Annotated in this window: 50 protein-coding genes and 1 tRNA gene (2 of these 51 cut by a window edge); 25 read left to right on the top strand and 26 right to left on the bottom strand. The window is 68.1% G+C overall.

Annotation, left to right across the window (positions count from 1 at the left end; genetic code table 11):
- The 3 genes in view from IG196_RS18225 to gabT are tightly spaced (at most 35 nt apart) and all read left to right on the top strand, a layout consistent with a single transcriptional unit that may run on beyond the window.
- Positions 1 to 486 carry the 3' portion of a GntR family transcriptional regulator gene (locus IG196_RS18225; protein ID WP_192192239.1) on the top strand. Its footprint begins 462 nt before the window's first position, so only the last 486 of its 948 coding nucleotides appear in the window; the start codon falls outside the window, past its left edge; it ends in the stop codon at positions 484 to 486.
- Between the two features lie 16 nt (positions 487 to 502).
- The gene (locus tag IG196_RS18220; protein ID WP_225616711.1) at positions 503 to 1741 is read left to right on the top strand and encodes a serine hydrolase domain-containing protein; all 1239 of its coding nucleotides are present in this window, start codon (positions 503 to 505) and stop codon (positions 1739 to 1741) included.
- Positions 1742 to 1776: 35 nt separating this feature from the next.
- A complete protein-coding gene (gabT, locus tag IG196_RS18215; protein ID WP_192192237.1) occupies positions 1777 to 3066 on the top strand; it encodes a 4-aminobutyrate--2-oxoglutarate transaminase in 1290 nt (429 codons plus the stop codon).
- A gap of 4 nt (positions 3067 to 3070) precedes the next feature.
- On the opposite strand, the gene IG196_RS18210 is transcribed toward gabT, so the two are convergent.
- Positions 3071 to 3454, bottom strand: a complete 384-nt coding sequence (locus tag IG196_RS18210; protein ID WP_101489993.1) for a response regulator — start codon at positions 3452 to 3454, stop codon at positions 3071 to 3073.
- A 241-nt stretch (positions 3455 to 3695) separates the two neighbouring features.
- Between IG196_RS18210 and IG196_RS18205 the strand changes: the two genes are divergently transcribed.
- The 4 genes from IG196_RS18205 (at position 3696) to IG196_RS18190 (ending at position 7336) form a co-directional block, all read left to right on the top strand.
- Positions 3696 to 4493 (top strand): acetoacetate decarboxylase family protein, encoded by a 798-nt coding sequence (locus IG196_RS18205; protein ID WP_192192236.1) that lies wholly within the window; start codon positions 3696 to 3698, stop codon positions 4491 to 4493.
- Positions 4494 to 4539: 46 nt separating this feature from the next.
- A complete protein-coding gene (locus tag IG196_RS18200) occupies positions 4540 to 5355 on the top strand; it encodes a helix-turn-helix transcriptional regulator (RefSeq protein WP_192192235.1) in 816 nt (271 codons plus the stop codon).
- A gap of 31 nt (positions 5356 to 5386) precedes the next feature.
- Complete coding sequence (dusA, locus tag IG196_RS18195) at positions 5387 to 6385, top strand: tRNA dihydrouridine(20/20a) synthase DusA (protein ID WP_192192234.1); 999 nt, start codon at positions 5387 to 5389, stop codon at positions 6383 to 6385.
- A 165-nt stretch (positions 6386 to 6550) separates the two neighbouring features.
- Positions 6551 to 7336, top strand: coding sequence for an IclR family transcriptional regulator (locus IG196_RS18190; protein ID WP_192192233.1), 786 nt, complete (start codon positions 6551 to 6553; stop codon positions 7334 to 7336).
- Between the two features lie 128 nt (positions 7337 to 7464).
- On the opposite strand, the gene IG196_RS18185 is transcribed toward IG196_RS18190, so the two are convergent.
- A complete protein-coding gene (locus IG196_RS18185; protein WP_095947169.1) occupies positions 7465 to 8112 on the bottom strand; it encodes a GntR family transcriptional regulator in 648 nt (215 codons plus the stop codon).
- Between the two features lie 131 nt (positions 8113 to 8243).
- Between IG196_RS18185 and scpA the strand changes: the two genes are divergently transcribed.
- Genes scpA through IG196_RS18150 form a run of 7 tightly spaced genes read left to right on the top strand, consistent with a single transcriptional unit; the run spans position 8244 to position 17146 of the window.
- Complete coding sequence (scpA, locus tag IG196_RS18180) at positions 8244 to 10409, top strand: methylmalonyl-CoA mutase (RefSeq protein WP_192192232.1); 2166 nt, start codon at positions 8244 to 8246, stop codon at positions 10407 to 10409.
- 16 nt (positions 10410 to 10425) lie between these two features.
- Entirely contained in the window at positions 10426 to 10899 is a 474-nt protein-coding gene (locus IG196_RS18175; RefSeq protein WP_099790209.1) for a GNAT family N-acetyltransferase, read from the top strand.
- Positions 10896 to 11945: a methylmalonyl Co-A mutase-associated GTPase MeaB gene (gene meaB / locus IG196_RS18170; protein ID WP_192192231.1), complete on the top strand. Its 1050-nt coding sequence runs from the start codon at positions 10896 to 10898 to the stop codon at positions 11943 to 11945. Before IG196_RS18175 ends, meaB begins: the two co-directional genes overlap by 4 nt.
- 59 nt (positions 11946 to 12004) lie before the next feature.
- Positions 12005 to 13549, top strand: coding sequence for an acyl-CoA carboxylase subunit beta (locus tag IG196_RS18165; protein ID WP_099790205.1), 1545 nt, complete (start codon positions 12005 to 12007; stop codon positions 13547 to 13549).
- A gap of 20 nt (positions 13550 to 13569) precedes the next feature.
- The gene (accC, locus tag IG196_RS18160; protein ID WP_192192230.1) at positions 13570 to 15618 is read left to right on the top strand and encodes an acetyl-CoA carboxylase biotin carboxylase subunit; all 2049 of its coding nucleotides are present in this window, start codon (positions 13570 to 13572) and stop codon (positions 15616 to 15618) included.
- Positions 15618 to 16664: a biotin synthase BioB gene (gene bioB / locus IG196_RS18155; RefSeq protein ID WP_192192229.1), complete on the top strand. Its 1047-nt coding sequence runs from the start codon at positions 15618 to 15620 to the stop codon at positions 16662 to 16664. Before accC ends, bioB begins: the two co-directional genes overlap by 1 nt.
- Positions 16661 to 17146, top strand: coding sequence for a VOC family protein (locus IG196_RS18150; RefSeq protein ID WP_192192228.1), 486 nt, complete (start codon positions 16661 to 16663; stop codon positions 17144 to 17146). Before bioB ends, IG196_RS18150 begins: the two co-directional genes overlap by 4 nt.
- Here IG196_RS18150 and IG196_RS18145 read toward each other — a convergent pair.
- Entirely contained in the window at positions 17136 to 17633 is a 498-nt protein-coding gene (locus tag IG196_RS18145; RefSeq protein ID WP_062473217.1) for an Lrp/AsnC family transcriptional regulator, read from the bottom strand. The two genes, IG196_RS18150 and IG196_RS18145, sit on opposite strands and share 11 nt — an antisense overlap.
- Before the next feature lie 116 nt (positions 17634 to 17749).
- On the opposite strand from IG196_RS18145, the gene yedA reads away from it, so the two are divergent.
- The gene (yedA, locus tag IG196_RS18140; protein ID WP_192192227.1) at positions 17750 to 18667 is read left to right on the top strand and encodes a drug/metabolite exporter YedA; all 918 of its coding nucleotides are present in this window, start codon (positions 17750 to 17752) and stop codon (positions 18665 to 18667) included.
- Positions 18668 to 18679: 12 nt separating this feature from the next.
- Here the strand turns inward: yedA and IG196_RS18135 are convergent, their stop codons facing one another.
- From IG196_RS18135 to IG196_RS18120, 4 genes are all read right to left on the bottom strand, one after another.
- Positions 18680 to 19315 (bottom strand): LysE family translocator, encoded by a 636-nt coding sequence (locus IG196_RS18135; RefSeq protein WP_099790194.1) that lies wholly within the window; start codon positions 19313 to 19315, stop codon positions 18680 to 18682.
- Entirely contained in the window at positions 19312 to 19941 is a 630-nt protein-coding gene (locus tag IG196_RS18130; RefSeq protein ID WP_192192226.1) for an RnfABCDGE type electron transport complex subunit B, read from the bottom strand. The genes IG196_RS18135 and IG196_RS18130 overlap by 4 nt, the downstream gene beginning before the upstream one ends.
- Positions 19942 to 19960: 19 nt before the next feature.
- On the bottom strand, positions 19961 to 21418 hold the full coding sequence (locus IG196_RS18125; protein WP_192192225.1) for a polyhydroxyalkanoate depolymerase: 1458 nt from the start codon (positions 21416 to 21418) through the stop codon (positions 19961 to 19963).
- A gap of 155 nt (positions 21419 to 21573) precedes the next feature.
- Positions 21574 to 22770 (bottom strand): amino acid aminotransferase, encoded by a 1197-nt coding sequence (locus IG196_RS18120; protein WP_101490010.1) that lies wholly within the window; start codon positions 22768 to 22770, stop codon positions 21574 to 21576.
- Between the two features lie 105 nt (positions 22771 to 22875).
- Between IG196_RS18120 and uvrB the strand changes: the two genes are divergently transcribed.
- The 10 genes from uvrB to IG196_RS18070 all read left to right on the top strand — a co-directional run bounded on the left by uvrB (position 22876) and on the right by IG196_RS18070 (position 31560).
- Positions 22876 to 24993, top strand: coding sequence for an excinuclease ABC subunit UvrB (gene uvrB / locus IG196_RS18115; protein ID WP_225616709.1), 2118 nt, complete (start codon positions 22876 to 22878; stop codon positions 24991 to 24993).
- A gap of 238 nt (positions 24994 to 25231) precedes the next feature.
- The gene (gene iscR, locus IG196_RS18110) at positions 25232 to 25768 is read left to right on the top strand and encodes a Fe-S cluster assembly transcriptional regulator IscR (protein WP_056580055.1); all 537 of its coding nucleotides are present in this window, start codon (positions 25232 to 25234) and stop codon (positions 25766 to 25768) included.
- Between the two features lie 86 nt (positions 25769 to 25854).
- Complete coding sequence (locus IG196_RS18105; protein ID WP_192192224.1) at positions 25855 to 27075, top strand: IscS subfamily cysteine desulfurase; 1221 nt, start codon at positions 25855 to 25857, stop codon at positions 27073 to 27075.
- Positions 27076 to 27125: 50 nt separating this feature from the next.
- A complete protein-coding gene (gene iscU, locus IG196_RS18100) occupies positions 27126 to 27548 on the top strand; it encodes a Fe-S cluster assembly scaffold IscU (RefSeq protein WP_192192223.1) in 423 nt (140 codons plus the stop codon).
- Between the two features lies 1 nt (position 27549).
- Positions 27550 to 27873 carry an iron-sulfur cluster assembly protein IscA gene (gene iscA / locus IG196_RS18095; protein WP_007828190.1) on the top strand — a complete coding sequence of 108 codons (324 nt, stop codon included), beginning with the start codon at positions 27550 to 27552 and terminating at the stop codon, positions 27871 to 27873.
- A gap of 90 nt (positions 27874 to 27963) precedes the next feature.
- Positions 27964 to 28482 carry a Fe-S protein assembly co-chaperone HscB gene (hscB, locus tag IG196_RS18090; RefSeq protein WP_192192222.1) on the top strand — a complete coding sequence of 173 codons (519 nt, stop codon included), beginning with the start codon at positions 27964 to 27966 and terminating at the stop codon, positions 28480 to 28482.
- A gap of 6 nt (positions 28483 to 28488) precedes the next feature.
- Positions 28489 to 30351 (top strand): Fe-S protein assembly chaperone HscA, encoded by a 1863-nt coding sequence (gene hscA, locus IG196_RS18085; protein ID WP_192192221.1) that lies wholly within the window; start codon positions 28489 to 28491, stop codon positions 30349 to 30351.
- A gap of 13 nt (positions 30352 to 30364) precedes the next feature.
- Positions 30365 to 30703 carry an ISC system 2Fe-2S type ferredoxin gene (gene fdx, locus IG196_RS18080; protein WP_192192220.1) on the top strand — a complete coding sequence of 113 codons (339 nt, stop codon included), beginning with the start codon at positions 30365 to 30367 and terminating at the stop codon, positions 30701 to 30703.
- Positions 30703 to 31410 (top strand): DNA polymerase III subunit epsilon, encoded by a 708-nt coding sequence (gene dnaQ, locus IG196_RS18075; protein WP_192192219.1) that lies wholly within the window; start codon positions 30703 to 30705, stop codon positions 31408 to 31410. Before fdx ends, dnaQ begins: the two co-directional genes overlap by 1 nt.
- Positions 31411 to 31485: 75 nt before the next feature.
- Positions 31486 to 31560 (top strand) — tRNA-Val (locus IG196_RS18070).
- Positions 31561 to 31668: 108 nt separating this feature from the next.
- Here IG196_RS18070 and gmd read toward each other — a convergent pair.
- The 19 genes in view from gmd to IG196_RS17975 are tightly spaced (at most 56 nt apart) and all read right to left on the bottom strand, a layout consistent with a single transcriptional unit that may run on beyond the window.
- A complete protein-coding gene (gene gmd, locus IG196_RS18065; RefSeq protein WP_192192218.1) occupies positions 31669 to 32706 on the bottom strand; it encodes a GDP-mannose 4,6-dehydratase in 1038 nt (345 codons plus the stop codon).
- 30 nt (positions 32707 to 32736) lie between these two features.
- Positions 32737 to 34224: a mannose-1-phosphate guanylyltransferase/mannose-6-phosphate isomerase gene (locus IG196_RS18060; protein ID WP_192192217.1), complete on the bottom strand. Its 1488-nt coding sequence runs from the start codon at positions 34222 to 34224 to the stop codon at positions 32737 to 32739.
- A 56-nt stretch (positions 34225 to 34280) separates the two neighbouring features.
- A complete protein-coding gene (locus IG196_RS18055; RefSeq protein ID WP_192192216.1) occupies positions 34281 to 35075 on the bottom strand; it encodes a LuxR C-terminal-related transcriptional regulator in 795 nt (264 codons plus the stop codon).
- Entirely contained in the window at positions 35068 to 36177 is a 1110-nt protein-coding gene (gene galE / locus IG196_RS18050; RefSeq protein ID WP_192192215.1) for a UDP-glucose 4-epimerase GalE, read from the bottom strand. Before galE ends, IG196_RS18055 begins: the two co-directional genes overlap by 8 nt.
- The gene (locus tag IG196_RS18045; protein WP_192192214.1) at positions 36174 to 37448 is read right to left on the bottom strand and encodes a glycosyltransferase WbuB; all 1275 of its coding nucleotides are present in this window, start codon (positions 37446 to 37448) and stop codon (positions 36174 to 36176) included. The genes galE and IG196_RS18045 overlap by 4 nt, the downstream gene beginning before the upstream one ends.
- On the bottom strand, positions 37445 to 38713 hold the full coding sequence (locus IG196_RS18040) for a polysaccharide biosynthesis protein (protein WP_192192213.1): 1269 nt from the start codon (positions 38711 to 38713) through the stop codon (positions 37445 to 37447). Before IG196_RS18040 ends, IG196_RS18045 begins: the two co-directional genes overlap by 4 nt.
- On the bottom strand, positions 38710 to 39666 hold the full coding sequence (locus IG196_RS18035) for a hypothetical protein (RefSeq protein WP_192192212.1): 957 nt from the start codon (positions 39664 to 39666) through the stop codon (positions 38710 to 38712). The genes IG196_RS18040 and IG196_RS18035 overlap by 4 nt, the downstream gene beginning before the upstream one ends.
- A gap of 29 nt (positions 39667 to 39695) precedes the next feature.
- On the bottom strand, positions 39696 to 40667 hold the full coding sequence (locus tag IG196_RS18030; RefSeq protein WP_192192211.1) for a hypothetical protein: 972 nt from the start codon (positions 40665 to 40667) through the stop codon (positions 39696 to 39698).
- Entirely contained in the window at positions 40664 to 41755 is a 1092-nt protein-coding gene (locus IG196_RS18025; protein ID WP_192192210.1) for a glycosyltransferase, read from the bottom strand. Before IG196_RS18025 ends, IG196_RS18030 begins: the two co-directional genes overlap by 4 nt.
- 24 nt (positions 41756 to 41779) lie before the next feature.
- Positions 41780 to 43120, bottom strand: a complete 1341-nt coding sequence (locus IG196_RS18020; RefSeq protein WP_192192209.1) for a hypothetical protein — start codon at positions 43118 to 43120, stop codon at positions 41780 to 41782.
- A gap of 16 nt (positions 43121 to 43136) precedes the next feature.
- Positions 43137 to 44114, bottom strand: coding sequence for a GDP-L-fucose synthase family protein (locus tag IG196_RS18015; protein WP_192192208.1), 978 nt, complete (start codon positions 44112 to 44114; stop codon positions 43137 to 43139).
- Between the two features lie 28 nt (positions 44115 to 44142).
- Positions 44143 to 44823 carry a sugar transferase gene (locus IG196_RS18010; RefSeq protein ID WP_101490025.1) on the bottom strand — a complete coding sequence of 227 codons (681 nt, stop codon included), beginning with the start codon at positions 44821 to 44823 and terminating at the stop codon, positions 44143 to 44145.
- Positions 44820 to 47099, bottom strand: coding sequence for a polysaccharide biosynthesis tyrosine autokinase (locus tag IG196_RS18005; RefSeq protein WP_192192207.1), 2280 nt, complete (start codon positions 47097 to 47099; stop codon positions 44820 to 44822). Before IG196_RS18005 ends, IG196_RS18010 begins: the two co-directional genes overlap by 4 nt.
- Positions 47100 to 47144: 45 nt before the next feature.
- Positions 47145 to 48329 carry a polysaccharide biosynthesis/export family protein gene (locus tag IG196_RS18000; protein ID WP_101490027.1) on the bottom strand — a complete coding sequence of 395 codons (1185 nt, stop codon included), beginning with the start codon at positions 48327 to 48329 and terminating at the stop codon, positions 47145 to 47147.
- A gap of 28 nt (positions 48330 to 48357) precedes the next feature.
- The gene (locus IG196_RS17995) at positions 48358 to 49281 is read right to left on the bottom strand and encodes a hypothetical protein (protein WP_192192206.1); all 924 of its coding nucleotides are present in this window, start codon (positions 49279 to 49281) and stop codon (positions 48358 to 48360) included.
- Positions 49274 to 50095 (bottom strand): serine aminopeptidase domain-containing protein, encoded by an 822-nt coding sequence (locus IG196_RS17990; RefSeq protein WP_192192205.1) that lies wholly within the window; start codon positions 50093 to 50095, stop codon positions 49274 to 49276. The genes IG196_RS17995 and IG196_RS17990 overlap by 8 nt, the downstream gene beginning before the upstream one ends.
- A complete protein-coding gene (locus IG196_RS17985; protein WP_192192204.1) occupies positions 50092 to 50865 on the bottom strand; it encodes a 4'-phosphopantetheinyl transferase family protein in 774 nt (257 codons plus the stop codon). Before IG196_RS17985 ends, IG196_RS17990 begins: the two co-directional genes overlap by 4 nt.
- 6 nt (positions 50866 to 50871) lie before the next feature.
- The gene (locus IG196_RS17980; RefSeq protein ID WP_192192203.1) at positions 50872 to 55872 is read right to left on the bottom strand and encodes a non-ribosomal peptide synthetase; all 5001 of its coding nucleotides are present in this window, start codon (positions 55870 to 55872) and stop codon (positions 50872 to 50874) included.
- Positions 55869 to 56462, bottom strand: the end of a protein-coding gene (locus tag IG196_RS17975) for a polyketide synthase (protein WP_225616708.1). Its footprint extends 6621 nt past the window's final position; only the last 594 of its 7215 coding nucleotides appear in the window; the start codon falls outside the window, past its right edge; the stop codon is at positions 55869 to 55871. The genes IG196_RS17980 and IG196_RS17975 overlap by 4 nt, the downstream gene beginning before the upstream one ends.

Genomic DNA, 56462 nt, shown 5'->3' with positions numbered 1-56462 from the left:
CAGCGCTGGGAGTTCACCGAAACCCTCGACTCGGTCGAGAGCGAGCGCGAGAGCTACCGCTTTCGCCTGGTGGTGGAATGCGCGTCGCTGCGCGAGCCCGGCTTCAAGGTTGAGCACGAGCGGCTGCTGGCCTGCCGCGAACAGCAGCAGACCTTGCTCACGCACGCCTCGCGCCATTCGTGGATGGAATTCTTCGAGGCCAACGCGCAGTTCCACGAACTGCTGGCCAGCGCCTCGGGCAACCGCTTCATCCTCGATGCGGTGAAGCAGCAGAACCGGCTGCGCCGCATCTCCGATCTGTCGGACTACCCGCTCGTGAACATCGACCTGCTGCGCAAGTCGTGCCGCGAGCATTTGCAGATCCTCGACGCAGTCGAGGAGAACAAGCTCGAAGTCGCCGCCAAGCACATGCACGCCCACCTGAGCCGTGCCAGCGACATCCTGGAGCGCCGCGTGATGGGCGATCTCGATGCGCTCGGCGAATGAGCCACCGCACCCTTTTATGACGACCCAAGAAACGACGGCTCCCGATGCCGCGCTGGCCGACGGCTGGCGCGATGGTTTTCCCACGGCCGGCACCGCGGTGCAGCGCCCGCGCGAGCGCCCGATCTTCCAGGCCCCCGAGAACCGCTGGGCCTTCTCGCACCTGCGCGAGCTGCAGCCGACGCGCAACGTGTCGCGCGGCACCGGTGCGGTGTCGGTGCTGCCGCGCGCCGAGCGGCCCGAGCTCGACACGCTGGCCTTCACCTTGCCCGTCGACGGCTCGCGCACCGACTGGCGCAGCGCGCTCGCGGCGATCTGCGCCGACGGCGCGGTGGTGTTGCACCGCGGGCGCATCGTGTACGAGCGCTACTTCGGCGCGCTCGACGAGCACGGGCAGCACATGGCGATGTCGGTCACCAAGTCGGTCGTCGGCACGGTCGGCGCGATGCTCGCGGCGGAGGGCGCGCTCAATGAGCACGCGCAGGTGCGGCACTATATCCCCGAGCTGGCGGCCAGCGCTTTCGGCCACGCCACCGTGCGCCAGGTGATGGACATGACGACGGGCATCGACTACTCGGAGGACTACACCGACCCCGATGCCGGCGTGTGGAAGCACGCGCGCGCCGGCCAGTTGTTGCCGCGCCCCGCGGGCTATGCGGGCGCCGAGGGTTACCGCCAGTTCTTGCAGACCGTGCAGGGGCAGGGCACGCACGGCGAAGCCTTTGCCTACCGCACGGTCAACACCGACGTACTGGGCTGGCTCATCAGCCGCGTGGCCGGCCAGCCGCTGGCGCGGGTGCTGGGTGAGCGCATCTGGTCGCGCCTGGGCGCCGAGCAGGACGCGGCCTTTGCCGTGGACGGGCAGGGCGCCGAGTTCGCCGGCGGCGGCCTGTGCACAGGCCTGCGCGACCTGGCGCGACTGGGCGAAATGATGCGGCTGGGCGGCGCGTTCAACGGCAGGCAGATCGTGCCCGAGGCCGTGGTGGCCGACATCCGCTGCGGCGCCGATCCGGCGCGCTTTGCGCTCGCGGGCTACACGCGGCTGGCCGGCTGGAGCTACAGAAACATGTGGTGGGTGGCGCACGACGCGCGCCGCACCTTCACCGCGCAAGGCATCCACGGCCAAGCGCTGCACATCGACCCCGAGGCCGAGATGGTGGTGGCGCGTTTTGCCTCGCACCCGCTGGCCGCGAATGCGCACCTGCCGACCTCGATGCACGCCTTTCGCGCGCTGGCCGAGCACCTGATGCGCGGCTGATTTCCCTTCCTCCTTCTCTTCATTTCTCTTTCTTCATGCTCACCCAAGTCACGACCAACGCGAGCCTGCAGGCCCGCAAGAACGCCGCCTGCGCGCAGGGCATCGGCACGCTCACGCCGCACTTCACCGCCCGCGCCGACAACGCCGAGCTGTGGGACGTGGAAGGCCGGCGCTTTGTCGACTTTGCCAGCGGCATCGCCACGCTCGCCACCGGCCACCGCCACCCGCGCATCGTGGCGGCCGTGCGCGCGCAGCTCGACGACTTTCACCACACCTGCTTCCACGTCACGCCCTACGAGGAATACGTGGCGCTGTGCGAGCAGCTGAACCGCGTCGTGCCCGGCCCCAGCGCGAAGAAGAGCGCGCTCTTCACGACCGGCGCCGAGGCCATCGAGAACGCGATGAAGGTGGCGCGCGCCGCCACCGGCCGCAGCGGCGTGGTGGCGTTCTCGGGCGCCTTCCACGGCCGCACCTTCATGGGCATGGCGCTCACCGGCAAGGTCGCGCCGTACAAGGCGGGCTTCGGCCCGATGCCGGGCGACGTGTGGCACGTGCCGTTTCCGGCCGTGCCGCTGGGCGTGACGGTGGACGACAGCATCGCGGCGCTCGACCGGCTGTTCAAGACCGACGTCGATCCGCAGCGCGTGGCCGCGATCGTCATCGAGCTGGTGCAGGGCGAGGGCGGCTTCTACGTCGCGCCGCCCGCGCTCATGGAACACCTGCGCGCGGAGTGCGACCGCCACGGCATCTTGCTGGTCGTCGACGAAATTCAGACCGGCTTCGGGCGCACCGGCAAGCTGTTTGCGCTGGAGCACTACGGCATCGAGGCCGACCTGGTGACGACGGCCAAGAGCCTGGCCGGCGGCTTTCCGCTGTCGGCGCTCACGGGGCGCGCCGAACTCATGGACGCCACGCGCGTCGGCAGCCTAGGCGGCACCTACGCGGGCAACCCGCTGGCGGTGGCGGCGGCGCTGGAGACGATGCGCGTGATCGAAGACGAAGGGCTGGTCGCACGCGCCCGCATGCTCGGTGAGCGGCTGACGGCGTGCCTGTCGGCACTGCGCACCGAGGTGTCGCGCATCTGCGATGTGCGCGGCCTGGGCGCGATGGTGGCGGTGGAGTTTCGCGATCCGCACAGCGGCGAGCCCGACGCCGAGTTCACGAAGCGCGTGCATGCGGCGGGGCTCGAGCGCGGCCTGCTGCTGCTGACATGCGGCGTGTACGGCAACGTGGTGCGCTTCCTGTTTCCGCTCACCATTCCGGAGGCGGTTTTTGAAGAAGGGCTGGGGCTGCTGGCTGAGTCGATTCGCGCGGCCAACGCGTAGTCGTTCAGCGGCGCGTCTGGATGCCGAGCGTGCGGCAGAAGTCGTAGAAGTCTTCGAGCTGCAGCGACTTGTCGAACACCGCATCGACACCCGCCGACAGCGCGCCTTCGCGCACTTCGGAGGTCGCGTGGTTCATGAACACCACGGTGCGTTGCACGGGTGACTTGCGTTCCCTCAGGTGGTTGGCAACCGTCAGGCCGTTGCCCTTCGCGAGGAACACGTCGATCACGGCGGCGTCCCATGCATCGGGGTTCGCGTCGAGCCAGTCGATGGCCTCGTCGGAGGTGCTGGCAGTGGCAACGACTTCGCATCCGGAGAATTCCCGCAGTCCATCGGTCAGGGTGGTGGCGATCAGGGGGTTGTCTTCTATGAGGTAGATGCGGGTCATCGGTGCGTAGCCTGGAAATGAAATGCAATGCAACGGCTTGTCTGCGCTTGTGACGCAGGTTTGTCGGGCCGATTCATTGTCACGACGCGGGGGCAATGCAGAGTCGGACAACGCCGCCACATGGCGTCCCTCGCGCACGCGAAACTGCTGTTTGTGCATTGCATCACTGGCGTACAAGACGCGGGCGCGGGGCGTGCCTATCGTGCGGGGCTTCTTTGACTCCGTCACGACAGGTTGTTCGATGCCGCCTTTGTCTTCGCCTCCTTTCGCTCCACCCTTCACCGCTTCAGGCCGCAGCGCGCTCGTGCAGGCGCCGCCGTGGCACTACGCCGGCTGGCTGGTCAATGTGGGTTTCTCGTTCGATGCCGCACGCGGCGCGGCGCTGGTGCCGCCGGAGGTCGGCGTGGCCACGGGCCACGGCTGCGTGCATTTCGCCGACTGGCAATCGTGCGGCGACGACGGGCGCGAAATGCTCGACCCGGTGTACGCGCAGTACCGCGAGACCATCGTGGTGCTCGAGATCGAACCGGCGCGCGGCGACACCTCGCGCCGCTGCTTCTACTGCCCGCTCATCTACGTCGACCAGGACATCTCGATGCTGCGCGGCTGGCTGCAGGGCTGGCCCAAGAAGATCGGCCAGACCTGGCTCACGCGCAGCCTGCCGCTGATCCATCCGGCCGCCGCGCCGATGGCGGCCGGCAGCCGGCTCGGCGCCAGCCTCAGCGTGAAGGAGCGGCGGCTGGTGGATGCCACGGTCACGCTGTCGGGCGAGGCGAGCGGGCCGCTGGGCTTCCTGGCCGCGCCCACCATCGGCGCCATCGGCTGGCCCGACCTGACACAAGCAGGCAGCGTCGCCGTGCCGCGCTACCTGCGCGCCGACATCATCGACCGTGTCGAAACGGGCTGGGTGCAGGGCAAGGCCACGCTGCGTTTCCACGAGCACCCGGTCGAGGAGCTTGCGCTGCTCGGCCCCGTGCAGACGACGCAGGCCAGCGCAGGCTGGATGGGTCTCACGGTGCGCGGCGCGATCGCGGTGTGAGGAGGGCGCTGCCTCCCGCGGGCGGCTGCGCTACCCTCGGCGGGCCATGACGCTCCCCGCCCCGACGACCTCGCACGTGATCGGCCTGCCGCTGGACGACGGCACGCCGGTCGAGGTGATGTTCGCGGGCGATCCCAAGGCGCACTTCGTGCTGCACTGGCATGCCGAGTGGAGCGTGGGCGCGATCCTCGAAGGCCGCTGCGAGTTCGTCTGCGCGGGCGCGCCCCGGTCGGCACAGGCGGGTGAGTTGGTGCTGATGCCGCCGTTCGCGCTGCACACGGCCGGCGTGAGCGCCCAAGGCTTTCGCATGGTGATGCTGTATGTGCCGCACGCCTGGGTGGCGGCGCGCAGAGGCTGGCCGGCGGACCGGCGCGGGTCATTGCGGCACGATGTCTGGCGCGACGAGGCGACCGTCGATGCGCTCGCGCAGGCAGCGTTAACAGCCGATGGCGCGCGGGTTGGCGCGTTGCTCGACGGCATCTTCCGCACGCAAACGACCAACCCGCTCGTGGCGGTCGCGCGAGCCGCGGGCGATGCGCGCGTCGAGGCCGTGTGCGACCTGCTCGCGACCGAAGACGCTTGCCGCATCGAACCCGCGGCGCTGGCCGAACGGCTCGGCGTGTCGCGCGAGCACTTCCATCGCCTGTTCCGCGCGGCGGTCGGCATGGCGCCGGCCCAGTACGCAAGGCTGGCGCGCATCGCCCGCGCCAAGGTGCTGCTGCGCGAAGGCCACGGGCCGGCCGAGGTGGCCGTGCAATGCGGTTTTGCCGACCAGGCGCATTTCTCGCGCTGGTTCCGCCGCTGCTTCGGCGTGACGCCGGGGAACTACCGGGCGGGCGGCTCGCTAAAAACCGTCGCGTGAGAAACTACGCCCCCGAGCGAGCGCCCCGCGTATGAACGACAAGTCCTTGAATCTGAAAGAAAAAATCATCTCCGTCGCGCCCATGATGGACTGGACCGACAGGCACTGCCGCGTCTTCCACCGCCTCATGACGCGCCATGCGCTGCTCTACACGGAGATGGTGACCACCGGCGCGCTGATCCACGGCGACGTGCCGCGCCACCTGCGCTTTCATGCCGAAGAACACCCCGTGGCGCTGCAGCTCGGCGGCAGCGAGCCGAACGACCTCGCGCACTGCGCGAAGCTCGGCGAAGAGTGGGGCTACGACGAGATCAACCTGAACTGCGGCTGCCCGAGCGAGCGCGTGCAGCGCGGCGCCTTCGGGGCCTGTCTCATGAACGAGCCGCAGCTGGTGGCCGATTGCGTGAAGGCGATGGTCGACGTGGTCGATGTGCCGGTCACGGTGAAGCACCGCATCGGCATCGACAAGATCGAGAGCTACGAGTTCGTGCGCGACTTTGTCGGCGCGGTGAGCGAGGCGGGCTGCGGCACTTTCATCGTGCACGCGCGCAACGCCTGGCTGCAGGGCCTGAGCCCGAAGCAGAACCGCGAGATTCCGCCGCTGCGCTACGCGCTGGTGCACCGCCTGAAGCACGACTTTCCGGCGCTGCAGTTTTCGATCAACGGCGGCATCGCCACCAACGCCCAGGTGCACGAGCACCTGCGGCTGCTCGACGGCGCGATGATCGGCCGCGAGGCGTACCACAACCCTTGGTGGCTGTCCGAGTGGGACGCCGAGTTCTACGGCGAGGCCCCGCAGACGCTCACGCGCGAGGACATCGAGGCGCAGATGTGCGACTACATGGTCCGCGAGGCGACCGAGCACGGCACGAACTGGTGGTCGATCGCGCGCCACATGCTGGGCCTGCGCAACGGCCTGCCCGGCGCGCGCCGCTGGCGCCAGGTCTGGAGCGACCATCGTCTGAAGACCCGTCCGCCGCACGAAGTGATGGCGCTGGCGCACGAACCCATCGCCGCCCAGGCCGCCTGATTCCCCTCGCCGCCGCCACCCACTTTGTAGACAGTCAACACAATTGAGTGCAGTTGACGCGCGATGGAACATAGTTTCATGACAATGCAACAACAAGTGTGAGCGAATCACCTGTTTTTGCTCAAGAATAAGGCGGTCAGGGAAACAAGAAAAAGGTTCTGTCTTATGAGTGAAGCTGTGGGCGGCAAGGAAGAAGTCAGTGCGCTTGCCAGGGGGTTGTCGCTGCTGAAGGTCATCGGGATGTCAGCGGCACCCGTCGGAAACCGGGAACTGGCCGACACCACCGGCATCCCGAAGGCCACGGTGTCGCGCCTCACGGCGACGTTGGTGGGCGCGGGGTTTCTGCGGCAGTCGCAGGACAGCGAGCGCTTCAGCCTGGGGCCGGTGCTGCTCGACATGAGCAGCCGCTACCTGCGCAATTTCGACCTGAGGTCACTGGCGCGTCCCCATCTCGGCAACCTGGCGGAACTGTCGGGGGCCAGCATCCACATGGCGGTGCGCGACGACCTCGACATGCTGGTCATCGATTCGTTGCGCCCGCGCTCGGCCCTCATCAGCTCCCGCATCGACGTCGGCTCGCGCATGTCGATCGCCACCTCCGCCTCCGGCCGCGCCTACATCGGCGCCTTGCCCGTGCCCGAGCAGTCGGCGCTGCTGGAGCAGATCCGGCTCGAAACCGGCGAGAACTGGCACGCCATCGAGCCGCGCCTCATCGCCAGCCTGGAAGAGTACGCCCGCCTGGGCTACTGCACCTCGTTCGGCGAATGGAATCCCCAGATCCACGCCCTGGGCTTTGCGCTCGCAGGCCCGCGCGGCGAGCGCTACGGCGTGAGCTGCGGCGGCCCCGCCTACCTGCTGCCCAGGGAGACCATGCTGAGCCGCGTCGCCCCCCGCATGCTGGAAATTGCCCACCGCATCGCCACAGAGGCGGGCACTCTCACGCTGGACTGAACGAGGCCGCGCCGCAGGCGCAGGCCCTTTCGTGGGACGCCGCGGAACCGGCTTTGCCGGGCCGCAGGCGTCGCCCCCGGAAGGGGGTTGGCGAAGCGACACGAAGTGCGCGCAGCCTGGGGGTGAGCCTATACAGCGGCTTCGAGGCCGTTGAGGAAGTGCTCGCGCATGCGCGCCATGGCGGTGGCGGCATCGCGCGCCTCGATGGCCGCCATCACCGCCCGGTGCTCCGCGAGCGATTCGGCAATGCGCCCCGCCTTCAGTAGCGAGTTGTGGCGATTGAGCTTCATCACCTTGCGCAGGTCGGCCACCATCTGGTCGCGCCACTTGTTGTTGGCAATGGCCAGCAGGCTCATGTGGAAGCGCTCGTTCACGGCAAAGAAGTGCTCGCGGTCTTCCTTGCCGGGGGCGGCGGCGGCCTCCAGTTCGGCGTGCAGCGCCTTCAGCTCGGCGCGCTGGGCGTCGGTGGCGCGTTCGGCCACGACGCCGGCGGCGTCGCTCTCGAGCAGGGAGAGCAGGTGGTACACATCGGCCAGATCCTGCTCCGACACCTCGGTGACGTAGGCGCCGCGGCGCACCTTCATCGTCACCAGCCCTTCGGCGGCCAGCACCTTCAGCGCCTCGCGCAGGGGCGTGCGGCTGATGCCGTATTCCTCGGCCAGCTTGAGTTCGTCGATCCAGCTGCCGGGCTCCAGCTCGCGGCGGAAGATCCGTTGGCGCAGGAGCTCGGCCACCTCTTCATAGAGGGCGCGGGGGGTCAGGGTGACGGCGGACATGGGCTGCACTGTACTTCAAAAAATGCGTTTGAATTAATAATTACGGATGGGTTAGACTCGCGAACGGCTTGCAAATCCGTGCAAGCGACCTTGCGAATCCCGTCAGACCACCGCCTGGAGCGGCGCCTTCCATGAGCAGCAGCACACCCGAACCCACCTACAAGCCGGCCGATCTCGACGCCTGGGCCAAGTCCGCCGCCAAGTCGGCGCCTGGCGGCGACGTGAATGCGCTGAACTGGGTCACGCCCGACGGCATCAGCGTGAAGCCGCTGTACACCGCGGCCGACCTGCAAGGCCTGAAGTACACCGACACGCTGCCCGGCTTCGAGCCCTACCTGCGCGGCCCGCAGGCCACCATGTACGCGGTGCGCCCCTGGACCATCCGCCAGTACGCCGGTTTCTCGACGGCTGAAGAATCGAACGCGTTCTACCGCAAGGCGCTGGCCGCCGGCGGGCAGGGCGTGAGCGTGGCCTTCGACCTGGCCACCCACCGCGGCTACGACAGCGACCATCCGCGCGTGACCGGCGACGTCGGCAAGGCCGGCGTGGCGATCGATTCGGTCGAGGACATGAAGATCCTGTTCGACCAGATTCCGCTCGACAAGGTCTCTGTGTCGATGACGATGAACGGCGCCGTGCTGCCGGTGCTGGCGGGCTACGTGGTCGCGGCCGAAGAGCAGGGCGTGGCACAAGACCAATTGAGCGGAACCATCCAGAACGACATCCTCAAGGAGTTCATGGTCCGCAACACGTACATCTTTCCGCCGGCGCCGAGCATGCGGATCATTGGCGACATCATCGAGTACACGGCGCAGAAGATGCCGAAGTTCAACTCGATCAGCATCAGCGGCTATCACATGCAGGAAGCCGGCGCCAACCAGGCGCTGGAGCTCGCATTCACGCTGGCCGACGGCAAGGAATACGTGAAGACGGCGCTGGCCAAGGGCCTGGACGTCGACGGCTTTGCCGGGCGCCTGAGCTTCTTCTGGGCCATCGGCATGAACTTCTATCTTGAAGTGGCCAAGATGCGCGCGGCGCGTCTGCTGTGGTGCCGCATCATGAAGGAGTTCAACCCCAAGAACCCCAAGAGCCTGATGCTGCGCACGCACTGCCAAACGTCTGGCTGGTCGCTCACCGAGCAGGACCCGTACAACAACGTGGTGCGCACCACCATCGAGGCGATGGCCGCGGTGTTCGGCGGCACGCAGTCGCTGCACACCAACGCGCTCGACGAAGCCATTGCGCTGCCGACCGAGTTCAGCTCGCGCATCGCGCGCAACACGCAGCTGATCATCCAGGAAGAGACGCACATCACGAACGTGATCGATCCCTGGGCCGGCAGCTACATGATGGAAAAGCTCACGCAGGACATGGCCGACGCCGCCTGGACCATCATCGAAGAGGTCGAAGCCATGGGCGGCATGACCAAGGCCGTCGACAGCGGCTGGGCCAAGCTCAAGATCGAGGCCGCCGCCGCCGAGAAGCAGGCGCGCATCGACTCGGGCAAGGACGTGATCGTCGGCGTCAACAAGTACAAGCTCAAGACCGAAGACGCGATCGACAGCCTGTCGATCGACAACGTGAAGGTGCGCGACCAGCAGGTGGCGCGCCTGCAGAGCATCCGCGCCTCGCGCGACAACGCCAAGGTGCAGGCCGCGCTCGACGCGCTCACCGAAGCCGCCGAAAGCAACACCGGCAATCTGCTGGCGCTGAGCATCGACGCGGTGCGTGCGCGCGCCACCGTCGGCGAGATTTCCGACGCCCTCGAAAAATCATTCGGCCGCCATCGCGCCGACACGCAAAAGGTGACCGGTGTGTACGCTGCCGCCTATGACTCGGCCGAAGGCTGGGAAGCGCTCAAGACCGAGATCAACGACTTCGCCGAAGCACAGGGCCGCCGCCCGCGCGTGATGATTTCCAAGCTCGGGCAAGACGGGCACGACCGGGGCGCGAAGGTCGTCGCCACCGCGTTTGCCGACCTGGGCTTCGACGTCGACATGGGGCCGCTGTTCCAGACGCCGGAAGAGTGCGCGCGCCAGGCCATCGAGAACGACGTGCATGCCGTGGGCGTGAGCACGCTCGCCGCCGGCCATAAGACCCTTGTGCCGGCCATCATCGAAGAGCTGCGCAAGCAGGGCGCGGACGACATCATCGTCTTCGTCGGCGGCGTGATTCCGCGCCAGGACTACGACTTCCTCTACGAAGCCGGCGTGAAGGGCATCTACGGCCCGGGCACGCCCATCCCGGCCAGCGCCAAGGACGTGCTGGAGCAGATCCGCGCGGCCGTCGCCGCCTGATCGGTCGAGGTACATCGTGGGCGATCTTCTGCCACGGCTGTCCCTGCAGCCGGTGGACTCCAATGACTTCGAGGACATGCTGGCCCTGCGCATCGATGCGATGCGCCCGAGCCTGGAGCGTGTCGGCCGTTTCGATGCCGCACGTTCGCGCGAACGCCTGAGCGCGGGCTTCGTGGTGCCCTTCATGCACCACATCGTGCTCGACGGCAGCCAGCGCGTGGGCTTCGTCACGCTCAAGCCCGAAGGGGCCGATGCCTTGCGGCTCGATCACCTCTACCTGCGCACCGGCTTCCAGGGCCTGGGCATCGGCGAGTGGGTGATCGATTGGGCACAGGCCCAGGCGCGCGAACAGCGCCGCGACATCAAGCTCACCGCGCTCGTGCAGAGCGACGCCAACCGCTTCTACCTGCGCCACGGCTTCGTGCTCGAAGGCGAAGAGGGCGTCGACCTGCATTACCGCTGGCGCTGCACGGAACTGGCCTGCGGATGAGCGGCACCGTGCAGACCCTCGAACGGGCCATTGCCGCGACCGACGGCATGGTGCAGCGGCGTGCCATCGCCAAGGCGATCACGCTGCTCGAATCGACGCGCAACGACCACCGCGCGCAGGCCGACGAGCTGCTCACGGCGCTGCTGCCGCGCACCGGCCAGTCGTTCCGCCTGGGCATCTCGGGCGTGCCCGGCGTGGGCAAGTCGACCTTCATCGAAACGCTGGGCCTGCTGCTGATCGGCAAGGGCCACCGCGTGGCTGTGCTCACCATCGACCCGTCGTCCACCGTGTCGGGCGGCTCCATCCTCGGCGACAAGACGCGCATGGAGCGCCTGTCGGTGCACGAGCGCGCCTACATCCGGCCCAGCCCGTCGAGCGGCACGCTCGGCGGCGTGGCCGAGAAGACGCGTGAGGCCATGCTGGTCTGCGAGGCCGCGGGCTACGACATCGTCATCGTCGAGACCGTGGGCGTGGGCCAGAGCGAAACGGCGGTGGCCGGCATGACCGACATGTTCGTGCTGCTGCAGCTGCCCAATGCGGGCGACGACCTGCAGGCGATCAAGAAGGGCGTGATGGAGCTGGCCGACCTGGTCGCCATCAACAAGGCCGACATCGACCGCGACGCCGCCACGCGCGCGCAGGCCCAGATCACCTCGGCGCTGCGCCTCTTCGGCCACCAGGGCAACCCCGACCATGCGCACGCGGTGCACGACGCGCACAGCGGCGTGGAGCGCCGCTTCTGGCTGCCCAAGGTGCTGCAGCTGAGCGCACTCGCGGGCACTGGCGTCGACGCCTTCTGGGACGCCGTGCTCGAATTCAAGACACTGCAGACCGCCAACGGCAAGCTCGCGAAGCGCCGCGAAAAACAGGCGACCGCGTGGATGTGGGAACGCATCGACGCCGGGCTCAAGCAGGCGTTTCGCCACCACGCGCAGGTGCGCGAGCTGCTGCCCCAGCTCACGCAGCAGGTGGCGCAGGGCAGCCTGCCGGCCTCGACGGCGGCGCGCCAGCTGCTCGCCGCGGCAGCCATCACCGCCCGGGTGTGACACCTCGGCCCCCACAAGACTCTCCCAGCAATCCAGAACCACAGCTTCGGAAGCACACCATGCAAGAACTGATCGAACAACTCGAAAAGAAGCGCGCCCAGGCGCGACTCGGCGGCGGGCAGAAGCGCATCGACGCGCAGCACGCCAAGGGCAAGCTCACGGCGCGCGAGCGCATCGAGCTGCTGCTCGACGACGGCACGTTTGAAGAATGGGACATGTTCGTCGAGCACCGCTCGGTCGACTTCGGCATGGCCGAGCAGAAGATCCCCGGCGACGGCGTGGTCACGGGCTACGGCATGATCAACGGCCGCCTCGTGTTCGTGTTCAGCCAGGACTTCACGGTCTTCGGCGGCGCGCTCAGCGAAGCCCACGCCGAAAAAATCTGCAAGGTGATGGACCAGGCCATGAAGGTCGGCGCACCGGTCATCGGCCTGAACGATTCGGGCGGCGCCCGCATCCAGGAGGGCGTGGCGTCGCTGGGCGGCTATGCCGACGTGTTCCAGCGCAACGTGATGGCCTCGGGTGTAGTGCCGCAGATCAGCATGATCATGGGCCCCTGCGCCGGCGGGGCCGTGTACTCGCCCGCCATGACCGACTTCATCTTCATGGTGAAGGACAGCAGCTACATGTTCGTCACCGGCCCCGAGGTGGTGAAGACCGTGACACACGAGAGCGTGACGGCCGAAGAACTCGGCGGCGCCATCACCCACACCACGCGCAGCGGCGTGGCCGACATGGCGTTCGAGAACGACGTCGAGGCGCTGATGATGCTGCGCCGCCTGTACAACTACCTGCCGCTGAACAACCGCGAGAAGCCGCCGGTGCGCCTGGGCAACGACGGCCAGGGCGATCCGGCCGACCGGCCCGACTACTCGCTGGACACGCTGGTGCCCGACAACCCGAACAAGCCCTACGACATCAAGGAATTGATCCTGAAGGTGGTGGACGACGGTGACTTCTTCGAGCTGCAGCCCGACTACGCGAAGAACATCGTGATCGGCTTTGCGCGCATGGAAGGCCAGACGGTCGGCATCGTGGCCAACCAGCCGCTGGTGCTGGCGGGCTGCCTGGACATCAAGAGCAGCATCAAGGCCGCGCGTTTCGTGCGCTTCTGCGATGCGTTCAACATCCCCGTCATCACGTTTGTCGACGTGCCCGGCTTCATGCCCGGCACCGGCCAGGAATACGGCGGCATCATCAAGCACGGCGCCAAGCTGCTCTACGCCTACGCCGAGTGCACGGTGCCGAAGATCACCGTCATCACGCGCAAGGCCTACGGCGGTGCGTACGACGTGATGGCCTCCAAGCACCTGCGCGGCGACGTCAACCTCGCCTGGCCGCGCGCCGAGATCGCGGTGATGGGCGCCAAGGGCGCGGTGGAGATCATCTTCCGCGAAGACAAGAACAACCCCGAGAAGCTCGCGGCCCGCGAAGCCGAATACAAGGCCCGCTTCGCCAACCCGTACGTGGCCAGCGCGCGCGGCTACATCGACGACGTGATCCTGCCGCACGAAACGCGCAAGCGCATCTGCCGCTCGCTCGTGATGCTGCGTGAGAAGAAGCTCGAGAACCCGTGGCGCAAGCACGGCAACATCCCCCTGTGAGCCGCACGGAGAAGAAGAAAATGTTCAAGAAAATCCTGATCGCCAACCGTGGCGAAATCGCCTGCCGCGTCATCCAGACTGCGAAGAAGATGGGCATCCTCACCGTCGCCGTCTACTCCGACGCCGACAAGGAAGCCCGCCACGTCGAGCTGGCCGACGAGGCCGTGCACATTGGCGCGGCGCCCAGCCGTGAGAGCTATCTGCAGGCCGACCGCATCATCGCGGCCTGCAAGCAGACCGGCGCCGAGGCCGTGCACCCGGGCTACGGGTTCCTGTCGGAGAACGAAGCCTTTGCGCGCAAGGTCGAGGAAGAGGGCATTGCCTTCATCGGCCCGAAGCACTATTCGATCGCGGCCATGGGCGACAAGATCGCCTCGAAGAAGCTGGCGAACGAAGCCCAGGTCAACACCATTCCCGGCTGGAACGACGCCATCGAGACGGCCGAGCGCGCCGTCGAGATCGCCAAGGACATCGGCTACCCCGTGATGATCAAGGCCTCGGCCGGCGGCGGCGGCAAGGGCCTGCGCGTGGCCTTCAACGACAAGGAAGCCTTCGAGGGCTTTACCTCGTGCCGCAACGAAGCGCGCAACTCCTTCGGCGACGACCGCGTGTTCATCGAAAAGTTCGTCGAGGAGCCGCGCCACATCGAGATCCAGGTGCTGGGCGATTCGCACGGCAACGTGATCTATCTGAACGAGCGCGAGTGCTCCATTCAGCGCCGCCACCAGAAGGTGATCGAGGAGGCGCCGTCGCCCTTCATCACCGACGCCACGCGCAAGGCGATGGGCGAGCAGGCGGTGCAGCTGGCCAAGGCCGTGAAGTACCAGAGCGCGGGCACGGTGGAGTTCGTGGTCGGCAAGGACCAGAGCTTCTACTTCCTGGAGATGAACACACGCCTGCAGGTGGAGCACCCGGTGACGGAGTGCATCACGGGGCTGGACCTGGTCGAGCTGATGATCCGCGTGGCGGCCGGCGAGAAGCTGCCGCTGGCGCAGGCCGACGTGAAGCGCGACGGCTGGGCCATCGAGTGCCGCATCAACGCCGAAGACCCGTTCCGCAACTTCCTGCCGTCGACGGGTCGCCTGGTGAAGTTCCAGCCGCCTGCCGAGAGCATGTTCGCGAGCGACACCGGCCACCTGCACGGCGTGCGCGTGGACACCGGCGTGTACGACGGCGGCGAGATCCCGATGTATTACGACTCGATGATCGCCAAGCTCATCGTGCACGGCAAGGACCGCACCGAGGCCATCGCCCTCATGCGCGAGGCGCTCAACGGCTTCGTGATCCGCGGCATCAGCAGCAACATCCCGTTCCAGGCGGCGCTGCTGGCACACCCGAAGTTCGTGGCGGGCGATTTCAACACCGGCTTCATCGCCGAGCACTACGGCAAGGGCTTCCATGCGGAAGACGTGCCGCACGCCGATCCGTCGTTCCTGGTGGCGCTGGCCGCCTTCGTCAACCGCCGCTACCGCGCGCGCGCCTCGGGCATCACCGGGCAGCTCGCGGGTCACGGTGTGAAGGTGGGCGAGAAGTTCGTGGTGGTCGAGCTGGGCCCTGAGGGCAAGCACGTGCAGCACGCGGTGTCGGTGAGCGACTTCCAGGACAAGACCGGCGCCAGCGTCGTCACGGTGGGCGACAAGCGCTACCAGATCGACAGCGCATTCGCGCTGGGCGCAGCGCGCGTGCAGGGCACGGCCAACGGCAAGCCGTTCACGGCGCAGGTGGAGCGCGGCGCGGGCAAGAACCCGCTGGCGCTGCGCGTGTCGCACGACGGCACGCAGATCGAAACCATGGTGCTGTCGCCGCTGGGCGCGCGCCTGCTCGAGCTGATGCCCTACAAGGCGCCGCCCGACCTCAGCAAGTTCCTGATGTCGCCGATGCCTGGCCTGCTGGTCGAGGTGGCGGTGCAGCCGGGGCAGCAGGTCCAGGCCGGCGAGAAGCTGGCCGTGATCGAGGCCATGAAGATGGAAAACGTGCTGTTCGCCGCGCAGGATGGCGTGGTGGGCAAGATCTCGGCGGCCAAGGGCGAATCGCTCGCCGTCGACCAAATCATTCTGGAGTTCAACTGATGGGTGCCAACGACCTGCAACAGGCAGCAATCACGCTGCACCGCCCGGCCAAGGCCGTGGCGACGCCCCAGGGCCCCTGGTCCGTCGAGGCGATCCAGGCGCTGCTCGACAAGCCCTTCATGGAACTGCTGTTCGAGGCGCAGACCGTGCACCGCCGGCATTTCCCCGAAGGCGACATCGAGCTGGCCACGCTGCTGTCGGTGAAGACCGGCGGCTGCCCCGAGAACTGCGGCTACTGCCCGCAGTCGGCCGAGTTCGACACCGGCGTGAAGGCGCAGAAGCTCATGGAGGTCGACGAGGTGGTGCGCGCCGCGCAGGCCGCCAAGGACGCCGGCGCCACGCGCTTCTGCATGGGCGCCGCCTGGCGCGCGCCCAAGGACCGCGACGTCGAGAAGGTGGCCGTGCTGGTCGAGGCCGTGAAGGGCCTGGGCCTGCAGACCTGCGCCACGCTGGGCATGCTGGAGCCGCACCACGCGCAGCAACTCAAGGCCGCGGGCCTGGACTACTACAACCACAACCTGGACACCGCGCCCGAGTACTACACCGACGTGGTCGACACGCGCACCTACCAGGACCGCCTGGACACGCTGGCGGCCGTGCGCAGCGCCGGCATCAGCGTGTGCTGCGGCGGCATCGTGGGCATGGGCGAGCAGCCGGTGCACCGCGCCGGGCTGATCGCGCAGCTCGCCAACATGGACCCGTATCCGGAGTCGGTGCCGATCAACAGCCTGGTGCGCGTGCCCGGCACGCCGCTGGCCGACTCGGAGCCGGTCGATCCCTTCGACTTCGTGCGCATGATCGCCGTGGCGCGCATCACCATGCCGACCGCGCGCGTGCGCCTGTCGGCCGGCCGCCAGCAGATGGGCGAGGCGGTGCAGGCCCTGTGCTTCATGGCCGGTGCCAACTCGATCTTCTACGGCGACAAGCTGCTGGTCACCGGCAACCCCGACGCCGATGCCGACGTGCAGCTGCTGCGCAAGCTCGGCCTGCGCTCGCACCGCACGCAGGAGCAGGCACAGGCGACACAAGAAGGCGGCTGCGCATGACGACGCCGCGTCCCTTCAAGGTGCTGGGCATCCAGCAGATCGCCATCGGCGGCCCCGACAAGCTGCGGCTGCAGAAGCTGTGGGTCGACATGCTGGGGCTCGAGGTGACGGGCACCTTCCGCAGCGAGCGCGAGAACGTCGACGAAGATATCTGCGCCATCGGCAGCGGCCCGTTCAAGGTCGAGGTCGACCTGATGCAGCCGCTCGACCCTGAAAAGAAGCCGGCGGTGCACACCACGCCGCTGAACCACGTCGGCCTGTGGATCGACGACCTGCCCCAGGCCGTCGAATGGCTCACGGCGCAGGGCGTGCGCTTTGCGCCGGGCGGCATCCGCAAGGGCGCCGCCGGTTTCGATATCTGCTTTTTGCACCCGAAGGCCAACGACGAGTTCCCGATTTCGGGCGAGGGCGTGCTGGTCGAGATGGTGCAGGCGCCGCCCGAGGTGGTGACGGCCTTCAACGCGCTCGCCGCTACGCGCTGAGCGCTTTGCGCACCGGCGGCTTCACGTCGGCGCGTTGCGGCGGCAGCATCGGTTGGTGCTCGCGCGCCGGGTTCAGGATGATCGAGGTCGCGGTCTCGGTCAGGATGCAGAACTTGGCGAGCACCGCGTCCAGGTGCGGCACGTCGATGACCGCGATCTCGAGGATCCAGCTGTCTTCGCCGGTCACGTTGTAGGCATTGACGCATTCGGGCGTCTCCTGCACCAGCTTCACCACGAGGTCGTAGTCGGCCCGCCCGACGCGGATGATTCCGCGGATGCCGTAGCCCAGCCGCGTGAGATTCACGGTGGCGCGGTAGCCGGTGATGACGCCCGCGGCTTCCAGCTTTTTCACGCGCTCGGTCACGGCCGGCTGGCTCAGGTGCACGCGGCGGCCCAACTCGGCCATGCTCAGGCGTGCGTCGGCCTGCAACTCGGCCAGGATGCGGGTGTCGTGGGCGTCCAGCGTGGGGGTCAAGGTGAAGTCCATGGAAGTCCTTTAATTCGACGGTGCGGTGCGAGCAGAACCATGAAATTCGCATGGCTGCCGGGCGGTGGCTTTCATACCATGACGAGCATCCGATACCAAGAAGAGACACCCTCGCCATGTCGACACTCGCACCATCCGCGCAGGCCGCGCCTGCTTCCTCACGCCCCCGGCTGACGCCGCTGCTGTGGCTCTGCCTGGCCGCCACCTGGGTAGTCTGGGGCTCGACCTACCTGGCCATCAAGTACGCGCTGATCAGCTTTCCGCCGTTCCTGCAGATGGGTTCGCGCTTCCTGGTCGCGGGCGTGCTGCTGGCGGCCTGGATGCGCTGGCGCGGCACGCCCTGGCCGACGCGCCTGCAGTGGCGCAATGCGTTGGTTGTCGGCGCGCTGATGCTCGGCGGCGGCATGGGCGGCACGGCGTTGGCCGAGGTGTCGATCGGCTCGGGGCTGGTGGTGGCGTTCATCGCCGTCATTCCGTTGCTCATTGCGCTGCTGAACTTGATCTGGGGTGTGAAGCCCGCGCGGCTCGAAGCGGCCGGCATCGCACTCGGGCTGGCCGGCGTGCTGATGCTCACGCAGGGCAGCGGCTTCAAGGCCTCGCCTGAGGGGCTGATCGCGATCTGCGTGGCCTGCGTGTGCTGGTCGCTCGGCAGCGTGCTGAGCCAGCGTAGCCTGCCATTGGCGCCCGGTGCGATGGGCTTCGCGAGCGAGATGCTGTGTGGCGGCGTGGTGCTGATGGTGCTGGCCGCGGTGTCGGGCGAAACGATGAGCTGGCCGCCGCAGCCCGTGGCGCTGGGGGCGTGGGTCTACCTCGTGGTGTTCGGCTCGCTGATCGCCTTCAACGCCTACATGGTGCTGCTCGCGCAGGCGCCGGCCGGGCTGGCGGCGAGCTACACCTTCGTCAATCCGGTGATCGCGATGCTGCTGGGCGTGTGGATCGCCCACGAGACGGTCACGCGCTTCGAGTGGTATGCCGTGGGCGTGGTGCTGGCGGGCGTGCTGCTGTTGCTTTTCAAGCGCCCGCAGAAGGGCTGAGTTCGACGAGGCTCAGGCCGGACGGCGCCAGAAGGCGAGGGTGGCGGCCAGCAGCCACATGCCGACGGCGCAGCTGCGGTTGAGCACCTTGAGGCCGCGGCGCGAGAGCCAGCGCACGGCCTGCGTGCCGGCGCCGGCATAGGCCAGCATCACGCAGGTGTCGAGCACGACGAAGATCGAGCCCAGCACCAGGTACTGCATGCCCTGGGGCTTGGCGGTGTCGATGAACTGCGGCAAAAAGGCCGCGAAGAACAGCACCGTCTTCGGATTCGACAGCGCCACCATCAGGCTGCGCACCAGCGCGATGCGGCCGTGCGGACGGACCTCGATGGCCGACTTGGCCAGCGCGGTGCCCAGGTCGGTCGCTTCGCTGCGCCACAGCTTGATGCCGAGCCACACCAGGTAGGCCACGCCCGCGACGCGGATCGCATTGAAGAGCCATTCCGAGGCCGCGAGCAGCGAGCCCAGGCCGAGCGCCACGACCGCGATCAGCGAGACGCTGCCCAGCGACGCGCCCGCGATGCCCCAGCTGGCGCGGCGCATGCCGCCGTCGATGCCGTTGGACAGCGCCAGCAGCATGGTCGGGCCGGGGATCACCGCCAGGGCGAGCGAGGCGACGGCGTAGATCAGCAGGGTGTCGAGGGTCATGATTTCTTGGCGGCCTGGCGTTGTTCGGCGGCGGCGCGGGCACGTGCCAGGGCGGCTTCGACGATGGAGCGCTTGCGCGTGTCGGCGGCTTGCGGTTCGGCGGCGGGCGCCGGTTCGGCCTCGCGCTTCGCGGTGTCGCGATGTTGGGCGTGCAGCTTGTAGCGCTGCAGTGCGGCCTCGGCCTGCGCCTGCGACCACGCCTGCCAGCCGCTGCGGCCCGGTGTTTCAACCTCGAGCGAGATGCAATCGACAGGGCAGACCGGGATGCACAGCTCGCACCCCGTGCAGTGCGCTTCGATCACCGTGTGCATGCGCTTGTTGATGCCGATGATCGCGTCGGTCGGGCAGGCGTCGAGGCAGAGCGTGCAGCCGATGCACCAGGCCTCGTCGATGACCGCCATGACGCGCGGGCCTTCGGTGCCGAACTGCGGATCGAGTGGCTGCGCGGCGCGGCCCGTGAGCAGCGCCAGGCGCTCGATGCCCTCGGCGCCGCCGGGCGGACACTGGTTGATGTCGGCCTCGCCGTCGGCGATGGCCTGCGCGTAGCCCGCGCAATCGGGGTAGCCGCACCGTGTGCACTGCGTTTGAGGCAGTGCGTCGTTGATGCGTGCGGCCAGCCCGTTCACGGTGGGTGATGCGCGCGGCTCAGCGCGCGGCGCTGGCGCGGGGCTTCTTTGCCGCGACCGGCTTCTTGGCGGCCGGCGCGGCCTTCACGGCGACCGCCTTCTTGGCGGCGACCGGCGTCTTGCGGGCCGCAGCGGTTGCCACGACCTTCAGCTTCTGGCCCGGCTTGATGCGGTCTTCGGCCGGCAGCGCTTCGCGCGCACCGGCGCGGCGCTGGGGCTCGTCGCTGGCGGCGATGAAGTTGCGCACCTTCGGGTAGACCAGGTCGCGCCAGCGGCGACCGCTGAAGATGCCGTAGTGGCCCGCGCCCTTGACCTCGTAGTGCTCGCGCTTGGCATCGGCGATGCCCGTGCACAGGCTGTGCGCGGCCTGGGTCTGGCCCGAGCCGGAGATGTCGTCGAGCTCGCCTTCGACGGTGAGCAGGGCGGTGGCGTGGATGTCCTGCGGACGCACGCGCTCCACCTGGCCGGCGGGGTTCTTTACATCCCACGTGCCGTTGACCAGGTCGAAGTCCTGGAACACGGTGCGAATGGTCTCGAGGTAGTAGTCCGCGTCCATGTCGAGCACGGCGTTGTACTCGTCGTAGAACTTGCGGTGGGCTTCGGCGCTGGCGTCGTCACCCTTGATCAGGTCCTTGAAGTAGTCGTAGTGGCTGGTGGCGTGGCGATCGGGGTTCATGGCCACGAAGCCCGTGTGCTGCAGGAAGCCCGGGTAGACCTTGCGGCCCGCGCCCGGGAAGCCTTGCGGCACGCGGTAGATCACGTTGTTCTCGAACCACTCGAAGCTCTTGTTGGTCGCGAGGTTGTTGACCGCCGTGGGCGATTTGCGCGCGTCGATCGGGCCGCCCATCATGGTCATCGTGAGGGGCAGCGCCTCGCCGCGGCTGGCCATGAGCGACACGGCCGCCAGCACGGGCACGGTGGGCTGGCACACGCTCACTACGTGGCAGTTGCCGTACTCGGCCTGCAGGCGGCGGATGAACTCCTGCACGTAGTTGATGTAGTCGTCGAGGTGGAACTCACCGTCGGACAGCGGCACCAGGCGCGCGTTCTTCCAGTCGGTGATGTAGACCTTGTGGTCCTGCAGCATGGTGCGAACGGTGTCGCGCAGCAGCGTGGCGTAGTGGCCCGACAGCGGCGCCACGATCAGCACCACGGGCTGGCTCTTGAGCGTCTTGAGGATGTGCGGTTCGTCGGTGAAGCGCTTGAAGCGGCGCAGTTCGCAGAAGGGCTTGTCGAGCTCGACGGCCTCCTGGATGACGACGTCTTCGCCTTCGACCTTGACGGACTTGATGTTGAACTCGGGCTTCTCGTAGTCCTTGCCCAGCCGGTACATCAGGTCATAGCCGGCGGCCATGCGCTGTGCCATCGGCAGTTGGCTCCAGACGGCGCCGGGGCCGTAGAGCTTGGAGGCGGCCTGGGCGAAGTCCGAGAAGGGCTCCATCAGGGAACGCTGGGCTTCGTAGAGTTGATAGAGCATCGCGGGTCTTTGAGTGGATGTTGCAGTGCAATATATCAGTGCATTTGCCGCGGCGCAGGGGGCCGAACCCTAGCCCGGAGCGGGCTGGATTCGCCTTCTGTGGCCGAATGTGAACGAATCGTCAAAAAGTCGATTCACTCACACCCGGTTGTCACCTAGATGACCTTCGCAATCGACGCGCAGACGTAGTCGATGTTCTTGCTGTTGAGCGCGGCGACGCACATGCGGCCGGTGTCGGTGCCGTACACGCCGAACTCGTTGCGCAGGCGAACCATCTGGTCCTTGGAGAGGCCCGAGTAGCTGAACATGCCGATCTGGGTGGTGATGAAGCTCATGTCTTCCTTCACGCCGGCGGCCTTGAGGCCGTCGACCAGCTTCTGGCGCATGGCCTTGATGCGCACGCGCATCTCGCCCAGCTCTTTTTCCCACAGGGCGCGCAGCTCGGGGGTGCCGAGCACCGCGGCCACCACGGCGCCGCCGTGGATCGGCGGGTTGCTGTAGTTGGTGCGGATGGCGATCTTGAGTTGCGACAGCACGCGACCGGCTTCCTCCTTGCTCTCGCACAGCACCGACAGGGCGCCGACGCGCTCGCCGTACAGGCTGAAGCTCTTGGAGAACGAGGTCGAGACGAAGAAGGTCAGGCCGGCGTCGACGAACTTGGCAACGGCTGCGCCGTCTTCCTTGAGGCCGTAGCCGAAGCCCTGGTAGGCCATGTCGAGGAAGGGCACGAGGCCCTTGGCCTTGACGGCAGCGACGACCTGGTCCCACTGCTCGGGCGTGATGTCGTAGCCGGTCGGGTTGTGGCAGCAGGCGTGCAGCACGACGATGGTGCCGGCCGGTGCCGCGTTCAGGGCGGCCAGCATGCCGTCGAAGTTGATGCCGCGCTGGGCCGCGTCGTAGTAGGGGTAGCTCTCGACCGTGAAGCCGGCGTTGGTGAACAGCGCGCGGTGGTTTTCCCAGCTCGGGTCGCTGATCAGCACGGTGGCGTTGGGGTTGAGCTTCTTGAGGAAGTCGGCGCCGACCTTCAGGCCGCCGGTGCCGCCGATGGCCTGGATGGTGGCCACGCGGCCCGAGGTGACGGGTTCGCTGTCGGTGCCGAAGACCAGGCCCTTCACGGCGTTGTCGTAGGCCACGATGCCGTCGATCGGCAGGTAGCCGCGGGCCGAGGGGGCCTTCATCATGTTCTGCTCTGCAGCCTGCACGCACTGGAGCAGGGGCAGCTTGCCGTTGTCGTCGTAATACACGCCAACGCCGAGATTGACCTTGAGGGGGTTGGTGTCGGCTGCAAATTGCTCGTTGAGGCCGAGGATCGGGTCGCGCGGCGCCATTTCGACCGCGGTGAACATAGACATGGAAAGGTCCTTTGGGATGAAAGCTTCGCTGGCAACCGGAGGAGGCTTTATCCTTTCCGGTTGCCTTGAATTTTACCGGCGCCACGCCACCTGTCGGGAACAGCCATGCCAGAGAACACCGAAGCCATAGCAGACCTGAAGAAAGTCGACCCGATCGGGCCGGCGAAACAGGGCGAATTCATCCGCTATCCCGACTCGCCGTTCGAGCTGTTCCAGCCTTATCCGCCAGCGGGCGATCAGCCCAAGGCGATCGAGGGCCTGGTGGCCGGCGTGCTCGACGGCGAGGTGTACCAGACCCTGCTGGGCGTCACCGGCTCGGGCAAGACTTTCACCATGGCCAACGTGATCGCGCGGCTGGGCCGCCCGGCCATCGTGTTCGCGCCCAACAAGACGCTGGCGGCGCAGCTCTACAGCGAATTCCGCGAGTTCTTCCCGAAGAACGCCGTCGAGTACTTCGTGAGCTATTACGACTACTACCAGCCCGAGGCCTACGTGCCGCAGCGCGACCTGTTCATCGAGAAGGACTCCTCGATCAACGAGCACATCGAGCAGATGCGCCTGTCGGCCACCAAGAGCGTGCTGGAGCGGCGCGACACGGTCATCGTGGCCACGGTGAGCGCCATCTACGGCATCGGCACGCCCGAGGACTACATGGAGATGCGGCTGATTGCCCGCGTAGGCGACAAGGTCGGCCAGCGCGACCTGATCTCGCGGCTCATTCGCATGCAGTACACGCGCAACGAGCAGGACTTTGCGCGCGGCACATTCCGCGTGCGCGGCGACACCATCGACGTGTTTCCGGCCGAGCACAGCGAGCTGGCCATCCGCTTCGAGCTGTTCGACGACGAGATCGAGTCGTTGCAGCTGTTCGACCCGCTCACCGGGCGCATCCGCCAGAAGGTGCCGCGCTTCACGGTGTACCCGTCGAGCCACTACGTGACGCCACGCGACAAGGTGCTGGCGGCCGTCGAAACCATCAAGATCGAGCTGGCCGGCCGGCTCAAGGAGCTGACTGGCTCGGGCAAGTTGGTCGAGGCGCAGCGGCTGGAGCAGCGCACGCGCTTCGACCTGGAAATGCTGGCCGAGATCGGTCACTGCAAGGGCATCGAGAACTACACGCGGCACCTCTCGGGCGCGGAGCCCGGCGACCCGCCGGCGACGCTCACCGACTACATGCCGAAGGACTCGTTGATGTTCCTCGACGAGAGCCACCAGATGATGGGCCAGCTCAGCGCCATGTACAACGGCGACCGGGCGCGCAAGGTCACGCTGGTCGAGTACGGCTTTCGGCTGCCGAGCGCGCTGGACAACCGGCCGCTCAAGCTCGAGGAGTTCGAAAAACGGGTGCGCCAGTGCATCTTCGTGTCGGCCACGCCCGCGCAGTACGAGAAGGACCACGCCGGCAACGTCGTCGAGCAGCTGGTGCGGCCGACCGGGCTGATCGATCCCGAAGTTGAAGTGCGCCCCGCCACGCACCAGGTGGACGATGTGCTGGGCGAGATCCGCATCCGCGTCGAGAAGAACGAGCGCGTGCTGATCACCACGCTGACCAAGCGCATGGCCGAGCAGCTCACCGATTACCTGAGCGACAACGGCGTGAAGGTGCGCTACCTGCACAGCGACATCGACACGGTCGAGCGCGTGGAAATCTTGCGCGACCTGCGCCTGGGCGCCTTCGACGTGCTGGTGGGCATCAACCTGCTGCGCGAAGGGTTGGACATTCCCGAGGTGTCGCTGGTGGCGATCCTCGATGCCGACAAGGAAGGCTTCCTGCGCGCCGAGCGCTCGCTGATCCAGACCATCGGCCGCGCGGCGCGCAACCTGAACGGCAAGGCCATTCTTTATGCCGACCGGATGACCGAGTCGATGAAGAAGGCCATCGGCGAAACCGAGCGCCGCCGCACCCGACAGATTGCCCACAACGAGGCGAACGGCATCACGCCGCGCAGCATCGTGAAGCAGGTGCGCGACCTGATCGACGGCGTTTACAGCGAGAAGACCGGCAAGGAAATGGCCAAGCTCGACCTGGAACGCGCCAAGGTCGAGGACATGAGCGAGAAAGACATCGCCCGGGAAATCAAGCGCCTCGAGAAGCAGATGCTGGAGCATGCCCGCAACCTCGAGTTCGAGAAGGCGGCCCGGGTGCGCGACCAGCTGGCGCTGCTGCGCGAACAGGCGTTCGGGGCGTCGGGCGGCGACAACATCCCCGAGTTGCCGTCCTGATTCTGGCTAGGCCATAAGTTCGCTTTCTTCAAGCGAGCTGCGCTGGGGTTTACCCGAGCAGAGTTCAGGGGCATCTGCTATACTTGACCGAAATACTCAACAACAAAGAACTTCGCGATGAAGGACCGACTCCTACCGACTGGTTCACCAGCGTCAGGGGCGGGCAGGGCGGAGACGAAGTCACCGCGGCCCAAGGCTGTGGTGTCATTTCAACGGTAAGCACTTGAAGGAGCTTGCGATGCGTCTCACTACCAAAGGCCGTTTTGCGGTCACAGCAATGATCGATCTGGCGTTGCGTCAGAACACCGGTCCGGTCACGCTGGCTGCGATCAGCCAGCGGCAGCAGATTTCGCTGTCGTACCTCGAACAGCTGTTCGGCAAACTGCGCCGTCACGAGCTGGTCGAGTCGACCCGCGGCCCCGGCGGCGGCTACAGCCTCGGACGCAAGGCGGCAGACATCACGGTCGCCGACATCATCGTGTCCGTCGACGAGCCGATCGATGCCACGCAGTGCGGCGGCAAGGAAAACTGCCTCGGTGAGCAGGGTCGCTGCATGACGCACGAACTCTGGGCCTCGCTGAACCAGCGCATGGTCGAGTTCCTCGACTCCGTCACGCTGCAGAAGCTGGTCGACGACCAGATCGCCAAGGGCGTGCAGATCGAGAACAAGCCGGTCGTCAAGCGCGCCATCTCGGCCCAGCCGGTGGTCAAGCCCATTCGCGTGAATGCGCCGAATTCGGTCTTCGCTCTCGGCAACGTCTTCGCGAAGTCCTGACCTGATTGAGTCCGGCGATGCCCGCGGGCATCGCCTGAGTTTGCCCCGATCCCAGAACACAACCCCCACGCCAGCCCGAGCCAGCCATGGACGTCACTCCTCATTTCCCGATCTATCTCGATTACGGCGCCACCACGCCGGCCGACCCGCGTGTGGTCGACGCCATGATTCCCTGGTTGCGCGAACACTTCGGCAACCCGGCATCGCGCAGCCACGCCTGGGGCTGGGAAGCCGAAGAAGCGGTCGAGAAGGCGCGCGGCCAGGTGGCCGACCTGATCAACGCCGACCCGCGTGAAATCGTCTGGTCGTCGGGCGCCACCGAGTCGATCAACCTGGCCCTCAAGGGCGCGGCCCAGTTCTACAAGGGCAAGGGCAAGCACCTGATCACCCTGAAGACCGAGCACAAGGCCGTGCTCGACACCATGCGCGAACTCGAGCGCCAGGGCTTTGAAGTGACCTACCTCGACGTCGAGGAAAACGGCCTCGTCGATCTCGAGAAGTTCAAGGCGGCCATCCGCCCCGACACCATCCTGGCCAGCGTGCTGTTCGTGAACAACGAAATCGGCGTGATCCAGGACGTGGTCGCGCTGGGCAATGTCTGCCGCGAAAAGGGCGTGATCTTCCACGTCGATGCGGCCCAGGCCACCGGCAAGGTCGAGATCGACATCACGAAGCTGCCCATCGACCTGATGAGCCTCGCTTCGCACAAGACCTACGGCCCCAAGGGCATCGGCGCCCTGTACGTGCGTCGCAAGCCGCGTATCCGCCTCGAAGCGCAGATGCACGGCGGTGGCCACGAGCGCGGCATGCGCTCGGGCACGCTGCCCACGCACCAGATCGTCGGCATGGGCGAGGCCTACCGCATCGCCAAGCTCGAGATGAAGGACGACATCGCCCATGCGGCGCGTCTGCAGAAGCGCCTGCTCGACGGCCTGAAGGATGTCGAACAGGTCTTCATCAACGGTGACCTCGAGCGCCGTGTGCCGCACAACCTGAACATGAGCTTCAACTACGTCGAAGGCGAGTCGCTGATCATGGGCATCAAGGGCCTGGCGGTGTCGTCGGGTTCGGCCTGCACCTCGGCCAGCCTGGAGCCCAGTTATGTGCTGCGCGCCCTGGGCCGCAGCGACGAGCTGGCCCACAGCAGCCTGCGCATGACCATCGGCCGTTTCACGACCGAAGAAGAAATCGACTACGCCATCTCGACCATCAAGCACAACGTCGCCAAGCTGCGCGAGCTGAGCCCCCTGTGGGAGATGTTCAAGGACGGCGTCGACATCAGCACGATCCAGTGGTCGGCCCACTGACCCAGGCCAGCCCACGGCTCCACGATTGAACAAAGTTTGAGAGGTACACCATGGCATATTCTTCCAAGGTCATCGACCACTACGAAAACCCCCGCAATGTCGGCTCCTTCGAAAAGGGCGACGACTCGGTAGGCACCGGCATGGTCGGCGCACCGGCTTGCGGCGACGTGATGAAGCTGCAGATCAAGGTCAACCCCGAAACCGGTGTGATCGAAGACGCGCGCTTCAAGACCTACGGCTGCGGCTCGGCCATTGCCTCGTCGTCGCTCGTGACCGAATGGGTCAAGGGCAAGACGCTCGACGAAGCGGCGGCCCTCAAGAACGCGCAAATCGCTGAAGAACTGGCACTGCCGCCGGTCAAGATCCACTGCTCGATCCTCGCGGAAGACGCCATCAAGGCGGCCGTGAGCGACTACAAGGCGAAGCACGGCGCCAAGACCGCCGAGTCGACCGCCGAAGCTGCTGTTCACTGAGATGGCCGTCACGCTGACCGAAGCCGCTGCGCGTCACGTCACCCGCTACCTCGGCAAACGAGGCAAGGGCGTGGGCGTGCGGCTGGGCGTGAAGACCACCGGCTGCTCGGGCCTGGCCTACAAGCTTGAGTACGTCGACGAGTTCACGCCTGAAGACGTGGTGTTCGAAGACCACGGCGTGAAGGTGCTGGTCGACCCGAAGAGCCTGGCCTACATCGACGGCACGCAACTCGACTTCGTGCGCGAAGGCCTGAACGAGGGCTTCAAGTTCATCAACCCGAACGAACGCGACCGCTGCGGCTGCGGCGAAAGTTTTCGCATCTGATGCGTCGTCGCTGACTGCGACCACAGCCGCCACCATGTCATGTGCTGGCGGTTTTTTCTTGATCTTTAGCGCGGCCCGGCAGGCAGTCTGATGAACCTCAACGACACCGACTTCCAACTGTTCGCCGTCCCGGCGACCTTCGCGCAGGACCGCGCCGTGCTCGACGCGCGCTGGAAGGAACTGCAGCGTGAGGTGCACCCGGACCGCTTTGCGGCACAAGGCGCAGCGGCGCAGCGCGTGGCCATGCAGTGGTCGGTGCGCATCAACGAGGCCTACCAGCGGCTCAAGGACCCGATCCGTCGCGCGAGCTATCTCTGCGAACTCAACGGCGCACCGCTGAATGCGGAGAACAACACGGCGATGCCGGGCGCCTTTCTCATGCAGCAGATGGAATGGCGCGAAGCGCTCGATGACGCCCGCGACATCGGCGCCGTCGAGGTGCTGCAGGAGGATGTCGAAAGCACACGCGCCCGCGCACTCTCGTCGCTCGACTGGCTGATCGACGAGAAGGGCGACTACCCCGGTGCCGTTCAGCAAGTGAGAGCCCTCATGTTCATTGAGCGATTCGGACAAGACGTCGAAACCAAATTCGATCAGTTGGGACAATAAGCCCTTATGGCTCTTCTTCAGATTTCCGAACCCGGCCAGGCGCCCGATCCGCACCAGCGCCGCATTGCCGTGGGCATCGACCTCGGCACCACGCATTCGCTGGTGGCCTCGGTGCGCAACGGCGTGGCCGAATGCCTGCCCGACGACCAGGGCCGCGTGCTGCTGCCGTCGGCCGTGCGTTACCTCGACGGCGACCGCCGCCAGATCGGCTTCGATGCCGTGGCCGCGCGCGCACAGGACCCGGCCAACACCATCACCTCGGTCAAGCGACTCATGGGCCGCGGCCTGGCCGACATCGCGAACCGCGATGCCATGTCGTACCGCATCGGCGGTGACGACGGCGGCATGGTCAAGGTGCAAACCTCGGCCGGCGAGAAGTCGCCTGTCGAGATCAGCGCCGAGATCCTCGCCACGCTGCGCTACCGCGCCGAAGACACCTTCGACGACGAGCTCTACGGCGCCGTCATCACCGTGCCGGCGTACTTCGACGAAGGCCAGCGCCAGGCAACGAAGGACGCCGCGCAGCTCGCGGGCCTGAACGTGCTGCGCCTGATCAGCGAGCCGACCGCCGCGGCCATTGCCTACGGGCTCGACAACGCCAGCGAAGGCGTCTACGCGGTCTATGACCTCGGCGGCGGCACCTTCGACATCTCGATCCTGCGGCTCACGCAAGGCGTGTTCGAAGTGATCGCGACGGGTGGCGACTCCGCCCTGGGCGGCGACGACTACGACCACGCCATCGCCGACTTCGTGCTCGCGCAGACCGATCGGCAGGCTGGCAACGACAACGACCGCGCGGCGTTGCTCGTGGCCGCGCGTGCCGCCAAAGAAGCACTGACCGATGCCGAGTCGGTCCTCTTCAGCGCCGCGCTGACGGGCGGCAATGCCGAGTTCACGTTGACCCGCGCGCAGTTCTTTGCCGCCACGCAGGCACTCACCGATCGCACCCTCGCCGCCGTGCGCAAGGCACTGCGCGACGCGAAGCTCAAGCCTGAGGACCTGCAGGGCATCGTGCTCGTCGGTGGCTCCACGCGCATGCCGCAGATCCGCAGCGCAGTGGCCGAGCATTTCGGTCGTGAGCCGCTGATCAACCTGAACCCCGACGAGGTCGTGGCGCTTGGCGCTGCGATCCAGGCCAACCAGCTGGCCGGCAACAACGGCGCGGGCGAACTGCTGCTGCTCGACGTGATCCCGCTGTCGCTCGGCATCGAGACGATGGGCGGCCTAGTCGAGCGCATCGTGCCGCGCAACCAGACCATCCCGACCGCGATGGCGCAGGACTTCACGACCTACCAGGACGGCCAGACCGCGCTGGCGCTGCACGTGGTGCAGGGCGAGCGCGATCTCGTGTCCGACTGCCGAAGCCTCGCGCGCTTCACGCTGCGCGGCATCCCGCCGATGGCGGCCGGCGCGGCGCGCATCCGCGTGACCTTCACCGTCGATGCCGACGGCCTGCTGAGCGTGAGCGCCAAAGAGCAGGGCAGCGGCGTCGAGGCCAGCGTGGCGGTCAAGCCCTCGTACGGCCTGTCGGACGACCAGATCGCGACCATGCTGCAGGAGAGCTTCTCCACCGCCCAGCAAGACATGCAGGCCCGCGCGCTGGTCGAATCGCGCGTCGATGCCGACCGCATGCTGCTGGCCACGCAGAGCGCGCTCGATGCCGACGGCGACCTGCTGAGTGCCGATGAGCGCACTGTCATCGACGCCTCGATGGCACAGCTGCGCGAAACAGCCAAGAGCAGCAACGAAGCCGCCGCCATCGAAGCCGCCACGAAGACGTTGGCCAACGACACCGAAGCCTTCGCCGCCCAGCGCATGAACGCGGGCATTGCGCGCGCGCTTGCAGGCCGCAAGGTCGAATCCCTGTAGACAGAACAATTTCATGCCCACGATCAAGATCTATCCGCATCCCGAGTACTGCCCGCAAGGCGCCGAGATCACCGCGCCGGCCGGCACCTCGATCTGCGAGGCCTTGCTCGACAACGACATCAACATCGAGCACGCCTGCGAGATGAGCTGCGCCTGCACCACCTGCCACGTGATCGTGCGCGCGGGCCTCGATTCGTTGAACGAAGCCGAGGAAGGCGAAGAAGACCTGCTCGACCGTGCCTGGGGCCTTGAGCCGCAGTCGCGCCTGAGCTGCCAGACCATCCTGGCGCAGGACGATGTGACGATCGAGATTCCCAAGTACACGATCAACCACGCCAAGGAAAACCACTGATGTCACGTCAGATCGTTCTTGACACCGAAACCACCGGGCTCTCTGCGGAGAACGGCGACCGCGTCATCGAGCTGGGCTGCGTGGAGCTGTTCGCGCGCAAGCTCACCGGCAACGACCTGCACATCTACTTCAACCCGGAGCGCGAGAGCCACGAGGACGCGCTCAAGGTCCACGGCCTGACCACCGACTTCCTGCGCGACAAGCCGAAGTTCGCCACGCTGGGCAAGGACATCATCGAGTACCTGCGCGATGCCGAGCTGATCATCCACAACGCGGCCTTCGACGTCGGCTTTCTCAACAAGGAATTCGAGCGCGCCGGCCTGCCGCCGCTCAAGACCTTCGTGAGCGAAGTGACCGACACGCTGGCCATGGCCAAGCTGGTCTACCCCGGCAAGCGCAACTCGCTCGACGCCCTGTGCGACCGCTTCGGTGTCGACCGCTCGAACCGCACCTTCCACGGCGCCAAGCTCGACGCGCAGCTGCTTGCCGACGTCTACATCAACCTCACGCGCGGGCAAGACGCACTGCTGATCGACGTGGCCTCGAACGAGCCTGCGCAGGGCACGACGGTCGTGGCCATCGACCTGAGCCAGTTCGAGCTGCCGGTGATCGAGGCGGCCGAGCACGAACTCAGCGCGCACGAAGCGGTGTTGTCGCAACTCGACAAATCCAGCGGTGGAAAAACGGTGTTCCGCCAAAACGCTTGAAAAGCTGTGGCATAATCTGAGGCTTCGCACAGCGCGATACGTGTTCAAGACACTGAACTCAAAAGCAGTGTCTCAGGGCGGTTAGCTCAGGGGTAGAGCACAGCATTCACACTGCTGGGGTCGGAGGTTCGAAACCTCCACCGCCCACCAATTAGACCCACGACATACGGCACCTTCGGGTGCCGTTTTCGTTTGTGCGGTGCAAATCCCGGTGCCATTCAGAACGGGCCTGCCGCGCGGCCAGTCACCTCGGTCCGCTCAGAAGGAACGGCCTTCGCGATTGCGCCGCAGGTCGGCCTCCACCATCATCGTGCACAGTTCCTCCAGCGTCGTCCGGGGCTCCCAGCCCAGCGTCTTCCTGGCATGCGACGCATCGCCGATGAGCAGTTCCACTTCGGCAGGCCGATAGAACTTCGGGTCGATCTTCACGAGGACCTTGCCGGTCTTTCGGTCGATGGCGACTTCCTCCTGTCCCGCCCCTTCGAACCGCAACTCGCAGTCCGCGGCCCTGAACGCCATGTCGACGAACTCCCGCACGGTTTCCGCGCGCTGGGTGGCCAGCACATAGTTGTCCGGTTTGTCGGCCTGCAGCATGCGCCACATGCCCTCGACGTATTCCTTCGCATAGCCCCAGTCGCGCTTGGCGTCCAGGTTGCCCAGCGTGAGCACATCGAGCATGCCGAGCCTGATCCTCGCCGCGGCGTCGGTGATCTTGCGCGTCACGAATTCGCGGCCACGCAACGGGCTCTCGTGATTGAAGAGGATGCCGCAGCAACCGAAGATCCCGTAGCTCTCCCGGTAGTTCATCGTCATCCAGTGCGCGAAGAGCTTGGAGACGCCGTACGGGCTGCGGGGGTAGAAGGGCGTGTCTTCCTTCTGCGGAATGGCCTGGACCTTGCCGAACATCTCCGACGTCGAGGCCTGGTAGTACTTGATCTTGCGGTTCGTCAGGCGAATCGCTTCGAGCAGGTGAAGGGTGCCCAGGCCGTTGATGTGCGTGGTGGCTTCGGGCTGGTTGAAGCTCGCGCCCACGAAGCTCTGCGCCGCCAGGTTGTAGACCTCGTCGGGCTCCGCGTCCCTGATCAGCGTGAGCGAACTGCCCAGGTCCGTCAGGTCGTACTCCACGAGATGAAGCTCCGGATGGTCCTGGATGCCGAGCGACTCGATGCGCCAGAAGTTCACCGAACTGGTTCGGCGGAAGGTTCCGTAGACGGTGTAGCCCTTGCCGAGCAGCAGCTCGGCCAGGTACGCCCCGTCTTGTCCGGTAATGCCGGTGACGACAGCACGTTTTTTCATAAATTCAATCAGATGAAATGAAGGGACGGGTCAGGCCGGCGCATCGATGCCGCGTTCGACCGCAAGAGGTGCAGCAAATTGCATCGCGAGCGCCTCGCGCTTCTCGGCCGCGGGGCAGCGGCCGTAGGTGTCGTCGAAACGCACGATGTCGTCTTCGCCGAGGTAGCTGCCGGTCTGCACTTCGATCACCTCCAGCATGGTCTTGCCGGGGTTCTCGAGCCGGTGGATGGTGCCCGAGGGCAGGTAGATCGACTCGTTCTCCCGCACCAGCAGCACCTCGCCGCCGCGCGTGGCCTTGGCCGTGCCCTTGACGACGATCCAGTGCTCGGCGCGGTGGTGGTGCATCTGCAGCGACAGCTTGCCGCCGGGCTTGACGGTCAGGTGCTTCACCTGAAAGCGCTCGCCCGTGTCGATGCTGTCGTAGGCGCCCCAGGGCCGCACCACGCGGCGATGCTCGGTGGCTTCGACCGTGCCCTCGCGCGCCAGCATGCGCACGACCTCCGCCACCTGTTCGGCGCAGTCCGCGCCCGCGACCAGCACCGCGTCCGGCGTGTCCACGATGATCAGGTCTTCCGTGCCGAGCGCCACCACCGGCCGGTGCGGCGCATGGACAAAGGTGTTGCGCGAATTCAGCACGCTTCCCGCTCCGCTCACGCGGTTGCCCGCCTCGTCGGCCGGGTGCAACTGGGCCACCGCGTTCCAGCTGCCCACGTCGCTCCAGGCGCCCTCGAAGCGCACCACCGCGACGTCGGCGTGCTTTTCGAGCACCGCGTAGTCGATGCTCTCGCTGCGGCAGCCTTCGAAGGCTTCGGGGTCCAGGCGCATGAAGCTGCCGTCGATCGACACGGCGGCGGTCGCGCGCTCGCAGGTGGCGAGGATGTCGGGCGCATGCGTGCGCAGGGCCGCGATCAGCGTGCGGGCCTGGACCAGGAAGATGCCCGCGTTCCAGCAGTAGTTGCCCTGCAGGATCAGCGTTTGCGCCACCGCCGCCGTCGGCTTTTCGACGAAGCGCGCCACGGCGTGGCTAGCGCCGTGGCCCGTGGCCCCGGCCGCCTCGATGTACCCGTAGGCCGTGCTCGGAAAACTGGGCGCCACGCCGAAGGTGACGATATGGCCTGCCAGGGCCGCTTCCACGCCGCTGCGCATCGTGGCCTCGAACAGCGCCACGTCGGGAATGTGGTGGTCGGCGGGCGCAAAGAGCAGCAGATCGTCGGGGTCGGCCAGCAGGGCCGCCGCGGCCATGGCGGCGGCCGTGTTGCGGGGCACGGGCTCAAGAATCTGGCGGCCCTGCGCGTGCGCGTTCTCGATGGCTTCGCGCACCAGGAAGCGATGGTCTTCCGATGCGACGCAGGTGATCGTCCGGTTCAGGTTCGCGAGCCGTTCGAGCGTGAGCTGCAGCAGGCTCTTGTTGCCGACCAGCGGTGCGAACTGCTTGGGAAACGCCTTGCGCGACAGCGGCCACAGCCGCGTGCCGTTGCCGCCGCACAGGACCACGGGATGGATGGTGGGGGTGTTCATGGCGATCAGCCTTTGTGCAGTGGGTGATGAATCGGATCGCTTCGAAGGCGTGCCGCTCAGATCAGGCCCGTGTGAACGGCGAGGTTCACCGCCTGGGCACGCGAATGCACCTGCAGCTTCTTGTAGATGCTCTTGATGTGCACGTTGACCGTCTGGCCGGTGATGCCGAGCTTGGCGCCGATCTCCGCCGAGACGCAGCCCGACGCCACATGGCGCAGGACCTGGCTCTCGCGCGGCGTCAGCGTCGTGTCGCGCGGCGGTGATGCGCCGTCTGTGAGCTGCTGCTCGCGGGGCTGGTGGTTCAGGCGGTGCAGCAGGCGCCGCGCGAGTCGCGGCGTGATGACGGCCCCGCCGTTCACCACGTGCAGCACCGCATCGGCGAAGCTCTGCAGCCAGGCGTTCTTCAGCAGATAGCCCGTGGCGCCCAGCTCGAAGGCACGCAGCACATGGGCATCGTCCTCGAGCGCGGAGATCACGATGATCTCGGCGTTGCCGTGGCAGCGGCGCGCCTCGGCGATCAGCTCGAAGCCCATGCCGTCGCTCAGGCGCAGGTCGACCATCAGCACGTCGAACGCGTGCGTGGCCAGCAGCTTGCGTCCTTCGCGGATGCTGTCGGCCTGGCCTTCGAGCTGGATGCGCAGGTCCGACAGCAGCTCCTGTGCGATCACGCGGCGCATGTACTCGTCGTCGTCGATGAGCAGCACGCGCACCGGCGATTTTTCCTGGCCCGTCAGGAAGTCCGGCCACAGCCTCGCGGCGGGCGCGCACACCGGGGTGGCGGTGCCCTGGCGGCGCGGCGCCGTCACGGCGGCGGCTGGGTCGCCAGGAGAAATGAGCGTGTGATCAGCCATGGTCTTGCCCCGGTTGGTGTGAGTGAGGGAGGGCGGTCGATGCGGTGCCGTCGGCGATGCGGATCGGGAAGTCCGGCACTGGCCCGTCGAAGCCGCGCGGGTTCGCCAGCTGCCACCGCCAGCTGTCTGCGCACATCTGGTCCAGGCTTCGCTGCGCGCGCCAGCCGAGCCGGTCGTGGGCGTGCTGCACATCCGCCCAGTAGGCCGGGGCGTCGCCGGGACGACGCGGCCCGATGTGCACCGCGATGCGGTGCCCGCAGGCGCGTTCGAAGGCCGCAATCACGTCGAACACCGACGCGCCGCGCCCCGTGCCCAGGTTCACCGTGAGCAGGCCCCGATGGATGTTCGCGTACCGCAGGGCCGCCACATGGCCTTCGGCCACGTCCATCACGTGCACGTAGTCGCGCACCCCCGTGCCGTCGTGCGTCTCGTAGTCGTTGCCATGCACGACGACGTGCCCGCGCTCGCCCACCGCGACCTGCGAGACATACGGCACCAGGTTGTCGGGGGGGCCCTGGGGGTGTTCGCCCAGCAGGCCGCTCTCGTGCGCGCCGATGGGGTTGAAGAAGCGCAGGCACGCGATGCCCCAGCGCGGATCGGAGCGCGAGAGGTCGGCGAGCATGCGCTCCACCATCACCTTGGAACGCCCATAGGGGTTGACGGCCGCGTACGACGCGCTTTCCCGGATCGGCGAGCGCGCGATGTCGCCGTAGACCGTGGCCGAGGACGAGAAGATCAGCGTGCGCACGCCGGCGCGCTCCATGGCGCGCGCCAGCGCGAGGCTGCCTGCCACGTTGACGTCGTAGTAGCCGAGCGGGTCGGTCACGGAGCGGCTGACCGCCTTCAGCCCCGCGAGATGCAGCACCGCGTCGACCCCGTGCTCGGCGAACACGCGGTCGAGCACCGCGGCGTCGCGCACGTCGCCGCGCACGAGCTGCGGCTGCACGCCGCAGATGCGCCCCACGCGCTCCAGCGAACGCGGGTCGCTGTTGACCAGCGTGTCCAGCACCACCGGCAGGAAGCCGGCCGAGATCAACGCCACGCAGGCGTGGCTTCCGACGAAGCCCGCGCCACCCGTCACCAGAATCTTTGAAGCGGTCATGGTTGGGACTCGGGGAGGGGGGACGGTGTGGTGGTGCCTCGGTCCGCCACGCAGCGAACCAGTTCTTGTTCGAAGCGCGACAGGATGGCATCCTGGTCGAGTTCCGCCTGCGCGAACGCACGGCCCGCCGCGCCGAGCGTTTCGCGCAGGTCGGGCGAGCGTGCGAGCTGCGCGATCGCGTCGGCCAGCACGGCCGCATCGCCCGGCGGCACCACGAGGCCGCGGCCCGCAACCACGTTGCCGAGTTCGGTGCCGGGGTGCGCGGTGGCGATCACGGCCTTGCCGCTCGCGAGCATGCCGGCCAGCTTCGAGGGCATCACGAGGTCCGCGGCATCGGCGCGCTGCGGCAGCACGTGGATGTCGGCCATGCCCAGCAACTCGTTGAGCCGCTCGGCGGGCTGCAGGTCGAGAAAGTGCACGCGCTCCAGGCCGGCGCAGGCCGACATCAGCGGGCCGCGGCTCGGGCCGTTGCCGCAGATGACGAAATGGATGGTCGGCCGATCGGCGAGCAGGCTCGCCGCTTCGGCCAGCAGCTCGATGCCCTGCTTGGTGCCCAGGCTGCCCGCGTAGAGCACGACCACGGCGTCGGAGGCAATGCCCAGCTCGGCCCGGTAGCCGCCGGCCGCAACGTGTGCGGAGGCAGGGTCGATCGCCGAGACGTCCACCCAGTTCGGAAACAGCACCAGCCGGCCTTCGCCGATGCCCTTGCTTCGGGCCTTGTCCATCATGGCCGCGGAGATGGTCGACACGCGGTCGAACCGCGTCAGCAGCCAGCGCTCGAGCGACAGCGCGACGCGCCGCACGCCCGCGCCGCGCAGGTGGCCCAGGCTGAACGCCGCATCGACTTCGTAGTCCTGGATGTGCAGCCACGACTTGATGCCGAGCACCTTCGCGAACAACAACAACGCAGGCGCGCAGAAGAGCGGCGGCTCCACGACGAACACGAGGTCGGGCTTCCAGCGCGCCTGTGCCAGCAGCAGCGGCAGGCTCGACAGCATGAACGAGGCCAGGTGCACCACGCGCGCCAGTGCACGCGGCTGCGCGGGCACCCAGGTGGGCGCACGCCAGACCGTGAGGCCGTTGCGCTCGGTCTTGCGATAGGCCCAGGCCGAATGGCCCTCGAACACCGCCCAGTGCGGAAAGAAGGGCGGTGCCGCGATCACGCGCACATCGTGGCCCTTGGCTTGGAGCCAGTCGGCCATCTCGCCGGAGTACTTGCCGATGCCGGCCAGCTCGGGCGCGAAGTTCATCGAGTACAGCAGGATTTTCACGGCGACCTCTCAGTGGCCGGGCGCAGCAGGCGCACGATCGGAAAGAAGCCGAACAGCGCGCGCATGCGCAGCTCGTACAGCAGGAAGTCGGAGACGAAGGCGATGAAGAAAACGTAGTGCGGCTTGTCCGGAAAGAGCGAGATCACGACGCCGTACGAAGCCATGCGCAGCGCGAACTCAAGCAGGGTCCACCACCCGAGCGAGCCCATCGTGGCGTTGAGCGAGAGCATGATTTCGTGATGGACCGTGTAGGTTCTCAGCAGGAAGTACGGCGCGATGCACACGAAGATGTCGCGGGCCTCAGGGCCGAGCTTCAGCAGCGGCGCAGCCACGGCCAGCAGGCCCGCCAGCCCAACGAAGAGCACGCAGCCGAGCAGGAATGAATGCCGCGCCAGCCGCAGCTTCTCGGTCGTCAGGTTGGCCGCGTTGGCGTCCAGCATCGCGGGCGTCTTCGTGACCAGAAAGGCCTGCACGAACTGCGAGGGCGCCTCCGCGAGAAGAAAGGCCAGCTTGAACGCGCCCACGTAGCTCAGCGGCATGAAGAGCGCCACGAGCAGCAGGTCCGACTTGCGCAGCAGGAAGGTCAGCAGCGCATACACCGTGGCGCTGGCTTGCGACGCGAGCGCCAGCACGGGCGGCCCGGCCGGCGGCGTCGCACCGTTCGCCGGCAGGACGATGGCTGCGCCCACGAGCAGCAAGGCCAGCAGGTTGATGGCGAGCAGGTGCGCCACGCCGATCTCCAGGCCGAGCACCGCGAGCGCCGCCACGCCTAGCACCAGAACGGTCGCGCGCACGCCCGACTCCAGGTTGAGCAGGCCCGCATGGCCCAGGCCCCGGCTGAACGACAGGCGCAGGCTGTTGAAGGCGAAGACTCCAAGCGACAACACGATCAGCATGAAGGGCATGCCGGCCACCGGCAGGCGCTGAGCGCCCACGACACCGGCAGCGAGCAGTGCGGCGAGCGGCAGCCCGATCGCCAGCGTGCGCACCAGGTCGCCGCGCGTCACCCGGGGCGGCACGCTCGCGGCATTGCGCGAGAACAGCAGAGAGCTTCCCAGCGTGCCCACGACCAGCGCCGCTTCCAGCACCGACTGGTAGATCGAGTACTCGCCGAAGCGCGCAGGCGCCACCTGCGCCGCAATGAGAAAGATCGCCAGGAAACCCGACAGGTACACATACAGCCGCGACGCGAGCGCCCCCAGGCCGAGGCGCTGCGCAAGGCGCACGCCGGGCAGTGCGAACGAGGTGCCTGCGGCGGGCTTCATGGCGTGCTCCCGTCCGCGGGGTGCTTCGTCGCCGGCGTATCCGCGAAGCCCAGGCTGTCGGCCATGCGGCGCGCGCGCGAGGCGACACGGTGCGCGCGGTTCTTTGCCCTGCGCGCCATCTGCAGGGCCCAGGTCAGCACTGCGACCGTGTACACCCGGCGTTGCAGCGCGGGCTGCATCGCCAGCTTGGCGGCGCCCTGGAAGTGCAGTGCGAGCACGCGCACCGTTTGGCCCGCCGGCGTCTGCAGGCAGGGCTGGCCGTCGACGAAGGCCAGGCGCTTGGCGCCGCCGCGCACGCGGAACTCACGCACGAGGTGGTTGGTGCCGCCGTTGACGTTGTGGTCGATCACCTGGCCGTCGAGCACCCGGTTGATCGGCACGGTGTTGCCCGTGGCCTGCGCCCACAGGTACAGCAGCGTCATGTCGGACACCCCGCCGCGCACGCTGCGGGCCGCGAAGCGCTCGGCAATGTCGCGCAGCTGGTGCAGGCCCGCGGGCGTGCGGTATATGCGCACGAGGCAGGCGACGAAGTCCCGCAGGCCGGCTGCTGTCCAGTAGCTCACGTGCGGCGAGATCTGGCAGGGGTTCCAGCCGTCCGTGGGGACGATGCTGGAGCCGGAGAAGTCGGCGTTGCCCACCAGCCGCGCAATGTGTGCGCCGACGCCGCGGAACAGCAGCACGTCGCTGTCGATCAGCACGAAAGCGCGGCACTCGGGGTGCGCCGCCAGGTAGTTCGCCAGGAGAAAGTAGCGCCGGAAGCAGATCTTCTCGAACGCCGGCGTGTTGCTCGACAGGTGCATGTAGGCCTGGCAGAAGCGCTCATACGCCGGCCCGGCGTCGGTGTCCGACAGCACGACCAGGGGCTCCGCCGCCATGGCCGCGGATTCGCAGCACAGGCGCAGTGCCCTGTTCTGGCGGTCTTCCACAACAATGAAGGGGAGGGCGGGGTTCATGATTGGGCAAGGGCAGTGGGTGAAACGGGTCAGGGCCGCGGCGCGGTGGCGCTGCGTACCAGCGCGACGTGTGCGGGAAGAAAGTGGAAGTCGGCGTCCAGCGGCATGTCGAGCGTGAGCATTCCGCCCTTGGCGTTCACATCGCCGATCCAGTTGCGCAGCTGCACCGCCGAGAAGCGCGGCGCGCTCGGCTGGGCCCACGAAGCGCCCAACGGCGTCAGCACATGCAGCCGGAGTTCGGAGGGCGGCGCGGCCAGGCGTGCGGTGGGCTGAAGGTACTCGCCCGCCATGAGGTTCTGGCACGGTGCGCTCTTGAGGGTGAAGCGCGCCGCCCCCTCGCCGGCATTGAAGGCCAGCCACCGGTTGGGGGCGCCGCTGCGCGCGGCCGCGCAGAGCGTGCTCCAGCCGAGCGGCGCCATGCCCGTCGTGTTGTAGACGCCATCGAACCACCAGCCCGTGGCCAGTGCGCCGTAGTGCTGCGACCAGCTCTCGATCACGGCCGACCAGGCGGTGATGAAGCGCGGCGGCGGCGGCAGCTGTTCGGAGACGTCGCCCAGGCAGTCCATCAGGTAGCGGTCGCCTTGCGGCGCGCGGAACGGCAGGTAGAGGATCAGCGCGATGCCGTGGTGCCGCAGCGCGCGGCCGATCTCCAGCGGCAGGTCGCGCGGCGAACGGTGCGCGGCGCTGCGCGGGCACAACGCTTCGAGCGCGGCATTCGGCGCGATGAACTGGCCGTTGTTCTGGCCGAGCGTGAGGATGAGATGGTTGGCGCGCATCTCGGCGAGCGCGTCAGCGAAGGCCTCGACGTCGAAGCGTCTGATGCCGGCGATGGACTGCTTGTCGGGCAGGTAATGCACCATCACGCCGAAGCCCTGCATGCCTTGCACGCCCTGCCCATCCGGCGGGCTTGGCCGCGTCGCGACGGCCAGCCCCGCCCACGCGACCAGCCCGAGCACCAGCACCGCGAGCGCGCGAAGAAGGGGCAGGGCGCGGTTCGTCATGGCGTGGCCTGCGCCAGCGAAGCGGCGTTGCGCTTCAACGTGAAGTAGCTCGCGGCCACCGCGCCCGGCGTGCAGGCCCGCGAGAGCGACCACGCAGGGCGTGCGCGCTCGTGGTTGGCCAGGTAGCGCTCGATGCCGCCGAGGCCGCCGAATTCGTTGCCGATGAAGAACGCGTAGCCCGCGAAGAGCTCGCGGTGCACCGGCAGGTCCGAGAGCAGCAGCGGCACGCCCAGCGTGGCCGCCTCGGCGGCCGACAGGTTGAAGCCCTCGAAGGTGGACAGCGAGATGAAGGCCGTCGCCCCCTGGTACAGCCGCAGGAGTTCTTCCCGCGACACCAGCCCCCGGTGCCGCACGCAGGCGCGGAACGCGGGCGCCATGGCCGAGACCATGCGTTCGACATCGCGCGCGCCGTTGCCCGTGATGTCGAGGTAGTCGACCAGGCCCTGGCGCTTCATGCGCACGAAGAGCTTCAGGATGCCCTCGAAGTTCTTGTGCGGGTAGTAGTGGTAGGCCGCGATCAGGTAGCGCCCGCCGGGCGCGATCATGCTTCCGGCGCTGTACGCGTTGGCGCCGGCATCCACCGGATTGAAGATCACCGCCGGGTGCGCGCAGCGCGTGAAGTGCCGCTCGAAATCTTGCTGGCTGCTGCGGCTGATGAAGACCACGTCGGCCTCGCTGCGCGCGACGCGGTGCAGGTTCCAGTCGAGCCAGAGGCGCTTCTGTGGCGAGAAGTACTGCGGGTACGACTTGTACTGCACGTCGTGCACGACCACGATCGAATCCCGATGGCGGCCGAAGGGCGCCAGCAGCGAGAAAGGCAGGAAGTAGTTCGGGAACAGCGAGAACACCCGCTCCCCGCGCAGCCACCCACGCGCCAGGTGAAAGTTGTAGAGCAGCGTGTCGAGGATGAAGCGACTGATCTTCAGCCGCCGTGCCGCCGCGTAAAGGCGCGGATGGCGTTCGCTGATCGGCTGCACGTGGTGGTCCGGCGAGCCGCGCATGCTCTGCAGCAGCACCTCGGACACGTTCAGCACCCCGCCCGCCGACGCGTTGAGCCGGATGGTGTCGTAGAAGAGGTAGGTGGCCATGGTCGCTCCCGTGCGTGTGCGTTCTCATGCCGTCGGCAGGCCGGCGCGTGCCGAGCGTGTCGGTGGTGTGGGGCGTGTGGGGCGGGCTGCCGGCCTGCGGAACCACGAAGCGAGGCTGCCGGCGACGAAGGCCGCGATCAGCCCCGAGACCGCGAACGGTCCCCAGCCCAGGATCGGCCCGCGCAGGAACGGCACGTAGGCGGCCAGCAGCACCAGCGCGCAGAGGTAGCCGGCAGTCAGCGCGCGCTGCGGGTCGACGGCCCGGTCGACGACGCGAAAGCCCGCCGAGACCGCGAAGCCCAGCAGCGCCGGGCCCGCCAGCCCGAAGTCGAAGTACGCGGTGGTGAAGGGCGGCAGCGACACGTTGCTCTGCGAGAAGTTGCCCAGCACGGCCGGCCAGCCGAGCGGGTCGAACTCCGGGAATATCTTCAGCTCGCGCGGCAGGACGAAGGAGAAGGCCGAGAGCAGGTAGCGCCCGTAGCCGAGGTCGGGAGAGGGCGCACGCTCCAGGATGCCCGCGACGACGAACATCGCGTCGAAGTCCTGGCTGAAGGGGTACGACGCCAGCTGCGCGCCCCACATGGCGTCCCGCGAGATCAGGTTCAGCACCGGGCCCAGGCCTGCGATGGCGCCGAAGATCACTGCGGCGAGCGTCCACCGGTGCCTGCGCCCCAGGGCATGGATGAGCAGCGGCAGCAGCCCGATCAGGATCACCTGGCGCGCCGTGTTGACCGGGTTCGCGGCGAAGGCGGCCAGCGCGAAGGCGAGGCCCGCGGCGCACCAGGCCCACAGCGTGCGCTGGCGCAGGGCGTGGATCGCAAGCGCCACGAAGCACATCAGCACCACGAGCTTGGGCAGCGTGGAATAGACGATGTACTGGATCGGCGGGCTCACTTCTTCTGCCAGCACGCCGCGCGCCACGAAGTTCATGTCGAAGCGGACGAAAAGCACCGCGAACGCCACTTCCAGACAACCCAGCAGCAGGAAGGGGTGGGCGACGCCGGCGCCGCGCGCGCGGTGCGCCGGCCCGGGCGCGGCCGGCTGCGCGGGCAGGCCCAGCCGTGCGGCTTCCACCCCGGCCATGTACAGCAGTACGAGCATCAGCGCCTGCGTGTGCGCGGCGGGCCCGACGATGCCGACCTCCCAGAAGTCGACGTCCGTGGCGATCTGCATCGCCGGGGCGATCGAGAAGTAGACGAGAACCACCGTGTAGTGAAGCAGCAGGAACACGCTGTCGCCGGCGGCGCCGAGCATCGACAGCTGCACCAGCGCCAGCACGAACACGACCCCGTAGCCCCAGACGGGATCGATGAGCCCGCACAGCGCGGCGCAGACGATGCCGGACCAGATGACGAGGGTTCTCATGGCAAGGCTCGGTTCGTCAGGCGTGCGCCGCCTCGGCGGCGGTCCGCGGGGCCGTCTGGTAGTCCGCGTAGGTGCGGCGCAGCCCTTCGGCCAGCGGCACCGTGGCGCGCCACCCGAAGCTGGCCGCGCGCGACACGTCCAGCAGCTTGCGCGGTGCGCCGTCGGGCTGCGCCAGGTCGTAGTGAATGCTGCCCTCGTAGCCCACGACCTCGCGGATGTGTTCCACCAGTTCGGCAATCGACACGTCCTCGCCCGTTCCGAGGTTGATGTGGCCGCGCATCGGATCGGTGTACTGGTCGTAGGCGGCGCGCGACAGGTTCATCACGTCCAGGCAGCCTTCGACCATGTCGTCCACGTACAGGAACTCGCGCCGCGCCCGGCCGCTGCCCCAGATCAGCACGCTCGGCGAGCGGCTGATCTTGGCCAGGTGAAAGCGCTGGATCAGCGCGGGTACCACGTGGCTGTTTTCCAGGTGGTAGTTGTCGCCGGGGCCGTAGAGGTTGCTCGGCATCACGCTGCGGAAGTCGACGCCGTGCGTGGCGCCGTACTGCCGGTTGTAGCTCTCGCAGAGCTTGATGCCCGCGATCTTGGCGATCGCGTAGGGCTCGTTGGTGGGCTCGAGCTTGCCGGTGAGCAGGGCGTCTTCGCGGATCGGCTGGTCGGACAGCCGCGGATAGATGCAGCTCGAGCCGAGGAACAGCAGCCGCTTGACGTTGGCGACAAAGGCCTGGTGCGTGAGGTTCGCCGCGATCAGCAGGTTCTCGTAGATGAACTGCGCGGGGTAGGTCATGTTGGCGTGGATGCCGCCGACCTTGGCCGCTGCCACGTAGACCTGGTCGACAGGCTCGGTCGCAAAGAAGCGCGCGACAGCCGCCTGGTCGAGCAGGTCGAGCTCGGCGTGGCTGCGCGTCACGACCTCATGGCCCAGCGCGCGCAGGCGCCTCGTGAGCGTCTGGCCCACCATCCCGCGATGACCTGCAACGTAGATTCGCATGGCGTTCTTTCAGTGAAGGGTGGGTGGCTCAGCGCGAACCGCGCGCTCCGAGCACGACGCGGAAGGTCTTCAGCACGATCACCAGGTCGCGCAGCAAGGAGAGCTTGGCGACGTACTCGGCGTCCATGGCCGCGCGGCGGCGGTAGCTCACTTCGTTGCGCCCGCTGATCTGCCACAGGCCGGTGATGCCCGGGCGCACCGCGCAGTAGTACGCCCAGTAGGGGCCGTACAGCTCCTTCTGCGCAAACATGCAGGGGCGCGGACCGACCATGCTCATGTCGCCCTTGAGCACGTTCCAGAACTGCGGAAACTCGTCGATGCTGTAGCGGCGCAGGAAGGCACCGAAGCGGGTGATGCGCGGATCGTGTTCGAGCTTCTGGAACTTCTCCCATTCGCGCCGGGCCGCATCGTTCTCGCGCAGATGCCGCGCCAGCACGGCATCTGCGTTGGGCGCCATGGTGCGGAACTTGTAGAAGCGGAAGATCCGGCCGTTGCGGCCATAGCGCGGCTGCACGTAGATGACTGGAGCGCCCGAGGTCAGCAGCACGCCGACGGCAATCAGTGCGTAGGCCCAGCCCAGGAACAGGAAGAACGAGCCCGCCAGGACGATGTCCATGGTGCGCTTGGCGACCTGCAGGAGCCGCGAGCCGCCCACCGGCACGGGGCGGGCGGCGGTGCGGTGCGGCGTGCGTGAAAGGTGCGTGCTCATGATGTCGCGCGCTCCGGTGCGGCGTGGGGGGTGTGCCCCAGCGCGGGCGGATAGACGTTCGGCGGCAGGGCGTGGGGGCCGTACTCGTAGCCATAGGCGCTGTGGCGTTGCCGTGCGTCCTGCGCGTTGAGCACCACGCCGTGGAACGACGCGCCCACGTGCGCCAGCCGCTTCGCACTCTCCACCAGGTCGCCCATTTCGCTGTCGCCGGCGCGGGCCACGAGCATCAGGGTGCCCATGTCCGGGGCCATCGCCACGGTCTCGGTCGCCAGCAGGATGGGCGGGGCATCGACGACCACGGCGTCATAGAGCGACGAGAGGGTTTCCAGCAAGCGCGTGAACGCGCTGGCGCCCAGCATCGTGGCCGGATCGAGCGGCAGCTTGCCGGTGGTGATCACGTCCAGGTGCGGCAGCACCTGCACGTGAACCGCCTGCGCGAGCGTGCAGGTGCCGGCGATCAGCTCCGACAGGCCGGCGGAGGGCTTCAGCCCGAACTGGCTCGCCACGGTGCCGCGGCGCATGTCGGCATCGATCAGCAGCACGCGTTTGCCGGAGGTCGCCAGCACGGCCGAGAAATTCGTCGACAGGAAGGTCTTGCCCGCGCCCGGCGTGGCGCTGGTCAGCAGGATGCGGTTGTTCGGTGCCGCGGCCATCAGGAAGCCCAGCGTGGTGCGCAGCCTGCGCACGCCTTCGAGCGCCGGGTCGTCCGGGTGCTGGGCCGCCAGCAGCTTCAGCCCGGGCCGGCCTTGGCGGATGGCGCGATCGAGCGCGCCTTGCCGCGTGCTGAGCGCGATCGTGCTGTAGACGTTCAGGCCGGTGCGCATCTCGATCTCGTCGGGGGTGGCGACCGTGCTCTTGAGCACCTTGCGAAGGATCGTGGTGAGCGCGCCCAGGAACAGCCCCACGGCCAGCGCCAGCGCCATCACGATCACCGCCTTGGGCCGCACCGGCTTCTCCGGCGACAGCGCCTGGTCGAGCACGCGCACGTTGCCGAGGCGGCCTTCGCGGGCCAGGCGCATCTGCAGCGAACTGTTCAGGAGCGACGCGTAGAGCTCGGTGTTGACCTTGATGTCGCGCTGCATGCGCAGCGAGTTCTGCTGCAGCATCGGCATGCGGCGGATGCGGGTGTCCACGCCGCCCAGCTCCCTGCGCAACGAGGCGATCTGCGCGTCGAGCGTCATCAGCATCGGGTGCGCACTGGTGAAGCGGCTCGCTAGGTCCAGGCGCTTCTGGCGCGCGTCGAGCAGCTTGGCCTGCAGGTCGACGTTCTGCGACAGCGCGTTGCGCGCCTCGTCGTCCAGGCTGATGGTTCCGTTCTGGTTGCGGTACTGGTTGTAGGCCTCTTCCGACTGTTCCAGCTGCTGCTTGAACTTGGGCAGCTCGGTGCCCAGGAAGTCCAGCGTGCGCTCGGCCTGCGCGGTCTTCTGGTCGATGTTCTGGCGCATGTACAGGCGCGCCACCTCGTTGAGCAGGTTCGCCAGATGGTCGCGATCGTCGGTCTGCCAGCTCACATCGATCACGCTGGACTGCTTGCCTTTCTCGATCACGCGCAGCTCGCGCTGCAGCTCGAGCATGGTGAGCTGCGTGGAATGCCGCGTCAGCTCGAAGGCGCCGCCGGGCCGTGCGTCGATAGCGGCCACCAGCAGGTGGACCGTTCCGCCCGGCACGGTGCTGTCCTGCGGTACGCCGACCTGGCCCTGCAGCGGGGTGTCGAGGTCGGGATGCATCAGGGTGTAGTGGCCGTCCTTGCCTGCGGTCAGCAGGAACTTCTTGCCCTCGAGGGCCGGCGGCACGTCCATCTGCGCGACCGCGATCTGCTCGGTGCCCGACACATAGCCGCGCATGCCGAAGAAGCCCGGGCTGGACAGCGTCTTCGAATGCCGCGCCATGAAGGCGCCCACGACCGGGATGTAGTGCGGCCGCGCCGTGATGAACAGCTTGGTGTTCTCGATCGCCTGGCCGAGCACCATGCGCGACTTCAGGATCTCGGCCTCGCCCGAGGTCGGCGTCTTCACGCCCACGCCGTTGACCGCGGCATCGCCCGCGCCGCCGGGCGAACGTTCGGCATCCTCGAGCTGGATCAGCACGTTGGCTTCGTACACCCGCGGCCCGAAGAGCGCGTAGCCCGCGCCCAGCACCAGCACCACGGCGGTGACCGAGGCGATCAGCCACCGGTTGTCCAGCATCAGGTCGACGTATTCCTTGAACCTTGAGTACGGGCGCTCGGGTTCCGGGCTGTACGGTGCGGGAAGCGGGGGGTACCAACGCGCATTCATGGGCTTCACCTTCTTTGTCGTGTTCGGGCCGGGGCGTTGCGCGGCCTACCGGCTGCGGGCGGTGTCGCGCGCGAGGTTGATCACCTGGGCGGCGGGAAGGATCAGGTTGGCGACCCGGTTCCACGAGACCAGCGGCACGCGGTCGACATAGACCACGTCGCGCGGGCGCAGCTCGAAGCGGTCGGCCAGCGCAAGCGCAGCCGGGTTCCTCGCGTTCAGGCTGAAGATCTGCGGCGTGTCGGGCGTCTGCGGCGAGTTGCGGATCACGTAGATCTGTCCGGGGTCGGCCGTGAGCAGGTCGGGCCCGCCCGCATCGCCGAGGGCTTCGTTCAGGCTCATGCGGCCGTTGCGCATCAGGAGCGCCGAGGGCCGCATGATCTCGCCCATCACGTAGATGCGGCTGTCGTCCCGGCTGCCGACGTACACGATGTCGCCGTTGCGCAGCGGAATGTTGTTGGCGTCGGCGCCGAAGCGCTTGAGCTGCAGCGTGTCGATGATCACCGTGCGGTCGCCGCGCGTGAGCGTCACATGCGAACGGTCGCCCACGGCGGTGATGCTGCCCGCGCGGTTGAGCGCCTCGGACAGCGTCATCGGGATGTCCGTGAAGATCTGCAGCCCGGGCGTGCGGACCTCGCCCTCGACATAGGCGCGCTGGCTGCGGAACGACTGGATGCGCACGCTGACCAGGGGCGCCTTGATGATCTTGCCGATGCGCGTCGCGATCAGCTCGGACGCACCGCTTTCGGTCAGCCCCTGCAGCCGGGTGCGGCCGATGTAGGGGAAGCTGATCTCGCCCGCGGCATCGACGATGAAGCCCGGCGCCACGGTGACGCCCGTCGGGTCGCTCTGCTGCGCGATCACCGCGCCCAGGTTGGGCTGCAGCTCGGGGTTGTTGTAGACGGTGATGCCCACCACGTCCCCCGGCCCGATGGTGTAGGGCGCGGGCCGGCCGAACAGCGCCTTCACGTCGGGCGGGATGCCCGTGTTCCCCGCGAGCTGTGTGCGGATCAGCTCCGGGGTGATGACTTCCACCTTGCCGGTGCCGCCGTTCTTGCCGTCGGCCGACTGCAGCGGGCCCGGCGTGCCGAAGCCGGGAGCGCAGCCGCACAACCCGAGCGACAGCAGCAGTGCCATGGCGCGCGACCGGAAGCGGCCACCGGGAAGGGCGCGGGCGCCCTCGGTGGCGAGGAGGCGCTCGCCGCGCGGATTCGCTGGGGTGACGGTTTTCATGAGTCTCTCCTTGGCTTCGGTTGTTGTTTCAAGGCGCGGCGAGCGTGGCCGCAATGGCGCGCGGGGTGCCTGCCGCCGGTCGGCCCTGCCGCTCCGGGCTGGGGGTGGCCAGGCAGTGCTCGACGACCCAGTCGCCGACGGATTGCAGGAAGAGCTGCTGGCCCTTCACGGTGCAGACGGTGTGGTCCACCTCGCGCATGAACTCGTACTGCAGGCCTTGCATGAACGGTTCGTGGCGCAGGGCGCCGAGCTGGTCGCGGTCGCGGTCGCAGACGTGCAGCGATCCCGAGTACAGGAGCTGCACCGCCACCTCGCGTTCGACCAGCCGCTTCATGGTGGCTTCGAACCAGATCGCATTGACGTTGGGCGGCCGCCGGTCCACGAAGTAGCCCGGCAGCGCCTTGGTCGTCGTGTTGCCCGGCAGATGGCGCAAGACCCAGCGCCGCGCCTTGCCCGGGAACGACGGGTGCAGCGGCGCCGCGAGCGCGCGACGCACCGTGAGCTCCCAGCGCGTGCGCCGTTGGGGAAAGGCAAAGCCGTCGAACAGCGAAAGCGCCACCATGCGCGCGTCCACCGCGGCGGCCGACATGGCGTGCTCCACGCCCGAGCACATGGCCACGACCGCGAACTGGCGGACGCCCAGCATGCGTTGCGCAAGGTCCATGGCGGCCTGCAGGCTGTGCACCGCGCGCGTCTGCAGGTCGGGCCCGGTGTCCAGCGCCTCGCTGTCGCCGATGCCGCCCAGGTCGAAGCGCAGGCTGCCCACGCCGCGCGCGGCGAGCACGTGCGCCAGTTTCACGTTGATGCGGCGCGGCCCGACGCGGTGGTTCGCGCCCATGTTGAACATCAGGCAGGCGACGGGCGCCGGCATCCGCTGCGCGGGGACGGTGAGCATGCCCATCAGTGCGTTCCCGGGGCCGAAGCACACCGGGGTCTGCGTCAGGTCATTCATGGATGGCTCCCTGCAGGCGGCTGAGCGCATCGGCCGGAACCATCGCGCTGTGGGGATAGGGGTCGGACGTCCAGTCCAGCGGGTGGCTCAGGTAGGCCAGGCGCACCGGCATGTGGCGCGACTGCTGCTCGGCCGCCCATTGCGCGGTAGGCGTGTCGTCGGGCGGGGCCAGCACCAGGGTGTCGTGCAGGGCCGTGAGCGGCAGCGACTGCGGCGTGAGGGCGCGCAGCTGCGCCTGCAGGGCAGGCGAGAGACGCACGCCGAGCGCCTCCTCGGGCAGTGCGTCCGGTTCCCGCTCGAGGCTGCGGCGCCACGAGAGGTCGGGGATGCAGAAGGTCGTGTCGATCGCTTCGACGTGGCGCTCGCGCAGCAGGCGCGCGTAGCCCTGGCCGTCGATCACCGGCTCCCAGAGCACCAGACGGGCCGGATCGCACAGTCCATTGCGCGCGGCCAGCACGGCCAGGGTGGCGCCGAGCCGTGCGCCGATCCACACGATGGCGGCATGCGGTACGTGCCGCCGCAGCTCCTCGTGCGCCGCGCACAGGTCGCGGCGCCAGCCGTCGAGCTCGCCCTCGCTCTCGTCGCCCGGCGAGTCGCCGGAGCCGTAGAAGTCGAAGCGCAGCGTGGCGACGCCGGCGCGCGCGAGGCGTTCGGCCAGCACCTTGAAAAAGCGATGGGTGCGCAGGCCCTCCTGTCCGAAGGGCGGGCACAGGAGCACTGCGGTGTGCTCGCCCCGGTGGTCGTCGGCGGCGTGGAACACGCCGAAGACCTGGCGCGAGGCCGGCCCGAACATGAGCGGCGTGAAGAGGGTCATGCGACACCCCTCGCGCATCGCGACTCGGCCATCCCCTGGAGCGCGTTCAGGGGGCGCATGGGGCCGCCTTCGAAACCGCCGCCCGATGCCTGCACGCGGGCTTCGGTGTGGCGCCATTCGGCGAGCGAGCCCACGCTGTCCGGCCGCGCGGGCGCCGGCCCCAGCACCAGCACCAGCGTGCGGCCGGCCACCGGCAGCTCGACGCTGCGGCAGTCCGGCACCACGCCCACCTCGAAGCTCTGCGACGACATCAAGAGGCCCACGCCGATGGCCTTCAGGCAGGCTTCCTTGCGGGTCCAGCAGGTCAGGAAGGCGTGGTCATGTTCGTGCGCAGGCAGGGCGGCCAGTGCGTCCTGCTCGCGCTGCGTGAAATGCGCCGCCGCCAGGGTGGCCGCGTCCGGCATCGGGCGCAGCAGCTCGACGTCGGCGCCCAGCGGGCCGCGCCCGCCGATGGCGATCAAGGCCAGGCCCTGGCTGTGGCTCAGCGAGAACTGGGTGCGCGGGTGGCCCGCCAGCGACGGCTTGCCGAAGGCGCCGGTGGCCAGCGTCAGCGCGGCGGGCGGCAGGCCCGTGTAGTCGCACAGCGCCTGGCGCAGCGCCACATGGGCCGCCACGAAGCGTTGCCGGTCGACGGGGAAGCGCAGGCTCTCGGCACGCGCGCGCTCTTCGTCCGACAGGACCTGGGCGGGCAGGGTGTCGGTGAAGCTGTCCAGCTCGACGTACCGGCAGACCGGTGCGTCGATGGTCAGTGAGCTGGCGGCGCTGGTCATGGTCGATCACCCCTTGCGCAGCCAGCTGCCGAGCGCGCCGAGCAGCCCGCCGCGCTGTGCATGCACGGCCGTGCCGGCGGCCAGGTCGGCGAGGTCCGATGGCACGCCGTGCGGCGTGCCGTGTGCCGAGGAGGCGATCTGCCCGAGGTTCTCGAACAGATAGCGGCGAGGCTCCACGCGGTGCCCCAGCGTCTGCGCCGCCTGCTGCACGGCGCGCAGCACCAGCAGCGAGTCGCCGCCGAGGTCGAAGAAGTTGTCGCTGGCGCGGATCTCGTCGACGTCGATGCCGATCACGTCGGCCCAGATCTGGGCCAGCTGTGCGTGCTCGGGGCTGAGCAGGCCCCGCTTCGCTTCGCGCGCGTCGCTGTCGGTGTCATCGGCCGGCGCACCCTTGTCCGCCTCTTCGGCTGCCAGCTTGCGCAGATAGAGCGCGCTGGCCGAGCCTTCGGTGCGGGCGATCTCCGCGAGCGTGGCCCCCGGGTGGTCGGCGACGCGGGCCAGCACTTCGAGGTAACGCTCGCGCAGCTGGGCACCGGTCTCGCGCAGGTACACGTCGGCGTTGTAGAGCAGCGCGCCTTCCAGGCCGTGCGGCTTGTCCATCAGCCACACGCCGATGTCGTCGGTGGCGCCGTGCTGCATCACGTGCACCTGGCGGGTCTGCAGGCTGCCGACGGTGCGCGCGCGTTCGCGTGCGTCCTGGAACGAGAACATCGCCTGGTAGGGCCCGGCGTGCTTGATCTGCCCCGCATAGCCGGGCTCGGCCATCAGGCGCTCGAACGGCACCTGCTGGTGGTTCATCATCGACAGCAGCTCCTGCTTCACGTAGCGCATGAAGTCGGGCAGCGGCAGCGCCATGTCGACCGCGAGCGAGACTGGCAGCACGTTGTTGAAGAAGCCCATGACGTCTTCCGTCTCGGCCTGCTGGCGCCCGCGCACCGGGTTCGCGATGACGATGGCGTCGTTGCCGGTCGCCTGGGCCATGGTCAGCGCGTAGATGCCGAAGGTCAGCATGCTGAGCGTGACGTCCATGTCGCGCGCGACCTCGCGCAGCCGCTGCGTGCTCTGCAGGTCGATGTGGATCCAGTGCGCGCCGCCCTGGCCGCTCTTGCCCGCGCGGCGCGGCATGTCGGTCCGGGGCGGCCGCACGGTCTTGGCGGCGCCCGCGAGCCGGCCGCGCCAGAACGCGAGCTGCTCCTCGCAGGCAGGCTCGGTCAGCCACTTTTCCAGCCACTCGGCGTAGTCGCCGTGGGTGGTGGCGAGCGCGGGCAGGTTGTGCGGGCGGCCGCGCTCGGCGGCGTCGTAGAACGCGCCCAGCTCGCGCTGCATCAGGTCGAAGGACCAGCCGTCCCAGATCAGGTGGTGCGGCACGAACAGGAAGACGTGCTCCTGGTCGTCGAGCTGGAACAGGGTCGCGCGCATCATCGGCGCGCTGTGGATGTCGATCGGCTGGTCGGACAGCACCTGCATCTGCTCGGCCAGCTCGGCCTCGCGCTGGTCCGCCGGCAGGCCACGCAGGTCGACCAGCGGCAGGGTGAAATCGACGGACTCCGCGATCGATTGAATCGGCCGTCCTGTGTCCTCGTCGAACGCGATGCATGTGCGCAGCGAGGGCTGACGGCGGATCATCTCGCGCAGCGCGCCTTCGAAGCGCGCCGCGTCGAGCCGACCGGTGAGCCGCTGCGCCGAGGGCGCGTTGTAGACAGAACGGCCCGTGTACAGCTGCTCCATGAAGCGGATGCGTTCCTGCGAGGGCGTGAGCGGCGCGCTGCGGCGATCGGGGTGGCAGGCAATCGGCGCCTGCAGGCCGACGCCCGCGCCCTGCAGGGCCTCGATGACCGCGGCCAGCTTCTCGGCCGTGGGCGCCTCGAACAGCGAGCGCAGCGGCAGCGTGACCTGGAACTCGCGGCTCAGCAGCGTGGTGAGCCGCGCGGCCAGCAGCGAGTGGCCGCCCATGGTGAAGAAGTTGTCGTGCATGTCCAGGCCGGGCAGGCTCAGCACCTTCTCCATGATCGCCAGCACCTTGCGTTCGTGCGCGTTGCGCGGACCGGCGCCGCGGCGCACTTCGTCGCGCGCCACCGCCTGCGGCGGCGGCAGCGAGACGCGATCGACCTTGCCGTTCGCCAGCGTGGGCAGCGCATCGAGCGTCACCACGTGCTGCGGCAGCATGAAGGCCGGCAGGTGCTTGCGCAGGTGCACCATCAGCGCATCGAGGTCGAAGCCGGCGCCCGGGGTCAGCGCCAGGTAGGCCACCAGGCGCACGTCGCCGGGGTTGTCCTCGCGGGCCACGACCACGCTGCGCGAGACGCCGGCAACTTCGCAGCAGCGCACCTCGATCTCGCCGGGCTCGATGCGGTAGCCGCGCACCTTCACCTGGAAGTCGAGCCGCCCGAGGTGGTCGAGCAGCCCGTCGTTGCGCCAGCGACCGCGGTCGCCGGAGCGGTAGACCTTCTTCGTGGTGCCGAAGATGCGCACCGTGACGAAGCGCTCGGCGGTCAGCGCGGGGCGGTCGAGGTAGCCCAGCGCGACGCCTTCGCCCGCGATGCAGATTTCACCGGGCACGCCGATCGGGCACGGTTGCAGGTCGGCATCGAGGATCCAGATCTCGGTGTTGTCGACGGGCCTGCCGATCGACACGCCGCGCGAAGCGATCTCTTCGGGGCGAACGTGCCAGGCCGTGGAGTACACCGTCGTCTCGGTCGGGCCGTAGCCGTTCCACAGCCCTTCCATGCGCTCGCACAGCGCCAGCGCCATGCTCGGGCGCAGCGCTTCGCCGCCGGTCCAGCCGCGAAAACCGGGCGTGCCGCCGGCCCACTGGGCATCGAGCAGGAGCTGCCACATGCCGGGCGTGGCCTGCAGCAGCGTGATCTGTTCGTCGTCGAGCGCCTGCGACAGGCGGTTGCCGTCCATGGCGACCTCGCGCTGCACCATCACGAGTTCGGCGCCCGTTGCCAGCGGCAGCAGCAGGTCGGGCACGGCCATGTCGAACGACAGGGTGGTGACGGCGGCGATGCGGTCGGACGGGCCGACGTTCGATTCGCGCTGCATCCACTGCAGCAGGTGCGCCACGCCGCGGTGGTGCGCAATGACGCCCTTGGGCAGGCCGGTCGAGCCGGAGGTGTAGATCACATAGGCGGCGTCTTCGGAGCCCGGGTCGTCGCTGCTCGGCGGCAGGGAGTCGCCCGACAGGTGGCGCCAGGCGGTGTCGCGATCGATCTCGAAGATCCGTTGCTCGGCGTCGCCGCGCCAGTCGCGGGGCGCCACCGCGATGTCGGACGAAGTCAGCATCAGGCTGAGGGTGGCGTCGCTGGCGTAGTGGTCCAGCCGCGCCTGCGGAAATGCGGTGTCCAGCGGCACGTAGGACGCGCCCGCCTTGAGGATGCCGAGCATCGCGACGACCATCTCCAGGCTGCGTTCGAGGCACAGCCCCACGCGTTGGCCGCGGCCCACGCCGCGCGCGCGCAATGCACGCGCCAGTCGGTTGGACAGCGCATCGAGTTCGCCGTAGCTGCAGCTGCGCGCGCCGTCGCGCACCGCCGGGCGGTGGGGCTGCAGCGGCACGCGCGCCACGAAGCCGGCATGCGCCAGCGGCGCGCCGCGCAGCGGCACGCGCGCCGGCTGCAGCGCCAGCAGCGCGCGCGCGGCGCCGGCCGACAGCACCTCGAGCCCGCCGATGGTTTCGTCGGGCTTGTGCGCGGCCGACTGCAGCACGCACTCGAACATGTCGAGCCAGCGCTCCACGCTCACGTCGTCGAACAGGTCGGTGTTGTATTGCGCCTCGATCTGCAGGCTGCCGGCGTGCGGACGCAGGTTCACGAACAGCTCGAAGTTCTCGTAGCGGCGGGCGATGGTGTCCTGCACCACGTCGAGCGTGGTGAACGCCTGCGCGCTGCTCGCCACGTCGGGGTCCACGTTGAAGGCCACGCTCACCAGCGGCAGCCGGCTCGGGTCGCGCACGAGCGACAACTGGCCCAGCAACGCGCCATAGGTGAGGGCCTGGTGGTCGAAGGCGTCGAGCACGGCGGTGCTGCATTCGTCCATCAGCGCGTCGAAGCGCGTGGCGGCATGCACGGCGATGCGCAGCGGCAGCAGGTTCACGCAATGGCCGACCAGGCCGGGCACGTCGTGCGCGAGCTGGCCCGAGGTCGGGATGCCGACCACGATGTCTTCCTGGCCCGTGAGGCGGTACAGCGTCGCGATGAAGCCGCTGAACAGGCCCGTGAACAGGCTGACACCGGCCTTGGTGCTCGCGGTGCGCACGGCGCCGACCACGCGCCGGTCGAGCAGGCGTTCGGCGCGGCGCGAGTTGAAGGTGCGGGCGGCCGGGCGGGGGCGGTCCAGCGGCAGGTCGAGCACCGGCTGCGTGGTGCCGGAAAAGCGCGCCAGCCAGTAGTCGATGTGCGCCTGCATGTCGGGGCTCGCGGCGGCGACGGCTTCCTCGGCGGCGAAGTCCGCGAACAGCGGCGCGGCCTTGAGCTTCAGCCCGGTGCCGGTTTCTTCGGCATAGAGATGGCCCAGCTGCTCGGTGATGACCGCCCACGACCAGCCGTCGCAGACCACGTGGTGCGCCGACATCACGAGTTCGTGCTCGGCATCGCCCAGGCGGTACAGCACCGCCCGGAACAGCGGACCGTGTTCGAGCGAGAACGGCGTGCACACCGCCTCGGCGTGGGCCGCGCCCAGCGCCTGCGTGAGGGCTTCCGGCGCCAGCCCGCCCAGGTCCTGCCGGACCAGGTGGTTTCCGCCCGGGGGGCTGACCAGCATGAAGGTGCCGTCCGGCGAGATCGTGGCGCGCAGCGCCTGGTGGCGTTCGAGCAGGCGGTCGGTGGCGCGCGCCATGGCCGTGCCGTCCAGCGCGCCGCGCAATCGCAGCACGACCGATTCGTTGTAGGCCATCGAGGCCTCGGTGCTCATCGTGGCGCCGAGCCAGATTTCGCGTTGCGATTCGGTCGTCGGAATGATGCATTCGACGAGGCCACCGCTCGCGGTGGGCTTGAGTGCGGCGTTCATGCTGCAGCCTTTCCGTTGATGAGGCGCTCGTGCGAGGCGGCGTCTTCGGGTACGTGCCAGAACGGCCGGCCGTCGCTGTCGCGGGCCAGCACGCTGCCGTCTTCGACGGGCTTGCGCGCGTCGAAGCGGGTGGGAGTAGGAGCGCGGCGCGGAAGGAAACCGGATTCCTGCATCTCGGCGACCGATTCCTTGAAGGCGCTCTGAATGAAGGCGATGTCCTCGGCGCTGTGCGCGCTCGTGAGGAAGCACGGGAAGTTGTCCAGGATGTGCACGCCGCGGCTGCGCATCATGGCGAACAGCAGGTCCTGCAGCGGGTGGTCTTCGAGCCAGCTCACGCGCCACAGCGACGAGAAATGACGGATCGCGAGCGGCGCGCCGACCTCCTCGCACCAGCCCGAGAGTTCCGCGGCCATGGCGGTCGTGCTGGCGTTGAGCCCGGCCTGCAATGCGGGCCCGGCCTCCTTCAGGTGCATGAGCGAGGCCTTGGCCGCGGCGAGCGCGAGCGGATGGCGCACGAAGGTGCCGGCGAAGTAGGTGACGCCGACGCCCGGGATCGAGTCGTCGCCGTACTGCCAGGGGCCGCCGTCGAG

Origin of the sequence: Variovorax sp. 38R (assembly GCF_014843395.1) — a bacterium.
Lineage (GTDB): Bacteria > Pseudomonadota > Gammaproteobacteria > Burkholderiales > Burkholderiaceae_C > Variovorax > Variovorax paradoxus_H.
This window is presented reverse-complemented; position numbering and strand designations above follow the sequence as displayed.

What these genes read in the sequence shown, in the direction of transcription:
- IG196_RS18025 (WP_192192210.1), bottom strand. Translation starts at nt 41,755, where the DNA reads ATGGCCACCTACCTCTTCTACGACACCATCCGGCTCAACGCGTCGGCG.
- IG196_RS18190 (WP_192192233.1), top strand. Translation starts at nt 6,551, where the DNA reads ATGAGTGAAGCTGTGGGCGGCAAGGAAGAAGTCAGTGCGCTTGCCAGG.
- galE (WP_192192215.1), bottom strand. Translation starts at nt 36,177, where the DNA reads ATGACCGCTTCAAAGATTCTGGTGACGGGTGGCGCGGGCTTCGTCGGA.
- IG196_RS18035 (WP_192192212.1), bottom strand. Translation starts at nt 39,666, where the DNA reads ATGAACCCCGCCCTCCCCTTCATTGTTGTGGAAGACCGCCAGAACAGG.
- bioB (WP_192192229.1), top strand. Translation starts at nt 15,618, where the DNA reads ATGGGTGCCAACGACCTGCAACAGGCAGCAATCACGCTGCACCGCCCG.
- iscR (WP_056580055.1), top strand. Translation starts at nt 25,232, where the DNA reads ATGCGTCTCACTACCAAAGGCCGTTTTGCGGTCACAGCAATGATCGAT.
- uvrB (WP_225616709.1), top strand. Translation starts at nt 22,876, where the DNA reads ATGCCAGAGAACACCGAAGCCATAGCAGACCTGAAGAAAGTCGACCCG.
- yedA (WP_192192227.1), top strand. Translation starts at nt 17,750, where the DNA reads ATGTCGACACTCGCACCATCCGCGCAGGCCGCGCCTGCTTCCTCACGC.
- IG196_RS18060 (WP_192192217.1), bottom strand. Translation starts at nt 34,224, where the DNA reads ATGAACACCCCCACCATCCATCCCGTGGTCCTGTGCGGCGGCAACGGC.
- IG196_RS18055 (WP_192192216.1), bottom strand. Translation starts at nt 35,075, where the DNA reads ATGGCTGATCACACGCTCATTTCTCCTGGCGACCCAGCCGCCGCCGTG.
- IG196_RS18135 (WP_099790194.1), bottom strand. Translation starts at nt 19,315, where the DNA reads ATGACCCTCGACACCCTGCTGATCTACGCCGTCGCCTCGCTCGCCCTG.
- IG196_RS18030 (WP_192192211.1), bottom strand. Translation starts at nt 40,667, where the DNA reads ATGACGAACCGCGCCCTGCCCCTTCTTCGCGCGCTCGCGGTGCTGGTG.
- IG196_RS18020 (WP_192192209.1), bottom strand. Translation starts at nt 43,120, where the DNA reads ATGAGAACCCTCGTCATCTGGTCCGGCATCGTCTGCGCCGCGCTGTGC.
- gmd (WP_192192218.1), bottom strand. Translation starts at nt 32,706, where the DNA reads ATGAAAAAACGTGCTGTCGTCACCGGCATTACCGGACAAGACGGGGCG.
- scpA (WP_192192232.1), top strand. Translation starts at nt 8,244, where the DNA reads ATGAGCAGCAGCACACCCGAACCCACCTACAAGCCGGCCGATCTCGAC.
- IG196_RS18205 (WP_192192236.1), top strand. Translation starts at nt 3,696, where the DNA reads ATGCCGCCTTTGTCTTCGCCTCCTTTCGCTCCACCCTTCACCGCTTCA.
- hscA (WP_192192221.1), top strand. Translation starts at nt 28,489, where the DNA reads ATGGCTCTTCTTCAGATTTCCGAACCCGGCCAGGCGCCCGATCCGCAC.
- IG196_RS18000 (WP_101490027.1), bottom strand. Translation starts at nt 48,329, where the DNA reads ATGAAAACCGTCACCCCAGCGAATCCGCGCGGCGAGCGCCTCCTCGCC.
- IG196_RS18150 (WP_192192228.1), top strand. Translation starts at nt 16,661, where the DNA reads ATGACGACGCCGCGTCCCTTCAAGGTGCTGGGCATCCAGCAGATCGCC.
- IG196_RS18005 (WP_192192207.1), bottom strand. Translation starts at nt 47,099, where the DNA reads ATGAATGCGCGTTGGTACCCCCCGCTTCCCGCACCGTACAGCCCGGAA.
- IG196_RS17995 (WP_192192206.1), bottom strand. Translation starts at nt 49,281, where the DNA reads ATGAATGACCTGACGCAGACCCCGGTGTGCTTCGGCCCCGGGAACGCA.
- IG196_RS18015 (WP_192192208.1), bottom strand. Translation starts at nt 44,114, where the DNA reads ATGCGAATCTACGTTGCAGGTCATCGCGGGATGGTGGGCCAGACGCTC.
- IG196_RS18185 (WP_095947169.1), bottom strand. Translation starts at nt 8,112, where the DNA reads ATGTCCGCCGTCACCCTGACCCCCCGCGCCCTCTATGAAGAGGTGGCC.
- IG196_RS18040 (WP_192192213.1), bottom strand. Translation starts at nt 38,713, where the DNA reads ATGAAGCCCGCCGCAGGCACCTCGTTCGCACTGCCCGGCGTGCGCCTT.
- IG196_RS18120 (WP_101490010.1), bottom strand. Translation starts at nt 22,770, where the DNA reads ATGTCTATGTTCACCGCGGTCGAAATGGCGCCGCGCGACCCGATCCTC.
- IG196_RS18145 (WP_062473217.1), bottom strand. Translation starts at nt 17,633, where the DNA reads ATGGACTTCACCTTGACCCCCACGCTGGACGCCCACGACACCCGCATC.
- dnaQ (WP_192192219.1), top strand. Translation starts at nt 30,703, where the DNA reads ATGTCACGTCAGATCGTTCTTGACACCGAAACCACCGGGCTCTCTGCG.
- dusA (WP_192192234.1), top strand. Translation starts at nt 5,387, where the DNA reads ATGAACGACAAGTCCTTGAATCTGAAAGAAAAAATCATCTCCGTCGCG.
- IG196_RS18210 (WP_101489993.1), bottom strand. Translation starts at nt 3,454, where the DNA reads ATGACCCGCATCTACCTCATAGAAGACAACCCCCTGATCGCCACCACC.
- IG196_RS17985 (WP_192192204.1), bottom strand. Translation starts at nt 50,865, where the DNA reads ATGACCAGCGCCGCCAGCTCACTGACCATCGACGCACCGGTCTGCCGG.
- IG196_RS18125 (WP_192192225.1), bottom strand. Translation starts at nt 21,418, where the DNA reads ATGCTCTATCAACTCTACGAAGCCCAGCGTTCCCTGATGGAGCCCTTC.
- IG196_RS18105 (WP_192192224.1), top strand. Translation starts at nt 25,855, where the DNA reads ATGGACGTCACTCCTCATTTCCCGATCTATCTCGATTACGGCGCCACC.
- iscU (WP_192192223.1), top strand. Translation starts at nt 27,126, where the DNA reads ATGGCATATTCTTCCAAGGTCATCGACCACTACGAAAACCCCCGCAAT.
- accC (WP_192192230.1), top strand. Translation starts at nt 13,570, where the DNA reads ATGTTCAAGAAAATCCTGATCGCCAACCGTGGCGAAATCGCCTGCCGC.
- IG196_RS18165 (WP_099790205.1), top strand. Translation starts at nt 12,005, where the DNA reads ATGCAAGAACTGATCGAACAACTCGAAAAGAAGCGCGCCCAGGCGCGA.
- fdx (WP_192192220.1), top strand. Translation starts at nt 30,365, where the DNA reads ATGCCCACGATCAAGATCTATCCGCATCCCGAGTACTGCCCGCAAGGC.
- meaB (WP_192192231.1), top strand. Translation starts at nt 10,896, where the DNA reads ATGAGCGGCACCGTGCAGACCCTCGAACGGGCCATTGCCGCGACCGAC.
- IG196_RS17980 (WP_192192203.1), bottom strand. Translation starts at nt 55,872, where the DNA reads ATGAACGCCGCACTCAAGCCCACCGCGAGCGGTGGCCTCGTCGAATGC.
- IG196_RS17990 (WP_192192205.1), bottom strand. Translation starts at nt 50,095, where the DNA reads ATGACCCTCTTCACGCCGCTCATGTTCGGGCCGGCCTCGCGCCAGGTC.
- hscB (WP_192192222.1), top strand. Translation starts at nt 27,964, where the DNA reads ATGAACCTCAACGACACCGACTTCCAACTGTTCGCCGTCCCGGCGACC.
- IG196_RS18220 (WP_225616711.1), top strand. Translation starts at nt 503, where the DNA reads ATGACGACCCAAGAAACGACGGCTCCCGATGCCGCGCTGGCCGACGGC.
- IG196_RS18200 (WP_192192235.1), top strand. Translation starts at nt 4,540, where the DNA reads ATGACGCTCCCCGCCCCGACGACCTCGCACGTGATCGGCCTGCCGCTG.
- iscA (WP_007828190.1), top strand. Translation starts at nt 27,550, where the DNA reads ATGGCCGTCACGCTGACCGAAGCCGCTGCGCGTCACGTCACCCGCTAC.
- gabT (WP_192192237.1), top strand. Translation starts at nt 1,777, where the DNA reads ATGCTCACCCAAGTCACGACCAACGCGAGCCTGCAGGCCCGCAAGAAC.
- IG196_RS18010 (WP_101490025.1), bottom strand. Translation starts at nt 44,823, where the DNA reads ATGAGCACGCACCTTTCACGCACGCCGCACCGCACCGCCGCCCGCCCC.